General features: G+C 62.8%; 57 protein-coding genes, 1 tRNA gene and 8 pseudogenes (2 of these 66 running past the window's edge). 34 read left to right on the forward strand and 32 right to left on the reverse strand.

The features are described 5' to 3' along the window. Positions 1-168, forward strand: the 3' portion of a protein-coding gene (locus tag ACG873_RS20710; protein ID WP_394887212.1) for a 3-hydroxybutyryl-CoA dehydrogenase. Its footprint begins 714 nt before the window's first position; 168 of the gene's 882 nt are visible here — the last part of the coding sequence; the start codon falls outside the window, past its left edge; it ends in the stop codon at positions 166-168. 28 nt (positions 169-196) lie between these two features. On the opposite strand, the gene ACG873_RS20715 is transcribed toward ACG873_RS20710, so the two are convergent. The 5 genes from ACG873_RS20715 to ugpB form a co-directional block, all read right to left on the reverse strand. Next, complete coding sequence (locus tag ACG873_RS20715) at positions 197-982, reverse strand: GGDEF domain-containing protein (protein ID WP_394887214.1); 786 nt, start codon at positions 980-982, stop codon at positions 197-199. A gap of 124 nt (positions 983-1,106) precedes the next feature. Continuing rightward, on the reverse strand, positions 1,107-2,168 hold the full coding sequence (gene ugpC, locus ACG873_RS20720) for a sn-glycerol-3-phosphate ABC transporter ATP-binding protein UgpC (protein ID WP_394887216.1): 1,062 nt from the start codon (positions 2,166-2,168) through the stop codon (positions 1,107-1,109). A 4-nt stretch (positions 2,169-2,172) separates the two neighbouring features. Beyond that, positions 2,173-3,021, reverse strand: coding sequence for a sn-glycerol-3-phosphate ABC transporter permease UgpE (gene ugpE, locus ACG873_RS20725; RefSeq protein WP_394887218.1), 849 nt, complete (start codon positions 3,019-3,021; stop codon positions 2,173-2,175). A 10-nt stretch (positions 3,022-3,031) separates the two neighbouring features. Continuing rightward, positions 3,032-3,916, reverse strand: a complete 885-nt coding sequence (gene ugpA, locus ACG873_RS20730; RefSeq protein ID WP_394887220.1) for a sn-glycerol-3-phosphate ABC transporter permease UgpA — start codon at positions 3,914-3,916, stop codon at positions 3,032-3,034. Positions 3,917-3,993: 77 nt separating this feature from the next. Continuing rightward, on the reverse strand, positions 3,994-5,322 hold the full coding sequence (ugpB, locus tag ACG873_RS20735; RefSeq protein WP_394887221.1) for a sn-glycerol-3-phosphate ABC transporter substrate-binding protein UgpB: 1,329 nt from the start codon (positions 5,320-5,322) through the stop codon (positions 3,994-3,996). A 230-nt stretch (positions 5,323-5,552) separates the two neighbouring features. On the opposite strand from ugpB, the gene ACG873_RS20740 reads away from it, so the two are divergent. After that, positions 5,553-6,656: a flavodoxin family protein gene (locus tag ACG873_RS20740; RefSeq protein WP_394887223.1), complete on the forward strand. Its 1,104-nt coding sequence runs from the start codon at positions 5,553-5,555 to the stop codon at positions 6,654-6,656. A gap of 41 nt (positions 6,657-6,697) precedes the next feature. On the opposite strand, the gene tlpA is transcribed toward ACG873_RS20740, so the two are convergent. Then, positions 6,698-7,387 (reverse strand): thiol:disulfide interchange protein TlpA, encoded by a 690-nt coding sequence (tlpA, locus tag ACG873_RS20745; RefSeq protein ID WP_394887225.1) that lies wholly within the window; start codon positions 7,385-7,387, stop codon positions 6,698-6,700. Positions 7,388-7,420: 33 nt separating this feature from the next. On the opposite strand from tlpA, the pseudogene argH reads away from it, so the two are divergent. From argH to ACG873_RS20770, 5 genes and pseudogenes are all read left to right on the forward strand, one after another. Beyond that, a pseudogene (gene argH / locus ACG873_RS20750) lies at positions 7,421-8,822 on the forward strand (argininosuccinate lyase). 370 nt (positions 8,823-9,192) lie between these two features. Next, positions 9,193-9,399 carry an LPS translocon maturation chaperone LptM gene (lptM, locus tag ACG873_RS20755; RefSeq protein WP_394887227.1) on the forward strand — a complete coding sequence of 69 codons (207 nt, stop codon included), beginning with the start codon at positions 9,193-9,195 and terminating at the stop codon, positions 9,397-9,399. Positions 9,400-9,421: 22 nt separating this feature from the next. Further along, positions 9,422-10,686: pseudogene (gene lysA / locus ACG873_RS20760) on the forward strand (diaminopimelate decarboxylase). Positions 10,687-10,821: 135 nt separating this feature from the next. Continuing rightward, positions 10,822-13,407, forward strand: a complete 2,586-nt coding sequence (locus tag ACG873_RS20765) for a TIGR02302 family protein (RefSeq protein ID WP_394887228.1) — start codon at positions 10,822-10,824, stop codon at positions 13,405-13,407. 101 nt (positions 13,408-13,508) lie between these two features. Then, on the forward strand, positions 13,509-13,955 hold the full coding sequence (locus ACG873_RS20770; RefSeq protein ID WP_394887230.1) for a glyoxalase superfamily protein: 447 nt from the start codon (positions 13,509-13,511) through the stop codon (positions 13,953-13,955). A gap of 22 nt (positions 13,956-13,977) precedes the next feature. Here the strand turns inward: ACG873_RS20770 and ACG873_RS20775 are convergent, their stop codons facing one another. Further along, the gene (locus ACG873_RS20775; RefSeq protein WP_394887231.1) at positions 13,978-14,220 is read right to left on the reverse strand and encodes a hypothetical protein; all 243 of its coding nucleotides are present in this window, start codon (positions 14,218-14,220) and stop codon (positions 13,978-13,980) included. 248 nt (positions 14,221-14,468) lie between these two features. Between ACG873_RS20775 and ACG873_RS20780 the strand changes: the two genes are divergently transcribed. Then, positions 14,469-14,720: a hypothetical protein gene (locus ACG873_RS20780; protein WP_394887233.1), complete on the forward strand. Its 252-nt coding sequence runs from the start codon at positions 14,469-14,471 to the stop codon at positions 14,718-14,720. Between the two features lie 35 nt (positions 14,721-14,755). Here the strand turns inward: ACG873_RS20780 and ACG873_RS20785 are convergent, their stop codons facing one another. Beyond that, on the reverse strand, positions 14,756-15,256 hold the full coding sequence (locus ACG873_RS20785; protein WP_394887235.1) for a glutathione S-transferase family protein: 501 nt from the start codon (positions 15,254-15,256) through the stop codon (positions 14,756-14,758). Between the two features lie 177 nt (positions 15,257-15,433). After that, a pseudogene (locus tag ACG873_RS20790) lies at positions 15,434-16,304 on the reverse strand (LysR substrate-binding domain-containing protein). Positions 16,305-16,568: 264 nt separating this feature from the next. Between ACG873_RS20790 and ACG873_RS20795 the strand changes: the two are divergent. The 3 genes and pseudogenes from ACG873_RS20795 (at position 16,569) to ACG873_RS20805 (ending at position 19,053) form a co-directional block, all read left to right on the forward strand. Beyond that, complete coding sequence (locus ACG873_RS20795; protein ID WP_394887236.1) at positions 16,569-17,492, forward strand: DMT family transporter; 924 nt, start codon at positions 16,569-16,571, stop codon at positions 17,490-17,492. A 171-nt stretch (positions 17,493-17,663) separates the two neighbouring features. Continuing rightward, positions 17,664-18,570 (forward strand): annotated as a pseudogene (locus tag ACG873_RS20800) (lipid kinase). A gap of 216 nt (positions 18,571-18,786) precedes the next feature. Continuing rightward, positions 18,787-19,053, forward strand: a complete 267-nt coding sequence (locus ACG873_RS20805) for a DUF6894 family protein (protein ID WP_394893622.1) — start codon at positions 18,787-18,789, stop codon at positions 19,051-19,053. Positions 19,054-19,152: 99 nt separating this feature from the next. Here ACG873_RS20805 and ACG873_RS20810 read toward each other — a convergent pair whose 3' ends face one another. From ACG873_RS20810 to ACG873_RS20820, 3 genes are read right to left on the reverse strand one after another with little or no spacing between them, the layout of a single operon-like run. Then, positions 19,153-19,791, reverse strand: coding sequence for a glutathione S-transferase family protein (locus tag ACG873_RS20810; RefSeq protein ID WP_394887238.1), 639 nt, complete (start codon positions 19,789-19,791; stop codon positions 19,153-19,155). Positions 19,792-19,796: 5 nt separating this feature from the next. Continuing rightward, positions 19,797-20,339: a hypoxanthine phosphoribosyltransferase gene (hpt, locus tag ACG873_RS20815; protein ID WP_394887240.1), complete on the reverse strand. Its 543-nt coding sequence runs from the start codon at positions 20,337-20,339 to the stop codon at positions 19,797-19,799. Positions 20,340-20,350: 11 nt separating this feature from the next. Continuing rightward, on the reverse strand, positions 20,351-20,977 hold the full coding sequence (locus ACG873_RS20820) for a hypothetical protein (protein ID WP_394887241.1): 627 nt from the start codon (positions 20,975-20,977) through the stop codon (positions 20,351-20,353). A 181-nt stretch (positions 20,978-21,158) separates the two neighbouring features. Here ACG873_RS20820 and ftsE point away from each other — a divergent pair, with 181 nt between their 5' ends. The 4 genes from ftsE to ACG873_RS20840 all read left to right on the forward strand — a co-directional run bounded on the left by ftsE (position 21,159) and on the right by ACG873_RS20840 (position 24,485). After that, positions 21,159-21,818 carry a cell division ATP-binding protein FtsE gene (ftsE, locus tag ACG873_RS20825; RefSeq protein WP_394887243.1) on the forward strand — a complete coding sequence of 220 codons (660 nt, stop codon included), beginning with the start codon at positions 21,159-21,161 and terminating at the stop codon, positions 21,816-21,818. Next, the gene (locus ACG873_RS20830; RefSeq protein ID WP_394887244.1) at positions 21,811-22,800 is read left to right on the forward strand and encodes a cell division protein FtsX; all 990 of its coding nucleotides are present in this window, start codon (positions 21,811-21,813) and stop codon (positions 22,798-22,800) included. Before ftsE ends, ACG873_RS20830 begins: the two co-directional genes overlap by 8 nt. Before the next feature lie 66 nt (positions 22,801-22,866). Further along, entirely contained in the window at positions 22,867-23,601 is a 735-nt protein-coding gene (locus tag ACG873_RS20835) for a YdcF family protein (RefSeq protein ID WP_394887246.1), read from the forward strand. 74 nt (positions 23,602-23,675) lie between these two features. Then, positions 23,676-24,485, forward strand: coding sequence for a lysophospholipid acyltransferase family protein (locus ACG873_RS20840; RefSeq protein WP_394887248.1), 810 nt, complete (start codon positions 23,676-23,678; stop codon positions 24,483-24,485). A 1-nt stretch (position 24,486) separates the two neighbouring features. On the opposite strand, the gene ACG873_RS20845 is transcribed toward ACG873_RS20840, so the two are convergent. From ACG873_RS20845 to ACG873_RS20855, 3 genes and pseudogenes are all read right to left on the reverse strand, one after another. Then, the gene (locus ACG873_RS20845; protein ID WP_394887250.1) at positions 24,487-25,371 is read right to left on the reverse strand and encodes an endonuclease/exonuclease/phosphatase family protein; all 885 of its coding nucleotides are present in this window, start codon (positions 25,369-25,371) and stop codon (positions 24,487-24,489) included. 352 nt (positions 25,372-25,723) lie between these two features. Then, positions 25,724-26,453 (reverse strand): annotated as a pseudogene (locus tag ACG873_RS20850) (class I SAM-dependent methyltransferase). A 30-nt stretch (positions 26,454-26,483) separates the two neighbouring features. Next, positions 26,484-27,005 (reverse strand): gamma-glutamylcyclotransferase, encoded by a 522-nt coding sequence (locus tag ACG873_RS20855; protein ID WP_394887251.1) that lies wholly within the window; start codon positions 27,003-27,005, stop codon positions 26,484-26,486. Between the two features lie 113 nt (positions 27,006-27,118). Between ACG873_RS20855 and ACG873_RS20860 the strand changes: the two genes are divergently transcribed. Both ACG873_RS20860 and ACG873_RS20865 read left to right on the forward strand, forming a co-directional pair. Further along, positions 27,119-27,454: a DUF2125 domain-containing protein gene (locus tag ACG873_RS20860; RefSeq protein WP_394887253.1), complete on the forward strand. Its 336-nt coding sequence runs from the start codon at positions 27,119-27,121 to the stop codon at positions 27,452-27,454. Further along, a complete protein-coding gene (locus tag ACG873_RS20865; RefSeq protein WP_394893624.1) occupies positions 27,387-28,103 on the forward strand; it encodes a DUF2125 domain-containing protein in 717 nt (238 codons plus the stop codon). The genes ACG873_RS20860 and ACG873_RS20865 overlap by 68 nt, the downstream gene beginning before the upstream one ends. On the opposite strand, the gene ACG873_RS20870 is transcribed toward ACG873_RS20865, so the two are convergent. Together ACG873_RS20870 and hisC are read right to left on the reverse strand one after the other, a co-directional pair. After that, positions 28,098-29,051, reverse strand: a complete 954-nt coding sequence (locus ACG873_RS20870; RefSeq protein WP_394887255.1) for a prephenate/arogenate dehydrogenase family protein — start codon at positions 29,049-29,051, stop codon at positions 28,098-28,100. The genes ACG873_RS20865 and ACG873_RS20870 overlap by 6 nt on opposite strands. 6 nt (positions 29,052-29,057) lie before the next feature. Continuing rightward, positions 29,058-30,170 carry a histidinol-phosphate transaminase gene (hisC, locus tag ACG873_RS20875; protein ID WP_394887256.1) on the reverse strand — a complete coding sequence of 371 codons (1,113 nt, stop codon included), beginning with the start codon at positions 30,168-30,170 and terminating at the stop codon, positions 29,058-29,060. 167 nt (positions 30,171-30,337) lie between these two features. On the opposite strand from hisC, the gene metX reads away from it, so the two are divergent. From metX to ACG873_RS20890, 3 genes are all read left to right on the forward strand, one after another. Next, the gene (gene metX, locus ACG873_RS20880) at positions 30,338-31,528 is read left to right on the forward strand and encodes a homoserine O-acetyltransferase MetX (RefSeq protein ID WP_394887258.1); all 1,191 of its coding nucleotides are present in this window, start codon (positions 30,338-30,340) and stop codon (positions 31,526-31,528) included. Beyond that, on the forward strand, positions 31,525-32,139 hold the full coding sequence (gene metW / locus ACG873_RS20885; protein ID WP_394887260.1) for a methionine biosynthesis protein MetW: 615 nt from the start codon (positions 31,525-31,527) through the stop codon (positions 32,137-32,139). Before metX ends, metW begins: the two co-directional genes overlap by 4 nt. Before the next feature lie 179 nt (positions 32,140-32,318). Next, positions 32,319-32,612: a hypothetical protein gene (locus tag ACG873_RS20890; protein WP_394887262.1), complete on the forward strand. Its 294-nt coding sequence runs from the start codon at positions 32,319-32,321 to the stop codon at positions 32,610-32,612. A 43-nt stretch (positions 32,613-32,655) separates the two neighbouring features. Here the strand turns inward: ACG873_RS20890 and ACG873_RS20895 are convergent, their stop codons facing one another. Both ACG873_RS20895 and ACG873_RS20900 read right to left on the reverse strand, forming a co-directional pair. Beyond that, a complete protein-coding gene (locus ACG873_RS20895) occupies positions 32,656-33,453 on the reverse strand; it encodes a DUF1194 domain-containing protein (protein WP_394887264.1) in 798 nt (265 codons plus the stop codon). A 53-nt stretch (positions 33,454-33,506) separates the two neighbouring features. Further along, positions 33,507-34,256 carry a class I SAM-dependent methyltransferase gene (locus ACG873_RS20900; RefSeq protein ID WP_394887266.1) on the reverse strand — a complete coding sequence of 250 codons (750 nt, stop codon included), beginning with the start codon at positions 34,254-34,256 and terminating at the stop codon, positions 33,507-33,509. A gap of 101 nt (positions 34,257-34,357) precedes the next feature. On the opposite strand from ACG873_RS20900, the gene gloB reads away from it, so the two are divergent. Beyond that, positions 34,358-35,125: a hydroxyacylglutathione hydrolase gene (gene gloB / locus ACG873_RS20905; RefSeq protein ID WP_394887268.1), complete on the forward strand. Its 768-nt coding sequence runs from the start codon at positions 34,358-34,360 to the stop codon at positions 35,123-35,125. A 22-nt stretch (positions 35,126-35,147) separates the two neighbouring features. After that, positions 35,148-35,291, forward strand: a pseudogene (locus ACG873_RS20910) (cupin domain-containing protein); the annotation flags it as partial. On the opposite strand, the gene ACG873_RS20915 reads toward ACG873_RS20910, so the two are convergent. From ACG873_RS20915 to ACG873_RS20925, 3 genes are read right to left on the reverse strand one after another with little or no spacing between them, the layout of a single operon-like run. After that, the gene (locus ACG873_RS20915; RefSeq protein ID WP_394887270.1) at positions 35,269-35,934 is read right to left on the reverse strand and encodes a lysoplasmalogenase family protein; all 666 of its coding nucleotides are present in this window, start codon (positions 35,932-35,934) and stop codon (positions 35,269-35,271) included. The pseudogene ACG873_RS20910 and the gene ACG873_RS20915 sit on opposite strands and share 23 nt — an antisense overlap. Further along, positions 35,931-36,824 (reverse strand): DMT family transporter, encoded by an 894-nt coding sequence (locus ACG873_RS20920; RefSeq protein ID WP_394887272.1) that lies wholly within the window; start codon positions 36,822-36,824, stop codon positions 35,931-35,933. The genes ACG873_RS20915 and ACG873_RS20920 overlap by 4 nt, the downstream gene beginning before the upstream one ends. After that, a complete protein-coding gene (locus tag ACG873_RS20925) occupies positions 36,806-37,636 on the reverse strand; it encodes a DUF3108 domain-containing protein (protein WP_394887274.1) in 831 nt (276 codons plus the stop codon). Before ACG873_RS20925 ends, ACG873_RS20920 begins: the two co-directional genes overlap by 19 nt. 254 nt (positions 37,637-37,890) lie before the next feature. Between ACG873_RS20925 and rpmB the strand changes: the two are divergent. The 4 genes and pseudogenes from rpmB to ACG873_RS20945 all read left to right on the forward strand — a co-directional run bounded on the left by rpmB (position 37,891) and on the right by ACG873_RS20945 (position 39,894). Continuing rightward, positions 37,891-38,185 (forward strand): annotated as a pseudogene (gene rpmB / locus ACG873_RS20930) (50S ribosomal protein L28). Between the two features lie 133 nt (positions 38,186-38,318). Continuing rightward, positions 38,319-38,996, forward strand: a complete 678-nt coding sequence (locus ACG873_RS20935; protein ID WP_394887275.1) for a queuosine precursor transporter — start codon at positions 38,319-38,321, stop codon at positions 38,994-38,996. Positions 38,997-39,111: 115 nt separating this feature from the next. Continuing rightward, positions 39,112-39,188: transfer RNA gene (locus ACG873_RS20940), tRNA-Arg, on the forward strand. A gap of 268 nt (positions 39,189-39,456) precedes the next feature. Further along, the gene (locus tag ACG873_RS20945; protein ID WP_394887276.1) at positions 39,457-39,894 is read left to right on the forward strand and encodes a MucR family transcriptional regulator; all 438 of its coding nucleotides are present in this window, start codon (positions 39,457-39,459) and stop codon (positions 39,892-39,894) included. Between the two features lie 182 nt (positions 39,895-40,076). Here ACG873_RS20945 and ACG873_RS20950 read toward each other — a convergent pair whose 3' ends face one another. Further along, positions 40,077-40,262, reverse strand: a complete 186-nt coding sequence (locus ACG873_RS20950; RefSeq protein ID WP_394887278.1) for a hypothetical protein — start codon at positions 40,260-40,262, stop codon at positions 40,077-40,079. Positions 40,263-40,354: 92 nt separating this feature from the next. Here ACG873_RS20950 and ACG873_RS20955 point away from each other — a divergent pair, with 92 nt between their 5' ends. Together ACG873_RS20955 and ACG873_RS20960 are read left to right on the forward strand one after the other, a co-directional pair. After that, the gene (locus ACG873_RS20955) at positions 40,355-40,612 is read left to right on the forward strand and encodes a helix-turn-helix domain-containing protein (RefSeq protein ID WP_394887279.1); all 258 of its coding nucleotides are present in this window, start codon (positions 40,355-40,357) and stop codon (positions 40,610-40,612) included. 258 nt (positions 40,613-40,870) lie between these two features. Next, entirely contained in the window at positions 40,871-41,017 is a 147-nt protein-coding gene (locus ACG873_RS20960) for a hypothetical protein (protein WP_394887281.1), read from the forward strand. A 166-nt stretch (positions 41,018-41,183) separates the two neighbouring features. Here the strand turns inward: ACG873_RS20960 and ACG873_RS20965 are convergent, their stop codons facing one another. After that, the gene (locus tag ACG873_RS20965; RefSeq protein ID WP_394887283.1) at positions 41,184-41,489 is read right to left on the reverse strand and encodes an exopolysaccharide production repressor protein; all 306 of its coding nucleotides are present in this window, start codon (positions 41,487-41,489) and stop codon (positions 41,184-41,186) included. Between the two features lie 355 nt (positions 41,490-41,844). Between ACG873_RS20965 and ACG873_RS20970 the strand changes: the two genes are divergently transcribed. Next, on the forward strand, positions 41,845-42,036 hold the full coding sequence (locus tag ACG873_RS20970; RefSeq protein WP_394887284.1) for a hypothetical protein: 192 nt from the start codon (positions 41,845-41,847) through the stop codon (positions 42,034-42,036). A 234-nt stretch (positions 42,037-42,270) separates the two neighbouring features. On the opposite strand, the gene ACG873_RS20975 is transcribed toward ACG873_RS20970, so the two are convergent. The 5 genes and pseudogenes from ACG873_RS20975 to ACG873_RS20995 form a co-directional block, all read right to left on the reverse strand. Further along, a complete protein-coding gene (locus ACG873_RS20975) occupies positions 42,271-42,531 on the reverse strand; it encodes a DUF982 domain-containing protein (protein WP_394893626.1) in 261 nt (86 codons plus the stop codon). Between the two features lie 14 nt (positions 42,532-42,545). After that, complete coding sequence (locus ACG873_RS20980) at positions 42,546-42,800, reverse strand: hypothetical protein (protein ID WP_394887286.1); 255 nt, start codon at positions 42,798-42,800, stop codon at positions 42,546-42,548. Between the two features lie 9 nt (positions 42,801-42,809). Then, positions 42,810-43,112, reverse strand: coding sequence for a hypothetical protein (locus ACG873_RS20985; protein ID WP_394887288.1), 303 nt, complete (start codon positions 43,110-43,112; stop codon positions 42,810-42,812). A 321-nt stretch (positions 43,113-43,433) separates the two neighbouring features. After that, entirely contained in the window at positions 43,434-43,832 is a 399-nt protein-coding gene (locus ACG873_RS20990; RefSeq protein WP_394887290.1) for an HK97 family phage prohead protease, read from the reverse strand. Positions 43,833-43,842: 10 nt separating this feature from the next. After that, positions 43,843-44,586, reverse strand: a pseudogene (locus ACG873_RS20995) (MFS transporter); the annotation flags it as partial. Positions 44,587-45,728: 1,142 nt separating this feature from the next. Between ACG873_RS20995 and ACG873_RS21000 the strand changes: the two are divergent. The 4 genes from ACG873_RS21000 to ACG873_RS21015 all read left to right on the forward strand — a co-directional run bounded on the left by ACG873_RS21000 (position 45,729) and on the right by ACG873_RS21015 (position 51,107). Beyond that, on the forward strand, positions 45,729-45,854 hold the full coding sequence (locus ACG873_RS21000; protein ID WP_394887292.1) for a hypothetical protein: 126 nt from the start codon (positions 45,729-45,731) through the stop codon (positions 45,852-45,854). 18 nt (positions 45,855-45,872) lie between these two features. Further along, positions 45,873-47,462: a hypothetical protein gene (locus tag ACG873_RS21005; protein WP_394887294.1), complete on the forward strand. Its 1,590-nt coding sequence runs from the start codon at positions 45,873-45,875 to the stop codon at positions 47,460-47,462. A gap of 81 nt (positions 47,463-47,543) precedes the next feature. Further along, positions 47,544-49,625, forward strand: coding sequence for a transglycosylase SLT domain-containing protein (locus ACG873_RS21010; protein ID WP_394887296.1), 2,082 nt, complete (start codon positions 47,544-47,546; stop codon positions 49,623-49,625). A 51-nt stretch (positions 49,626-49,676) separates the two neighbouring features. Then, the gene (locus ACG873_RS21015) at positions 49,677-51,107 is read left to right on the forward strand and encodes a DUF2235 domain-containing protein (RefSeq protein WP_394887297.1); all 1,431 of its coding nucleotides are present in this window, start codon (positions 49,677-49,679) and stop codon (positions 51,105-51,107) included. 52 nt (positions 51,108-51,159) lie between these two features. On the opposite strand, the gene ACG873_RS21020 is transcribed toward ACG873_RS21015, so the two are convergent. The 3 genes from ACG873_RS21020 to ACG873_RS21030 all read right to left on the reverse strand — a co-directional run bounded on the left by ACG873_RS21020 (position 51,160) and on the right by ACG873_RS21030 (position 53,930). Beyond that, positions 51,160-51,948, reverse strand: a complete 789-nt coding sequence (locus ACG873_RS21020) for a DUF899 domain-containing protein (protein ID WP_394887299.1) — start codon at positions 51,946-51,948, stop codon at positions 51,160-51,162. 288 nt (positions 51,949-52,236) lie between these two features. Continuing rightward, positions 52,237-52,611, reverse strand: coding sequence for a hypothetical protein (locus tag ACG873_RS21025; RefSeq protein ID WP_394887300.1), 375 nt, complete (start codon positions 52,609-52,611; stop codon positions 52,237-52,239). A gap of 407 nt (positions 52,612-53,018) precedes the next feature. Further along, a complete protein-coding gene (locus tag ACG873_RS21030; RefSeq protein ID WP_394887302.1) occupies positions 53,019-53,930 on the reverse strand; it encodes a LysR family transcriptional regulator in 912 nt (303 codons plus the stop codon). Between the two features lie 94 nt (positions 53,931-54,024). Here ACG873_RS21030 and ACG873_RS21035 point away from each other — a divergent pair, with 94 nt between their 5' ends. Next, positions 54,025-54,476, forward strand: the 5' portion of a protein-coding gene (locus ACG873_RS21035) for an aldo/keto reductase family oxidoreductase (RefSeq protein WP_394887304.1). Its footprint extends 427 nt past the window's final position; the window shows 452 of its 879 coding nt (coding positions 1-452); its start codon is at positions 54,025-54,027; its stop codon lies off the right edge, out of view.

Here is a 54,476-nt window from a genome sequence, read left to right on the forward strand (position 1 = left end):
CTCGACACCTGCCTGTCTATCATGCAGGTGCTGCATGACGGATTGTCGGATTCCAAATACCGGCCCTGCCCGCTTTTGGTGAAATATGTCGAGGCCGGCTGGCTCGGACGCAAGACGGGCCGCGGCTTCTACGACTATCGCGGCGAGCATCCGGTTCCGACACGGTGAAATCCGCGACCCGAACGCCGGCTCGTGCTCAGTGGAGCACCTGCCGCCGCTCGGCCTCGGCGGTACCCGACAATTGCACGCGATTGCGTCCGGACTCTTTCGCCTCGTAGAGCCGCTGGTCGGCGACGCGGAAAAGATCGCTGAAATCGATCCGCGCCTCATAGACCGCGCCACCGACGCTGACTGACAGCGGGCAATTCGTTCCGTTGGGCAGGAACGCCGCCTCGGCGATGGCGCGTCGGATGCGCTCGGCCACATCGGCTGCGTTCGGCTCGGTTGCGCCCGGCAGGAACACGCCGAACTCCTCGCCGCCGAGCCTGCCGACGAGATCGCCGCTGCGCACCGAGGAGCGGATCGAGCGCGAGATGATGCGCAGCGCCTCGTCGCCCTGGCCGTGGCCGAACCGATCGTTGATCGACTTGAAATGGTCGGCGTCGATGACCAGAAGCGCGCCGGCGCCTTGGGGCTTCCGCCCGCCGGCTTGCAGCAGCCGCTCGTCGACCTGCGACGAGAACGCGCCGCGATTGAGGCATGACGTCAGGCTGTCGGTCGAGGCCAGAACGTTGAGCTTATAATTGACGATCTTCAGTTCGCGCAGCTTGAGCGTCAGGTAGAAGAACAGCGGTCCGGCGAGGATGACCGGGATGATCGCCGCGCTGATCAGTCCCTGGCGCATGGCGTCGGGCGCGAAGTTGCGGAATGCCACATAGTTGAAGGCCAGCGACACGGCCATGCAGCCGAGCGTGCCGAGCACTGTCCAGCGCGCAAGCTTGATCCAGCTGCGGACTGATATCTTCCTCAGATCGGTTGCCAATGGCGGGGGCTCCAGACTTCCGTGAGGGAAGCCTTACCAGCCCGCGGTGAACAGAGGGTTAGCGGGCTAACGAGTGACAGTGGAACACAGCTTCCGCCGTTGGCCGTGGGGGCGCTTGGCGCTCCTATGCCACCCTTTTCCTGCCATCATCGAACCAGTGCAGCTTCTCCGCCTTCGCCACCACGCGCAGCTGGTCGCCGGGCCTGGCGGTGGCGCGGCCGTGGACGCGCACGACGATGCGGGTTCCGGCGGCGGCGCAGTAGAGGAAGCTTTCGGCGCCGACGGGCTCGACGGCTTCGACAGATGCAGGGATGGCCAATGCACCCTGCGGAGCTTCCGCGCCATGGGTGACGTCGGCGTCCTCCGGGCGGAAACCGAGAATGGCCGCGGCTTGCGGGGCGAAGACGACGGGCGTGCCGTCGGCCAGCTTCGGCGTGTCGCCGCCACGTGTCAGGTCCAAAAGGTTCATCGGCGGCGCGCCGATGAAGCTCGCGACGAAGGTCGAGGCCGGCTTTTCATAGATGTCGAGCGGATCTCCGATCTGTTCGACGAGGCCGGCATTCATGACCACGAGCTGGTCGGCGAGCGTCATCGCCTCGAGTTGGTCGTGCGTGACATAGACGGATGTGACGCCGAGCGCGCGCTGGAGGTTCTTGATCTCGACCCGCATCTGACCGCGCAATTTGGCGTCGAGGTTGGAGAGCGGCTCGTCGAACAGGAAGACCTTCGGGTTGCGCACGATGGCGCGGCCCATGGCGACGCGCTGGCGCTGGCCGCCGGAAAGCTCGCGCGGGCGGCGGTCGAGCAGCGCGGAAAGCTCCAGCGTCTTTGCCGTCTCGCGCACGCGTTTGTCGATCTCGTCCTTGGGAGTGCCACGATTGCGCAGGCCGTAGGCCATGTTGTCGTAGACCTTCATGTGCGGGTAGAGCGCATAGTTCTGGAACACCATGGCGATGTCGCGCTCGGTCGGGCCGATGGCGTTGACCACCTTGCCGTCGATCGAGACCGTGCCGGCCGAGATCGATTCCAGCCCGGCGATCATGCGCAGAAGCGTGGACTTGCCGCAGCCGGACGGGCCGACCAGCACGCACAGCGCCTTGTCGGGAATGGTGATGGAAACGCCCTTCACCGCCTCTACGCCGCCGGCGTAGATCTTCTTCACGTCCTTCAGGTCGACTGTCGCCACGCTCTCACTTCTCCGTCTCGACAAGGCCCTTGATGAACAGGCGCTGCATAAAAATGATGACCGCGACAGGCGGCAGGGCCGCCAGCACCACGGTAGCCATGACGAGGTTCCATTTCGGGTCCGTGTCGGCCTCCACGGCCATGCGCTTTATGCCCATCACGATCGTATAGTAATCGGTGTCGGTCGTGATCAGCAGCGGCCACAGATACTGGTTCCAGCCATAGATGAAGAGGATGACGAACAGGGCCGCCATGTTGGTCCGGCTGAGCGGCAGCAGAATGTCGCGAAAGAATTTCAGCGGCCCTGCCCCGTCCACGCGCGCGGCCTCGACGAGTTCGTCGGGCACGGTCAGGAAGAACTGGCGGAACAGGAAGGTCGCAGTCGCCGACGCGATCAGCGGGATCGACAGGCCGGCATAGCTGTTCAGCATCCCCAGATTGGCCACGACCGCGAAGGTCGGCATGATGCGGACCTCGACCGGCAGCATCAGCGTCACGAAGATCGCCCAGAAGGCGAGCACGCGGAAGGGAAAGCGGAAATAGACGATGGCGTAGGCCGACAGGATGGAAATCGCGATCTTGCCGATGGCGATCGACAACGCCATGACCAGCGAATTGATCATCATCGGCCCGATCGGCGGCGCGCCAGAGGTCGACAGACCCGTCACTAGCATCGAGCTGTAGTTCTCCAGCGCGTGCGGGCCGGGGATCATCGGAAGGATGCCAGACAGGAAATCGTCCTCGGCGAGCGTCGAGGCGATCACCGCGACATAGACCGGAAAGGCAACGATCGCGACGCCGAGAATCAGCACCAGATGGGTCAGGAAGGTCAGCAGGGGCCTGTTTTCGATCATCGGTCGCTCCTCAATACTGGACGCGCCGCTCGATCCAGCGGAACTGGATCATGGTCAGGACGACGACGATGGTCATCAGAATGACCGATTGCGCCGCCGAGGAGCCGAGATTGAGGCCGAGCACGCCGTCGTCAAAAACCTTGTAGACCAGGATGTTGGTCGCTCCGGCCGGCCCGCCCTCCGTTGTGGCGTGGATGACGGCGAAGGTGTCGAACATCGCATAGACGACGTTGACGACCAGAAGGAAGAATGTGGTCGGCGAAAGGAGCGGGAAGACGATCGTCCAGAACCGCTTGAAAGGGCCGGCGCCGTCTATTGCGGCGGCCTCGATCAGGGAGCGCGGGATCGATTGCAATCCGGCGAGGAAGAACAGGAAATTGTAGGAGATCTGTTTCCAGCTTGCCGCGAGGATGACGAGGATCATCGCGTCGGTACCGGACACGCGGTGATTCCAGCTGATGCCGAAGTAGGAAAGCACGTAGGGCAGAATGCCGATCGAGGGGTTGAACATGAACCACCACAATATGCCGGCGACAGCCGGCGCAACCGCGTATGGCCAGACCAGCAGGGTTGTGTAGCCCTTACCCGACCAGATCAGGCGGTTGACGCAGACCGCGAGCAGCAGCGCCGTCGACATCGAAAGGAACGCGACCGACAGGGCGAAGACAAGCGTAACGGAGAACGAATTCAGGTAGGCGGGATCGGCGAACAGGCTCGTATAGTTGTCGAACCAGATGAACGTCGTTTTGAAGCCAAAGGCGTCCTCGCGCAGAAAAGACGTGTATACGGCCTGCGCCGCCGGCCACAGGAAGAAAACGCCGGTGATCGCAAGCTGCGGAAGAAGCAGCAGGTAGGGCAGGAACTTGTTCGGGAAGATCGTCCGCTTGGTCTGCATAGGCCCCCGGTCGGCGATTGCGCTCAGGCGATGCCGGACCCGCGCAAGAGCGCGGGCCCGGCAGCAACATCAAGGGCCTATTTGTTGGCCGCTTCGAACTCGCGGAGGATCTTGTTGCCGCCTTCGACGGTGGCATCAAGCGCTTCCTTTGCGGTTTTGGAGCCGGCGAGCAGCGCTTCGAACTCCTTGTCGAGCACGTCGCGGACCTGGGTCAGGTTGCCGAAGCGCAGCCCCTTGGAATTTTCCGTCGGGGTCGCGCGGGTCATCTGCTTCAGTGCAACATCGGAACCGGGGTTCTTTTCATAGTAGCCTTGGCTCTTCCCGAGTTCCTGCGCGGCGGGCGTAATGGGCAGATAGCCGCTGAACTGGTGCCAGTCAGCCTGGACTTCAGGCTTGGACAGGTAGCTGAAGAACTTGGCGGCGCCCGCATATTCCTCGTCCGGACGGCCGTTCAGCACCCACAGCGTGGCACCGCCGATGATCGAATTCTGCGGCTCCTTGATGACATCGTCGTAATAGGGAAGCGGCGCGAACCCAACCTCGAATTCCTTGGCATTGTTGATGACTGCAGCGCGTGCCGCTGACGAGTTCATGTAGACCGCGCATTCCTGGGTGTAGAACAGCGGCGGGGCGTCGTTGCCGCCTACGGGACCGCCATATTTGAAGAGGCCGGCATCGTGCCACTTCTTGAGGTTCTCCCAGTGACGGACCTGGACGTCGCCGTTGAAGGTGAACTCGGTGTCCAGCCCATCGAAGCCATTGGCCTTGGTGCCGTAGGGCTTGTCGTGGATGGCCGAAAGGTTCTCGAGCTGGATCCAGGAGATCCAGGCGCTGGTCATGCCACACTTCGCGGCGCCGGATTCCTTGATCTTGGTCATGGCCGCTTCGAGTTCGGGCCAGGTCTTGGGCGGCGCGTTGGGGTCGAGCCCGGCTTTCTCGAAGGCGTTTTTGTTGTAGTACATGATCGGCGTCGACGAGTTGAACGGCATCGACAGGATGTTGCCTTCGGAGTCGGAGTAGTAGCCGACGACCGGCGACAGATAGCTTGCTGGATCGAAGGGCTCGCCCTGATCAGCCATCAGCTTGTAAACGGGATAGACGGCGCCTTCGGCGGCCATCATCGTGCCGGTGCCGACCTCGAACACCTGGACGATCGCGGGCTGCTGCTTGGCGCGGAAAGCCGCGATCGCTGCGGTCAGGGTCTCCGGATAGGTGCCCTTGAAAACCGGTACAACCTTGTAATCACTCTGCGATTCATTGAACTTCGTAGCGATTTCCTCGAGCTTCGCGCCGAGTTCGCCGCCCATTGCATGCCACCAGGAGATTTCCGTGACGGCGAATGCGGACGATGTCGAAAGCAGGGTGACTGCGGCGGCAATACCGGCCGCAAAGCCTTGAAATTTCATGTTTCTCTCCCGTTTATGGTTGGCAAGATGGCTGGTCTTGCGGAGGGGAGTATCGGTCGATTGTGACAGTGGGACAATGGTTTTGTTGCCGCTTCGTGAATTCATGTGTATTTCGGATGGAGTTCGTTTCGACAACCAAGAACTTGGCCGCCTAACCGGCCATGGACGATCGCCCTGGGAACCTTTGGCCGGGTGCGCGGCTTAATCGGCGATAGCGGGAAGCGCTGCCGATGTTTGACTGGTTGAAGCGAGGCGAGCCGGCTCCGGAGCCGCGCAAAGGCATGCCGAGCCCGCGCCTTGACGAGGCGGAGTTCAAGCGGCGCTACCGGGAGCGATTCTACGATCCCGCCTTCGACAAGGTTGCCGCGGAGGTGGAGGCGGTCGCCGAGATCGCCTGGCAGGCCTATGCGCAATCCCGCAAGAGCCCGCGCACCCGCAAGGCGGGCGAGGGCTATGCCGACCCGGATTACGACCTGTCGGTCGAATGGATCGCCGCGAAGGAGGCGATCCATTCGGCCCAGCGCCGGCACGACGAGAATGGGGCGGCGCGCCGCATTCTGATCGTCAACGGCTCGTCACGCAGCGAGCACACCTGCCCCGGCGAAATGTCGAAGAGCTACCGCCTTGCCGTCATCGCGCGCGAAGTGTTCGAGACAACGCCCGACTTCGAGGTCGAGTTGCTGGATCTCGCCCGGCTGGCGTCGGAGTACGGCCGCGACATCCACCCCTGCAAGGCCTGCTTCTCGACCTCGGCCGCGCTGTGCCACTGGCCGTGCTCCTGCTACCCCAACCATTCGCTCGGCCAGGTGCAGGACTGGATGAACGACATCTATCCAATGTGGGTCGCCGCGCACGGCGTCATGATCGTCACGCCGGTGAACTGGTACCAGGTGTCCTCGCCGATGAAGCTGATGATGGACCGGCTGGTGTGCGCCGATGGCGGCAATCCCGACCCGACCGCCACCCATGGCAAGGACGCAAAAAAGGCGAAAGAACTGGAGCTGAAAGGCTGGCCCTATCCGCGGCACCTGGCCGGCCGGCTGTTTTCGGTGGTCGTGCACGGCGACGTGGAGGGCGCCGAAAACACCCGGCGTGCCGTATCCGACTGGCTGAAATTCATGCACCTCATACCCGCCGGCCCGAAGGCCGAGCTCGACCGCTATATCGGCTACTGGAAACCCTACGCGACCAGCCACGACGAGCTCGACCAGGACGAAGCCGTACAGGAAGAGGTCAGGAACGCCGCGCGCACGCTATTGACCGCGGTGCTGGCCCAGCGCGACGGCAAGCTGGCCGCCGCCGGGCAGATGCTTTCAGAGCCGAGGCAGAAGTAGCTGCCGACTGGCTCGTGCGGCTGCGCCGTATAAATCGTGCGTCAACCGCCGAGCGCCACGCCGATCAGCTTCTTGGCATCGTTGCTCGACCATTCGGCCGGGCCGTTCATGTGGGCGAGCAGGCAGCCTTCGCCGTCGACGAGCAGCGTGACAGGCAGGCCGAGCGCCAGGCCGCGCGTCTTGAGTTCCTCGAACGCCGCCATCGTATTGTCGCGGTAATAGCCGAGCGCCTCGACGCCGGTATCGGCCAGGAATTTCTTCGGCTTGGCGTCGTCGCCGGTGTCGACATTGACTGCCACCACCTCGAATTTTTCGCTGCCTAGTTCTTTCTGCAAGGCGTCGAGCGCCGGCATTTCGGCGCGGCATGGCGCGCACCAGGTCGCCCACAGATTGACCAGCAGGGTTTTGCCGGCGCGGTCGGCGAGCGTCATGGGCTTGCCGTCCGGCGCGTTGAAGGCGAGCGTCTTAAGGGATTGCGGCGGGTCGGCAGGCCGCATAGCTGCGACTTCGCCGGTGGCCGCGGCCGCCACGGTCCTGGCGCGTTCGGCCTTTGCCCCGCAGAGCTTGGCGTTGGCATCGGCATTGACCACGTCGCCCGCCGCGGATGGCGGGGCGTTGTTGCCAGACAGGGTGACGCTGACATATACCGCCACGGCGCCTGCCAACGCCCCCGCAAGCGCGGCCACGGCCAGCAGCCGCGGGACAGGTATCAGTTTCTTTCGATCTGCCATTTTCAGTTCAATCTCCGGAGCCCGGTTAGCACGATGAGCGACAAGAAGGCCAGCAACGCCATGTGGGGCGGACGTTTTGCCTCGGGCCCGGCCGCTATCATGGAGGCGATAAACGCCTCGATCGGCTTCGACAAAAAGCTCTACGCGCAGGACATTCGCGGCTCGATCGCGCATTCCGAGATGCTGTCCGAGACGGGCATTATCGAGCGCCAGGATCAAGAGAAAATCGCTCACGGCTTGAACACGATTTTGGCAGAGATCGAGGCCGGCGATTTCGAGTTCTCGACGAAGCTGGAAGACATCCACATGAATATCGAGGCGCGGCTGGCCGAGCTGATCGGACCGGCGGCGGGGCGCCTGCACACGGCGCGCTCGCGCAACGACCAGGTGGCGCTGGATTTCCGGCTCTGGGTCAAGGATGAACTGTTTCGCGTCGCCGAGGCGCTGAAGGGGTTGATCGCCGCGTTCCTGACGCGCGCCGAGCACCATGCCGCGACCGTGATGCCGGGCTTCACCCACATGCAGACGGCGCAGCCTGTGACCTTCGGCCATCACTGCATGGCCTATGTCGAGATGTTTTCGCGCGACCTTTCGCGCGTTCGCGACGCGATCGAGCGCATGGATGAGAGCCCGCTGGGTGCTGCCGCCCTTGCCGGCACCGGCTTCCCGATCGACAGGCAGATGACCGCCAGGGCGCTCGGCTTTCGCGAACCGACCCGCAATTCACTGGACAGCGTTTCCGACCGCGATTTCGCGCTGGAGTTCCTGTCGGTCGCTGCGATCTGCGCCACCCATCTGTCGCGGCTGGCGGAGGAGATCGTCATCTGGTCGACGCCGCAATTCGGCTTCGTGAGGCTTTCGGATTCCTTCTCAACGGGGTCGTCGATTATGCCCCAAAAGAAAAACCCGGACGCGGCCGAACTGGTGCGCGCCAAGACCGGCCGGGTCAACGGCCATCTGATTGGGTTGCTGACAGTCATGAAGGGCCTGCCGCTGACCTATTCCAAGGACATGCAGGAAGACAAGGAAGCTGTGTTCGACGCCGCCGAGACGCTGGACCTGATGCTGGCCGCGATGACCGGCATGGTCGGCGACATGGAGATCAACGAGGCGGCGATGAAGAAGGCCGCCGGCTCCGGCTATTCGACCGCGACCGACCTCGCCGACTGGCTGGTGCGCACGCTCGGCTTGCCTTTCCGCGAGGCGCATCACGTGACCGGCGCTATCGTGGCGCTTGCGGAAGCCAGGAAGCTCGGGCTGGAGAAGCTCAGCCTCGGGGATCTGCAGTCGGTCCACCCGGGCATAACCGACGACGTGTTCTCGGTGCTTTCGGTGCAGAATTCGGTGAAGAGCCGCACCTCCTTCGGCGGCACCGCGCCCGCCGAGGTGAGGAAGCAGATCTCGATATTGGAAGAAGCGGCTGGGCAAGGCTTAAGGGCTGGATGGAAACGGACGATATCTTTGAACGATACGCTGACGGCGGCAGGGCCAACCTAAGCTTGAGTCTTATCCCCGACGAGGCCGGAGAAGAAGGCTCGGTCCCGCTAGTGCTTATACAGGCCCCAGCGAATGGGCTGCGGCTGCTAGGCGAACTTCTTATCGCGATCGCGGATAGCGACAACGAACGGCATAGGCAGGCGAGCCCGCAGGGCTCCGGAGATTTTCACTTCGACCCGTCATCGGAGTTCGGTTTCTACATCAATCGATTGGACGAGTAGTTGACGCGTACAGCGATTTGCCGGGGTGCAATGGCTGAAAAACTTCGCTAAAAGCGGCAGGCTGATTTTCTCGGGACGGATGGCGCGATGACCGGAAGCAGGATTTTGACGAGCTTGGTGCTTCTGGCGGCACTCGGCGCGGTTTCGGCCTGCGGCCGCAAGGCGCCGCTCGACACGCCCTATCAAGCCGCAATCGATGCGCGAAAGGAAGCGGAGAAGGCAAAGCAGCCGCTGCCGCCGAAGCCCGCGAAACCGGTCGAGGACAGGCCGTTCATTCTCGACAAGCTGCTATAGCCATTTTCCGGACGTACACCTCGTGAACCATTTCGATTACCGCGACGGCGTGCTGCACGCCGAAGATGTCGCCCTGCCCGAGATCGCGCGGGCGGTGGGAACGCCGTTCTACTGCTATTCGACGGCGACGCTGACGCGGCATTTCAACGTGTTCCGCAAGGCTTTCGAGGGACTGGATCTGCTGGTCTGCTACGCCCTGAAGGCCAATTCCAACCAAGCGGTGCTGACGACGCTGGCAAAGCTCGGCGCCGGCGCCGACGTGGTTTCGGAGGGCGAGTTGCGGCGCGCCCTGGCGGCCGGAATTCCGCCGGAAAAGATCTTTTCTCGGGCGTCGGCAAGACTGCCCGCGAGATGGATTTCGCGCTCGCCGCCGGCATTCTCTGCTTCAACGTCGAGTCCGAACCCGAACTGGAACTGCTTTCGGCGCGCGCGGTTGCCGCCGGAAAGATCGCGCCGGTCTCGCTGCGCATCAATCCGGATGTCGACGCCAAGACCCACAGGAAGATTTCGACCGGCAAGGCCGAAAACAAGTTCGGCATCCCCTGGCAGCGCGCCCGGCAGGTCTATGCGCGCGCCGCCGGACTGCCGGGCATAAAGGTCACCGGCATCGATACTCACATCGGCAGTCAGATCACGGATTTGCAACCTTTCGACGATGCTTTTGCGCTGCTGGTGGAACTGGTTGGCACGCTGAAGGCGGACGGCCACACCATCGAGCACATCGACCTCGGCGGCGGTCTGGGCATCCCCTACCGCACCGACAATTCGCCGCCGCCGCTGCCCGACGCCTATTCGGCGATCGTGAAGAAGCATGTCGGGAAGCTCGGGCTGAAGGTGATGTTCGAGCCGGGCCGGCTGATCGTCGGCAACGCCGGCATACTGGTTTCGGAAGTGATCTTCGTGAAGGAGGGCGACGCGAAGAACTTCCTGATCGTCGATGCCGCCATGAACGACCTGATCCGCCCGACGCTCTACGACGCGTTCCACGACATCAGGCCGGTTGTGCAGCAGCCGGCCGACGCGCCGCGCATGATCGCCGACATTGTCGGGCCTGTCTGCGAAACCGGCGACTATATCGGCCACGACCGCGACCTGCCGCGGCTGAAGGCGGGCGACCTGATTGCGGTCATGACGGCGGGCGCCTACGGCGCGGTCCAGGCAGGCACCTACAATACGCGGCTTCTGGTGCCGGAAGTGCTGGTCAAGGGCGACGCGTTTCATGTCGTGCGGCCGCGGCCGAGCTACGACGAACTGATCGGGCTGGACAGCGTTCCGGATTGGTTTTGAGGTGAACTCCCCTCGAGGGCACGGATACCACCCCCGATCACGTTTTCGCCAGCCGCCTCGCCTTTGCCGTGTTTGCTGCTATCTTTTCGAGTCGTAGGCCGCGCCATCCCGCGCGGCCCATGCTGGAAAGGGCCGATGGTCGAGACGCCCGAAAACAGGAAAGACAACAGTTTTGCCGGACGGCTGGCCCGCACCAGGGTGGCGGTCTGGACCGCGATGGTGGTGGAGCGCGGCTGGCCTCTGGTCCTGCCGCTGGTCGTCGTCGCCAGCCTGTTCGTCAGCCTTTCCTGGCTCGGCGCATTCCGCATCATGCCCGACATGGCCCGTTTCGCAACCATGGCGCTGCTGGCGCTCGCGGCGGTGGCCGCGCTCTATCCGCTGCGCTTCTTCAGGAAGCCGACGACGGCCGAGATCGACCGCCGCATCGAAGCCGCCAACGAATTGCTCCACACGCCGGTGCTGGCGCAGACGGACCGGCTAAGCGGCAAGGAAACAAATTTCTCGCAGGCGCTGTGGCGCGAGCACCAGAAGCGCATGGCCGAAAGGCTGGGCAGGGTCGGCGGCGATCTGCCCAGAACCCGCGTGCCGGAGCGCGACCCGTGGGGCATCCGCGCCGCGGCCGCCCTCCTGCTTTTCGTCGCCTTCGCTTTTTCCTACGGGCCGTTCGGCGGCAGCCTCGGCGACGGTTTCCGGGCGCATGCCGCGCGCGAGACCATCCCGCCGCGCATAGATGCCTGGGTGACGCCGCCGCCCTATACCGGCAAGGCGCCGATCTTCCTGACTGCCGACGCCGACCGCGCTGAGGGCGCGGTGACCGTGCCCGAGGGCAGCAACGTGACGTTGCGGGTGACCGGCGGCCCCGGCGACGAGGCATTGGTTTTCACCGACGGCAGGGGCAACGAACACGAAATCTCGCCTGCGGGCGGCGCGCCGGCCGCGGATGCGCCGAAGCCGGCCGCCGACAACGTCAATACTGGCGCGAAGCAGTTTGCAGCGAAGCTGTCGGGCGACGGCGTGCTGGCGTTGCGGTCGGGCGAAGAGGAACTCGAAAGCTGGGCCTTCGCAGTTACGCCCGACAAGGCGCCGGTGATCCGCTTCGCGGGCGAACCGAAGCGGGCGGTGAACGGCGCGTTCGAGCTCACCTACGAGATCGAGGACGACTATGGTGCTGCGTCCGCCAAGGCCGAATTCGCGCTGACCGACAAGCCCGCCGAAGGCGCGCGGCCGCTCTACAAGGCGCCGGAAATGCCGCTGGCCATCCCCCGCCGCGGCAGCGTCGCCGGCAAGGCGAACCGGGATCTCACCGAGCATGTGTGGGCCGGCTCCGGCGTCGAGCTGACGCTGAAGGCGGTCGACGATGCCGGCCAGGAGGCGAGGAGCGAGACCAAGTCGATCACTCTGCCGGAGCGGCCCTTTTCCAATCCGCTCGCCAGAGCGGTCGTTGAATTGCGCAAGATCTTGTCGCTGGACGCCAACCGCAAGCCTTATGTGATCGAACTGATCGACGCGATAACGCTGCGGCCGGAAGACACGTTTGAAAACCTGTCGCACTATCTCGGCATCATGACCGGCCGCACCAGGCTCGAAATGGCCGAGAGCGACGACCAGTTGCGCGACGTGGCGGACTATCTGTGGCAGATGGCGCTGCAGATCGAGGACGGCGACCTCACGGAGGCCGAGAAGCGCCTGCGCCAGGCGCAGGAAGCCTTGAAGCAGGCGCTGGAGGACGGCGCCAGCGACGAGGAAATCGACAAATTGATGAAGGAACTGCGCGAGGCGATGAACGAATTCCTGCGCGAATTCGCCGAGCGCGCCGCGCGCGACCCGAACCTGGCGATGCCCGAGATGCAGCCCGGACAGGAGCTGCGCCAGAGCGATCTCGAGCGGATGATGGACCAGATCGAGAACCTGGCCAAATCGGGCAATCGCGATCAGGCGAAGGATCTCCTGGCGCAGTTGCAGGACATGATGAACAACCTGCAGGCCGGGCGCCAGCAACAGCAGGGCCAGAACGGCCAGCAAAGCGAGATGCGCCAGCAGATGGACAAGCTCGGCGAGATCATGCGCCGCCAGCAGGAGATGATGAACGAGACTTTCCGCATGGACCAGATGCAGCGCGGCCAGCAGCAGCAGGGCCAGCAGGGCGAAGGTCAACAGGGCCAGCAGGGTCAGCAGGGCGAACAGGGTCAGCAGCCCGGCGGCCAGCAGCCGGGCATGACGCCCGAGGAATTCGCCGAGGCGCTGAAACAGCTCCAGGAAGGCCAGGGCCAGTTGCAGGGCGATCTTGAGGGCCTGATGAAGGGCCTCGAAGGTATGGGCATCCAGCCCGGCGAAGGTTTTGGCGAAGCCGGCGAAGCGATGGGCGAGGCCGAAGGCGCGCTCGGCGAAGGCGAAGGCGAACGCGCCGTCGGCGAGCAGGGCCGCGCACTGGAAGCGCTGCGCCGCGGCGCCCAGGACATGATGCAGCAGATGCAGCAGGCCATGCAGGGCGACCAGGGCGAGGGCCAGGAAGGCGGACGCCAGCAGAACGCCGACCGCGACCCGCTCGGCCGGCCGCGCGCCACCACCGGTCCGGATTTCGGCAGGTCGGTCGAGGTGCCCGACGAGATCGACGTGCAGCGCGCCCGCCAAATCCTCGACGCCATCCGCAAGCGGCTCGGCAACGCGCTGTCGCCGGCGCTTGAGAAGGATTATCTCGAACGGCTGCTCGAGCTGAATTAGCGATTCAGGTGGTGCCGGCCTTGGCTGCAAAGGCGACTTCTGCGCTAGCGGCGTCTGTCAGGCCGGCCTAAACTGAGCGTCAAATCCAGGGATCATCGCCCATGCCCACCCTCGGCGCGGTCATACCCATCCTGCGCATCTTCGATATCGACAAGGCGCGAGAATTCTATGTCGGCTTCCTCAGCTTCGAGGTGCAGTGGGAGCACCGTTTCGACGAGAACTCGCCGCTCTATATGGAAGTGGTGCGCGACGGCTGCGCGCTGCATCTGAGCGAGCATTATGGCGACGCCTCGCCGGGTTCGGCCGTCCGCATCCGCGTCGAGGACATCACCGGCCTGCATCGCGAGCTGCGGGCCAGGGACTATCGCTTCGCCAAGCCAGGCCTTGAAGAGATGCCGTGGAAGACGCGCGAAGTGTCGATCACCGATCTGTTCGGCAACCGACTGCATTTCTTCGAGGAAATGGCGGATTACCGGCGTCGGCCGAAGCCGGTGGAGGACTCAACGGTCAGAGCCTTCCATACTCGTGCCGCCGCTTGTACAGTCTGAACTCACTGCCTCGACCCCCCGGCTACGTGGATTCCATGCCGCCGGTCGGGCCATTGCCTGCGCTGGGCACCACCCCGAAATCCTGAGATTTAATACCACTTTCCGCGGTGATGAAGCCATCGGCAGTGAGACCGCGGCGCAGCAACTCACGTACCGCCGCCGCCCTGCTCGGCATACGTTTCTCAAACCGCCAGTTTTCAAGCGCCTCGAGTTCCTCGGCATTCAACATGATCTGCAAGCGTTCGGCCCGCTCAAGCTGTGACATGTCTCATCCTCAAACAAAGACAAAGCCGTAGAGTTAGTAACTTAGGTATCTGCTGCTTTTTGGCAATAGGCTACTTACCTGGCAAAAACACGAAATGCGTATCAAGCGGCAATAGCGGGTATGGTGCTTATGCCGCCAATACATTAAGCTGCTAACTATCTGTTTTCATTAAATAATTTTCGGATTTTCTCTTGATTTGATGGAAGCATGGGCGCATGCTTTGGAGAGAAGTTGTGATTGGTGAAGCCATGAAGACAACATTTTCCAACCGGCTGAGCGAGGACATCATCCGCACTCTGGAGTTTGCGATCCGCGACTTCGGGACGGCCAACGTTTCCGTTCTGGCCGAGCAAATCCGGAAACGGAACGAGGCGGAAAACGTCGCCCTGGAGGACATTGTCGAGAATCTGACCGAGCGGGCGATACTGAGGGGTGCCGCTATCGAATTAGACAGCGCGAGTTTGGAACACTACGAGGACAATCCGCGCGCGCCGTCGTAGGCATGGTCGGCAAAATCCGCGGTAGCGCATGCCTGTCATGCGCTACCGCCCATCGCAGCCGCATCCTTCGCCATGAAGCGCTGGAACGCAGGACGGGTAGTGAGTCGGCCAAGATAGTCCTCGAATATCTGCTTCTTCGGCAGCACGCCCAGGATGTTGATGGCGAAGTGGATGCCGCTGCCGAGTTGGGTGTCGGCGGCGGTGAATTTGTCGCCGGCGATATAGGGCCGCGCGGAAAGCGTCTTTTCCAGATGGCGGACCATGTCGTCGAAGGCGCCGAACGAGAAATCGTTGCTGACATATTCCCAGCCTTGCGCCCGCGCGGCCACGCACGGGTCGAACACGGAATCGCAGTAGACCAGCCAGCTCAGAAAGGCCGCGCGATTGCTGTCGCCGACCGCCGGCGCCAGCCCGGCCTCGGGGAATTTCTCGGTGAGATAGAGGCAGATCGCGGCGCGCTCGGTGACGACGGTGCCGTCATCGACAATGGCTGGCACCTTCTTGTTGGGCTGGATGTCGCGGTAGCTCTCCGGCACGCCGCCCGGCGCGCGTATGTCGACCGGCTCGATCGAAAGGCTGGCCGAGCTCCTCCAGAAACCAGTGGACGCTGGACGAACGGGACCAGGGCGCGTGATGGAATTTGATCATCGTCGTCTCCCTGCAAGCGGCTTCGAAGGCTTGAAGATAGCAGACGCCTCCTGACCGACCAGAGCTTAACCGGCGGCGATCGGGCGCGAGGAAAACGCCTCGCGGATAGCCTCGGCCATGCCGTCGATGGCCTCGCTGCGCACTGGCGGCGCGGTGGAGCACGACGTTGGAGGCATCGATATCGCCAAAACCTTCCGCCGCGGTCAGTTCCCGGCAGTCGGCAGGAATATTGCTGCGCGAGATCGGAGCGACGGCAAGGCCCGACGCGACGGCAAGCTTCAGTCCGCCGGTCGTGTCGCTGGTGTAGGCGATGCGGTAGGCCAGGCCGCGCTGCTCCAGCGACTTGATGGCGAAATCCTTGCACCAGCCGGCCCGGCTGTAGAGCGCGACCGGCAACGGCGTCTCTTCATGCGCGGAATGCAGCGTCGAGGTTACCCATACGGTCGGGTCGCGCATCAGGACCTCGCCCTCCGAATAGTCCTGCCATTCGAAGACCACCGCGAGGTCGAGTTCGCCATTGGCGAGCGCCGCCACCTGGCTGGCCGAATGCGCGTATTTGACGGTGATCTCGACCCTGGGATGCCGCCTTGAAAACGCCCCGAGCGCCCGGGCGAGGATCGAATAGCTGTACTCCTCCGGAATGCCGATCCGCACCGGCCCGTCGAGCGGCTCGGCGTGGAGCGACGCCGCCGTCTCGTCGAGAAGCGTCACGATGCGGCGCGCGTTGGCGATCAACTCCCTGCCCTTGCGCGTGAGAAGCACGCCGCGCGGACCGCGCTCGAAAAGTGCGGCCCCGATCGTCTCCTCCAGCCGCTTGATCTGCATCGAGACCGCCGACTGCGTACGCCTGACCTGGTCGCCGGCGCGGGTGAAATTGCCGGTTTCGGCGACGGCCACGAATGTCCGCAAAAGATCGCTGTCGAGATGAATGCCCATGCCGCACATCATAAGAAATGCTGATGGCTGGCATCATTCCTATTCGTTGGAAACATGTCAATCAGTGAGCGATAGTTCCCCCGCGAGATCGGCTGCAACGTGGACGTCAAGGTCCGTATTTGCGCCCACGGTCCTCACTCAAACCCGCTGCCGAACCGGCCGCGGGTTCTTTTTGGTCGGTCGCAGCCGGGAGGCGCCGCAAAGGCGCTTCCGGCTCGGCAGGCTAGCGATATGTCGTCAAACAGGGCTCGCCGGCAGGAATCCATGCAGAACCGCACCACCCTCGGCATCGTCAGCCTCTGCTTCGGGGTTCTGGTGTTCTCGCTGCAGGATCCGCTGATCAAAGCGGTATCCAGCGGATATCCGGTAACCGAGGTGATGGCGATCCGGTCGATCGTCGCGCTGCCGATCCTGCTTGTGGTCGTGCACATGGATGTCGGCCTCGGCGCGCTGCTTTCCAGGCGCTTCGGCCTGTTGACCCTCCGGGCGACGATCCTGTTTTCGTCTTACACCGTCTATTATCTGGCCATAGCCGCCCTGCCGCTGGCCGACGCGATCGCGCTGTATTTCATGGCCCCGCTGTTCATCATGGCGCTGGCCGGTCCGTATCTCGGCGAGCGCGTCGCGTGGCAGACGCTGGCCACCGTGCTGGTCGGCCTGGCCGGGGTGCTGGTGATGTTCAGGCCCGGCGCGGGCCTGTTCGACTGGGCGGCGCTGCTTTCGCTTGCATCAGCGGCTCTCTACGCCCTTTCGCAACTGATGGCGCGAAAGCTCGGCGACACGGAATCCTCGACGATCATGGCGTTCTACCAGAACGCCGTCTATCTGGTCGGCGCTGCGCTCGCGGCGGGCCTGTTCGCCGCCGCCGGGATCGAGAACGCCGCGCACCCGAGCCTGCAGTTCCTTGTGCGGCCTTGGGTTTGGCCGGCGACAAACGACTTCCTGATCATGGGTGCGTGCGGTCTCGTCGCTTCTGCCGGCATGATCCTGCTCAGCCAGGCCTACCGGCTCGCGCCGGCCAACAGCGTCGCTACGTTCGAATATACCGGCATATTGTGGACGCCGCTCTGGGGCTTCCTGTTCTTCGCCGAAATGCCGCGGGAAACGACCGTCGTCGGCGCGGCGCTGATTGTCGGCGCGGGTCTGTTCGCGCTGAACGCTCGGCCAGCTTCCCGGGTCGCGGCGTAGCTTGGAGCGCCGCGCGCCCTTTCGGACGCGCAAACGACGCTAAAACTCTGAATACGGCGCATGATTCGGTCCGAAAACACGATTCCGGTTTACGGGCTCATGCGCGCACACTTTTTTTCGCCGCATCGCGGCCCTATCTACCGGGACCAGACACAGCTCCGGCGACATCCCTTGAAAAAACCGAAACCTGCAAAGCGTGCCCTTCTCATCGTCAACCCGCGCGCCCGGCGCGGCACCGGCTCGGTCGCCGCAGCGGTCAAGGTGCTCGAAGGCCGCGGCATCGCCGTAGCCGAGGTTAAGGCAGGCGAAGACGAAACGATGTCCGACCTGATCATGGCGCATCGTACAGAATGCGACCTCGTCGTCGTGGGCGGCGGCGACGGCACGCTGAACGCGGCCGCGCCGGCGCTGGTCGAGACGGGGCTGCCGCTCGGCGTGCTGCCGCTCGGCACCGCCAATGATTTCGCGCGCACGGTCGGCATCCCGGAGGATCCGGTAAAGGCCGCGGAGCTGATCGCCGGCGGCAAGCCCCGCCCCATCGACCTCGGCGAAGTCAACGGGCATTTCTTCTTCAACGTCGCCAGCATCGGCTTCAGCGCCGAACTGGCGAGCGACCTGACCGAGCACGCGAAGAAGCGCTGGGGCAAGCTCGGCTACGCAATTGTGGCAGCCCGCATCCTCGCGCGGTCGAGGCTGTTCACCGCCCATCTCGACCATGACGGCACCACCGAGCGGATCCGCACGATGCAGATCTCGGTCGGCAACGGCCGGCACTATGGCGGCGGCATGACCGTCGAGGAAACCGCCACCGCCGACGATGGCAAGCTCGACTTCTACAGCCTGGAGGTCGACCACTGGTGGAGGCTCCTGGCGCTGCTGCCGAGCCTGGAGAAAGGGAACACACGGGCGCTGGGACGACGTGCGCGCCTTCCAGACTACGGAAGTGACGATCCGCACCAGCCGCCGCCGGGCCGTCAATACCGACGGCGAACTCAGCACCTTCACGCCGGCGCATTTCCGCATCCGGCCAAAGGCGATCTCGGTGTTCGCGCCGCCCAAGGGAGAGGTTGCGAAGTGAGCCTCTCGGGAATTATCGGAACCAGGATTCATCCCGCTCGTTTTATTGATCACCCGTTTTCCACAGGGCGGGTGAGGTCGAGCCCGGAGGCGTCCCTTGCCGCTGCGCCGGGCTCGATTTTGTTTGACTGGCGTCGGTCCGAAACTGGACACGGAACAGTTTGATTCCGTGGCTGTTTTGCCGTCATGGCAAGATACTTCTTCGACTTGCGCGACAATGACCGGCTACTCCCTGATACTGAGGGAACGGCTGGACAGCCTTGATGCTGCCCGTCAATGGGCCGTATCCGCTTTATCCGAATACATCAAGGACACCGTCCCGAACGAAAGCCACCGCTCAATCGCTGTAGAAGTCCGCGACAAAGACAGCCGGCCGCTGATGAAAGCCGTCATGGTTTCGAGATCGAGATTTCGAACCGGTAGGTTCCTAGACCGAAGGCGAACTTGTAAACGCCTAGCCATCACAGCACGAATAGCACCTTGACCACGCCGACAAGGGAAGTTCGCGAAAGGCGTGGGCGACGTCCATGCGGTAGCCGACGAAGAAATAATCCGGGCAACCAGACGAATACCCGTGCGGCCTTCAATCGCCCGGCAGTCCCGGGTCGGTTTCGGCCAGCGATTTCCTGTTTTTGAAGGCTCTCCACCAGGCGCTGAGCTTCGGGTAGCCGCCGAGTGTTGTAGCTCCCTCAGTCGAAGCGGTGAAATAAGCGACCATCGCGCCGAAATGGAGATCGGCCAGCGTCAGCCTGTCGCCGGCCAGGAAGTCGCCGCCCTCGGCGATGGATTCCAGCGCGGCCAGCACCCTGTGGGAGCGGGCCAGACCTTCGGCGATCACCGCCTCGTCGGGCGTCCTGTGCCGGGCGTTGAAGACGCGCTGCGAAAACACCTGCCGCACCATCGGCCAGTAGCCGTAGGAATCGGCTATGGCGATGATCTGGTTCATCCGCGCCCTTTCGCGCGGCTCTTCGGGCTGAAGGCTCGGCCCGGGAAACGCCTCGTCGATGTAGCGGCTGATCGCCGTGGTCTCGTAGAGCACGAAGCCGTCATGATCGAGTGTCGGGACGCGCCCGAACGGGTTGAGGGCGAGGTAATCCGGCGGGATCTCGTCGGCGAAGGGATCGATCTCGATGTGGCTCCAGGCGACGCCCTTTTCCAGCATCGTCATGCGCACGATGCGCAGATAGACGCTGTAGCTGTAGCCGTGGAGCGTGACCGCCATGCCGCTCAGGCGTCGCCCTTGACCACGCCGACGAAGGGAAGTTCGCGAAAGGCGTGGGCGACGTCCATGCCATAGCCGACGACGAAATAGTCGGGGCAGTCGAAGCCGACATAATCCGCGTTGAGCGTGGTCTGGCGGCGCATGCGCTTGTCGAGCAGCACGGCGATTGCGCAGCTCTTGGCACCGCGCGACAGCATCAGGTCTCGCGTGAAGGACAACGTCTTGCCGGATTCGAGGATGTCGTCGATCAGCAGCACGTCGCGGCCCTTGACCTCATTGTCGATGTCGCGGAGCACCCGGACCTCGCCACTGGTCGTGCCCGCCCCGTAGCTGGAGATGAAGATGAACTCGACCTCCGGCGACAGGCCGACATCGTGCATGGCGCGGATCAGGTCGGCGGCGAAGATGAACGAGCCCTTCAGCACCGAGATGACCAGAAGGTCGGTATAGTCATGCGCGGCGATTTCCTTGGCGAGCTCGAGATTGCGCCTGGCGATGGTCGAGGCGGAGAACAGCACCTCGATTTGCTTGCCGCGAACGATTGGCATTTGCTCAGTTCCTACTCGCCGAATGTGACCGAGACGGTCTTCACCCCGCTTTTAGGCACGTCGAGCCTGCTCGAAAAGGCAAATTTATCGCCGGGCTTCATCGCGCGGCCTGATGTCCCCAGATTGTAGCGCGTCACGCGGCCGTCATTGGAGGCGACCCTGATCTCCAGCGGAGGCAGATCGGCCGCCGCTGTTCCATCATTGGCCGCATGGCCGTCGATATAGAGAAAGCTATTGCGCCCGGCCGTCTCGATGCGCGATGAAACGCCCGAGATGGTCAGCGCCGCGGCGGGTTGCGGCGCGGCAGGGCGGACCAGGGCGTGCCCGCCCGAAATCCAGAAGGCGGCGACGACGGCGGCCATGCCGAAAATCCAGAATATCGGCCCGCCGCGCACCGGACCCCTGGCAGCGAGTTCGCCGCCGGCGCGGCGCAACATCGCCATGCCGCCGGCGGTCGGTACAGCAGCGGCACGAAATGTGGAGCGATCGGGGTCGCTGTCGGGCGGCGAGACGATCTCGTAGTCGGCGTCGACGATATCGTCGAACGCCGCAGGCGCGGGCCGCGCGGCAGGGGCCGAGGCGGCGGCCATGATTTCGCCGGAAAACGGGCGTGCGGTGCTTTGGTCTGCGATGGACAAGGGCCAGCCTTCGATCTTCCCTGCCGCCGGAGGTAAACGGAATTGGTTAACGCTTCGCTGCCGCCGGGCGGATAAGGCCGCGACCTGCCGGAAAATTAACCTCCGGTTAACCATGCGGACCCATGGTCGAACGAAACAGGCTGCCCGCGTTCGGCGCCCCAACACCCAAGGTTTTTCAGAGTTGATTCGCTTCGAGAATGTCGGCCTGCGCTACGGAATGGGTCCGGAGATTCTCCGCGACATTTCATTTCATATCCCGCAGCGCTCTTTCCAGTTTCTGAGCGGACCTTCCGGCGCCGGCAAGACCACGCTTCTCAGGCTGCTGTTCCTGTCGCTGAAACCCACGCGCGGCCTGATCAACGTCTTCGGCAAGGACCGCTCGCGCATCACCAGGCATGAATTGCCGATGATGCGCCGGCGCATCGGCGTCGTGTTCCAGGATTTCCGCCTGCTCGACCACATGACCACCTACGAGAATGTCGCGCTGCCGCTTCGCGTGCGCGGGCGCGAGGAGGCGAGCTACCGAACCGACGTCATCGAGCTGCTGAAATGGGTAGGCCTCGGCGAGCGCATGCATGTGCTGCCGCCGGTGCTTTCGGGCGGCGAGAAGCAGCGCGCCGCGATCGCCCGGGCGCTGATCGAGCAGCCGGAAATCCTGCTTGCCGACGAGCCGACCGGCAACGTCGATCCGCCGCTGGCGCGCCGGCTGCTCCGGCTGTTCATCGAGCTCAATCGGCTCGGCACCGCCGTCGTCATCGCCACGCACGATCTCGGCCTGATGGAACAGGTCGACGCGCGCCGCATGATACTGTCCGGCGGGAGGCTCGACATCTATGACTGAACTTGCCGAGCAGCATGGCGCGCAAGGCGCGGACGAGGCCAAGCCGGCCAGCGAGCGGGCGCAGCGCAAGATGGCACCGATCGTGCCGTCGCAGAACATCGCCGGACGCGCGCTGATCTCCGTCATCGCCATCATGACCTTCTTGTCCTGCCTGACGCTCGGCGCGGTCACGCTGGTGCGCGACACTGCGTCGGTCTGGGAAAACCAGATCGCGCGCGAGGCGACGATCCAGATCAAGCCCTCGGAAGGGCTCGACATGGAGGCAGCACTCGCCGCCGCCCAGCGCATCGCAAGCGAATTCGCAGGCGTCCGCGACGCCAGGATCGTCGACCGCGAGGCGACGGCGCGGCTTCTTGAACCCTGGCTCGGCGCCGGGCTCAACATCGACGAACTGCCGGTGCCGCGGCTGGTGATCGTGACCATAGACGAGGACAGCCCGCCGGATTTCGCGGCGATGAGGGTGGCGCTCGCGGCCGAAGTCCCGAGCGCCATGCTCGACGACCACCGCACCTGGGTCGACCGGCTTGTCGCGATGGCGCGGACCACGGTGACGCTCGGCATCGCGGTTCTGGTGCTGATGCTGTCGGCGACCGTGCTCTCGGTGGTGTTTGCGACGCGCGGCGCAATGGCCGGCAACGGCCACATCATCGAGGTGCTGCATTTCGTCGGCGCCGAGGCGCGCTTCATCGCCAGCGAATTCCGGCGGCATTTCCTGCTTACCGGCATGAAGGGGGCGGCTGCCGGCGGCGCGGCAGCGGTTATCGTCTTCATCGCCTTTTCCTGGTGGTCGTCGCTGAACCTCGCAACCCCCGAGGCCGACCAGGCGACCGCGCTGTTCGGCAATTTCGCGATCGGGGCGACCGGTTATGCCGGCGTGGCGCTGGTGGTGCTGGTCGTCGGCGCGCTGACGGCCGCGACTTCGCATTTCACGGTCGTGACCTATTTAAGCGATATAGACGTCGGCCGGCCGGATGGAGGCTGACGTGCGGAAACGGTGCACGAAGCGCGATGGCGCTGGTCAAGACGGCGATTCGGGGTTAACCATTCCATGGTGAACGGGCCGAACTCGACCGATGCGATTGCCGCCGCCGGAAACGGCGGCACAGTGCCGGGCGGCCACAAGTCGCCGCGCCGGCTGGTCCCTTTGCTTCGCACCGTAACGTTTTCCCTTGCCGGAGCTGCTTTGCTGTTTGCCGGAGGCTTTGGCCTGTTCGTCAGCCACATTGGCGGCATGGAAACGCCCGCGGATCTGCCCAGCGCCGACGCCATAATCGTGCTAACCGGAGGCCAAGCGCGGCTCGACGCCGGCATCGAACTCCTGAAATCGGGCAAGGGCGAGCGGCTCCTGATCAGCGGCGTCCATCCGGCCGCCGACCGCGACGACCTCCGCGCCGCGACCGGCGGCGACAGGAACCTGTTTTCCTGCTGCGTCGACATCGACCATGCCGCCCTCGACACGATCGGCAATGCCGCAGAAAGCGCAAAATGGGTGCGCAGCCACCATTACGGCAGCGTCATACTGGTCACCAACAACTACCACATGCCGCGCAGCCTTCTCGAAATGGGGCGATACATCGGCGACGCCGAGCTCCAACCCTATCCGGTCGTGAATACCAGGCTCGACAATGGCGGCTGGGCGACCAACCCGGACGCGCTCAGGGTGCTGTTCACCGAATACAACAAATACCTGGTAGCGCTGGCGCGCGGCGTCGTGCCGGTGCGCGCAAGCAGCGAAGACATCGCCACCGCGAACGCTTCTTCGGCGGGCTACCCTCCCCACTAAGGAAGTGGCCCCTATTTTCCTTTTCCCGGCACTTGGTGTAACCAGCGGACGCGTCCCTCGGTCAGGCCTCCTTCATGCTTCAAATCCGCTCGCTGGCTTTCAACATCGCCTTCTACGTCAGCCTGATCCTCCAGATGATCTTCTGGACGCCCTATTACTTCCTCGCGCCGCGCCACCGAGCCTGGTACGTGCCGAAATTCTGGGCGAAGTCGAGCCTCTGGCTGCAGGAAAAGATCGCCGGAACGAAGAGCGAGATCACAGGCCTCGAGAACCTGCCGTCAGGCTCCTACATACTGGCCCCAAAGCACCAGTCGTTCTGGGACACGATCGCCTTCCTGCCGCACATCCCCGACGCGCTCTACATCCTGAAGCGGGAACTGACCTGGATCCCCTTCTTCGGCTGGTACATCATGAAGATGCGGATGATCCCGGTCGACCGGGGCAGCCGCTCGAAAGCGCTGAAGGCGGTGATCGCCGCGACTAGGGCGGAGCTTGCACGCAACAGCCGCCAGCTCATCATCTATCCGGAAGGCACCCGCCGCGCGCCGGGCGACGAGCCGGCCTACAAATGGGGCATCGTCGAACTCTACGCTCAGCTCGACGTTCCGGTGGTGCCGGTGGCGCATGTCGCCGGCCTCTACTGGCCGCGGCGCAAATTCCTGCGCTATCCCGGCACTATCAGGGCGCGGTTCTTGCCGCCGATCCCGCCCGGTCTCGAAAAAGATGAATTCATGCGGCGGCTGGTTTCGGAGACCGAAGCCGCCTGCGACCAGTTCCTGATCGAGGCCGCCCGTTCGGAGAACCCGCCGCCCATGCCGCCGACGGCGGTGAAAAAGCTGCGGGAATTGGGGGTGGAAGTCAACGAGCGGTCAACCGCAACCTGACTTATGTGTCCTCTTCGACGATCGCTCTCGCCTCTGCCTTGATCGGCTTGTACTTGAACGTGGCGCAGATGATCCCGTGGTCGTTGGTGCCGGTTTCCTTGTGGTTGTCGAAATTCAGATGATCGTTGTTGACTGTCATCCCATCGAACATCCAGACGCGTTTCCTGCTGTTGTCGTAAAATTCCTCGCTGACCAGGATGTGGTCGAGCGACTCCATGATGTCCTGGTGGATGTGCGTGTAATACACGTCGCGGGTGTTGCGGTACTCCTGCAGGGTCTGGGCGGTGTAGAGGCTGGTGTCGCCGCCGCCCACCGAATCGCCGACGAGGTACTTCGGCTGCTCCGTCAGTATGTTGGCCGTGTTGCTGTGTTGGCCGTCATTGATGTCCCCGAGTACGATCACCGGTGTACCCGTGCCTTTCATTTGTTCGGAAAGCATGAAGCGCAGCGCCGCCGCTTCCGCTGTTCTTCGAATGGTCGAGATCGCCGACCCCAGGCCAGTCGCGTGCTTCTTGTAGGTGGTTTCGTCGGCCCTGAACCAACTCTCGCGGAATACTTTCGTCGGCGCCTTCGACTTGAAATGACAGACATAGACATGCACGGGATCGAGCGCTTCACGCGGCTTGATCGTAAAATGGAGCACGGGCCGCGAAAAGCTGTCGATATCGACGCGGATATCAGGGTCTGCGGATCGTCTCCCGAGCTTTGCAGCACGAACTTGTCCGGGAAATTGACGATCCAGTCGGGTTCGCTGCTCATCAGTCCCTTGCGCACGATTGCGGCGCAGACGATGCGCTCCCCGATCGCATCCGGCGGCGCAACCACGTCGTATTCGCCGGCCAGGCCCGATGCCTCCACCGCCCTGTTGATCGAAGCCGCGTGCCACAATTCCTGAAACCCGAATATGTCGGGCTGAAGCATGCGAATTACGCGCATGGTCCAATCGATCTTCAGGTCGTATTCGACCTGCGACCAGCCATTCCTGTCCGTATAGACGGGCATGCTCGGTTCGTTAAGGTTGAATAGATTGAAAGTTCCTACCGTCAGCCGCCTCAGGTTCATGTTCTTCCCCACTTCAACTTGGCAGCTATATGCGAAGTTTGTGACAGGCGTGTATAGTAACACCGGAAACCAGATTTAACAACGCAGCTCCAGGGTTCACCGATTCAGGCGGATATTCTTCTGAATCCTTATAGCGAGATCAGGTTCTGCCAAGATAGATCTCTAACCCCCGCCTCCTACCGCCGCGCGGCAACGAGCAGCATCATAGGCCGCTCCCGCTCTTCGGCCAGTTCCGGCTTCGCCTCTATCTGCTCATCCGTCGGCCCCCCATTCCTCGACATGGGAGATGGTGAATCCAGTTCGGATCAGCAGATTGAGAAGCGTTCCGATGGTGCGGTGTTGCTTGATGACGCCCTTGGCGAGCCAATCCGTAGTGCGAGGGCCTTCGGACTGGTAGCCGTTGACAGGCCACGTCTTGCGGCCTTCGGCGTCGGTCAGCCAGTGCGGATGCGCGGGCGCCATGTAGATCGGATGCTCTATCGAGAACACCAGGGAGGCGCCGGGTACAAGGGCGCGATGCACCGTCACGAGCAGCCCGGCCAGGTTCTCGATATAGTGCAGCGTGAGCGAACTGTAGGCCAAGTCGAACGAAGCCTCGGAAAGCTCGAGCCTTTCCAGATCCATTCGCGCGTAAGCAATCTTCGGATCGGACGTCATGGATCGCGCCTGCTCCAGCATTTTTTCCGAGACATCGAGCCCGAGCACCTGCGCCGCCCCGTGCTCGCTCGCCCAGCGGCAGAACCAGCCATAACCGCAGCCGAGGTCCGCGACCCTCAGGCCACGCAAATCCGGGAGCATGGCCTTCAGCGACGGCCATTCGGCCGCTCCCGCCAGACCTTCGACCGAGCGGCCCAGCCGGCTGTAGCCTTCGAAGAATTCCGGATTGTCGTAGATGTTCTGCGTCATTCCAAATGCTCCTCTATTGTCTGGCAGCGCTCAATTGCCCGCCAGCCGCCTCCCCACCGCCTCGAGCCAATGATCCCTGATACCCAGCGCTTCGAGGTGCCGGAGCGTGTTCAGCACATAGTCCTCGTTCTGTCCGGACTTGCCCACCGAACCCGACACGATCGACGCCGCGTCGGCTTCGTCGAGATTACCGGCGTATTGGGCGTGGCCGCGGTCGACGACATAGGTGACCGCCGGGACGGTCTCGCCGCCCGCGAGCAGCACGGGAAGCGTACGTTCGAGATAGACGCTTGTAACCAGCTCGCGCTCGCGCAGATAGGCAAGCACCTCGCCGCGCAATTCGCCGGGCACCCGGAACGCCAGCCCGACGCAGGAGCCGCCGCGGTCCAACCCCAGCACCAGGCCCGGGCGCTCGGGCGTGCCGCGATGCACGAATGAGCGCACGCAGAGCGAACGGCGGTAGCCGAATAGCCTGGCGCGCTGCGTCTCAATATGAGCGAAACCGGGACGCCAGATCAGCGAGCCATAGCCAAAAACCCAAAAATCGCCCATATCGCCAAGCCAACTCCGACCGCACCACGGTTCGGGCCGCACGGTAGAGCATGACCGCGACGGGCGGGAGCGGGATTTCCGGCACAGGCCGAGACAAAGGATAGAGCCACAGCATGGCGACAACCGACACGACCAAACCCAATTACAGCCGCCGTTTCTTCTGGCTCGGCATTGCTGTCGTCGTGCTCTTCGGCGGCTACAGCCTCGGCTGGTTCTGGCTGGCCGGCAGGCTGGAGGCGGAAGCGAAAACCGCGATCGCCGGCCTCAGCCGCGAAGGCGTGGAGGCCGATTGCGCCAATCCGACCGCGCGCGGCTATCCTTTCCGAGATCGGCCTCTACTGCGACAGCGTCAGCTTCTCGGACGCGGCGCAGGGCGTCAGCCTGTCGGCAGGAAACTTCCGTTCGGCAGGCCAGATCTACGACCCTATGCGGCTCGTCGCCGAACTTGACGGTCCGGCGCGCATCGACAGCGCACAGGCTGGCGCATTCGCGCTCGACTGGGACAATCTGCGGGCCAGCGCCCGGCTTTCCTCGCCCCTGCCGCAGCGAATTTCGCTGGAAGGCGCCGGGCTTCGGGCCGAGACCGGCGACGGCGGCCCGTTGCTTGCGGCGGAAAGATTCGAGGCGCATCTGCGGCCGAATGAGCAGAACCTCGACGTGGCGGGAAGCTTCGGCGGACTGGCGCTCGACGCGAGCCTGCTCGACGGCCGCAAGGTGCCGCCGCTATCGGGCCAGTCCGATATCACCATCAACGACGGCGTCCGGCTGATCGGCGAGAAGGTTAAGAGCCTGCGCGGACAGTCCGGCACGATCCGCGAACTGGCGCTGTCTACCGGCGAAGCGACAGGCGTCACGCTGAGCGGGCCGTTCTCGGTAGACGAGGCCGGCCTGATCGACGCCAATTTGAACGTCACCATCCGCGACCCGAGGGGCCTGTCGGCTGTTCTCGCCGATGCGATCCCCGAAAAACGCGATCAGATCGAGCAGGCCTTTTCCGGCCTTGCGATGCTCGGCAACGCACCGTCGCTGCCGCTCAGGATCGCCAAAGGCAGGGCTTCGCTCGGCTTCATCCCGCTCGGCGACATCCCGCCGCTATGACTTTTTCAGCTCGGCGACGGCGTCGGGATGCTCGATCGCCTGGCGGCCGAAATCGGGAACATCGATGTCCTGGCCGGCCTCGATGATCGAACGGCGCACGGCGCGGGTGCGGGTGAACATGTCAAACAATTTGTCGCCGTCGCCCCAGCGTATGGCGCGCTGCAGCGAGGCGAGATCCTCCGAAAACCGCGCCAGCATTTCGAGGATCGCGTCCTTGTTGTGCAGGCAGACGTCGCGCCACATGGTGGGGTCGGAGGCGGCAAGGCGCGTGAAATCGCGAAAACCCGAGGCCGAATATTTGATCACCTCGGTCTTGGTGACCGCCTCGAGATCGTCGGCGGTGCCGACGATATTGTAGGCGATGATGTGCGGCAGGTGCGAGACGATGGCCAGCACCATATCGTGGTGCTCTGGGTCCATCGTGTCGATGTTGGAGCCGCAGCGCCTCCAGAATTCGGACAGTTTTTCGAGCGCCGCGGCATCGGTGCCGGGTAGCGGTGTGAAGATGCACCAGCGGTTCTCGAACAGGTCGGCGAAGCCGGCGTCAGGCCCGGATTTTTCCGTGCCGGCCAGGGGATGGCCGGGAATGAAATGAACATCGGCCGGCATATGCGGCTCGATCTGCGCTATCACCGAACGCTTGGTCGAGCCGACATCCGTGACGATGGCGCCGGGCTTCAGCGCCGGCGCGATCTGCGCCGCGACCTCGCCGGATGAGCCGACCGGCACGGAGATGATGACGAGGTCCGCATCCTTCACCGCTTCCGCGGCGTCGGTCGAATAGGAGTGGCCGAGGCCGAGTTCCTGAGCCAGCGCCAGCGTTTCGGCGCTGCGCGTCGAGATTGCGATTTGGCTTGCCAGCCCCTCGCGGCGGATCACACGCGCCAGCGACGAGCCGATCAGGCCGATGCCCACCAGGGCGATCTTTTCAAACATGGATTCGGACATCTTCGGTCAGCTTTTCAGGAATTCTGTGAGGGCGGCGACTACGCCGCGATTGGCCTCTTCGGTGCCGACGGTCATGCGCAGCGCATTGGGGAACCCGTAGGCGGCCACCCTGCGCAAGATATAGCCGCGCGCCGACAGATATTCGTCGGCGGCCGCCGCCGAATATTTTTCATCATCGGGGAAGTGGATGAGGATAAAATTGCCGACGCTGGGGGTGACGCGCAGGCCGAGCTTCGGCAGTTCTTCGCTGAGCCAGCCCAGCCATCTTTCGTTGTGCGCGACGGTGCGCTCGACATGGGCGCGGTCGCGCATCGCGGCGGCGCCGGCCTCGATCGCCACCGCATTGACGTTGAACGGCCCGCGCATGCGGTTCAGCGCATCGACGACGTGGGCCGGCGCATAGGCCCAGCCGACGCGCACGCCGCCGAGCCCGTGGATCTTCGAGAAGGTGCGGGTCATCACCACATTCTGCGACGACGAGACCAGCTCGATGCCGGATTCATAGTCGTTGCGCCGGACATATTCGGCGTAGGCCGCATCGAGCACCAGAAGCACATGCTTCGGCAGGCCGGCATGCAGCCTGCGCACCTCCTCGAACGGGATGTAGGTGCCGGTCGGATTGTTAGGGTTGGCCAGGAAGACGACCTTCGTCTTCGGCGTCACGGCCGCGAGGATCGCGTCGACATCGGCGGTCTCGTTCGTCTCCTTCGCCACCACCGGCACGCCACCGGCAGCCTGTATGTAGATACGGTAGACGAGGAAGCCGTGCTCGGTGAATACGCCCTCGTCGCCCGGCTGGAGATAACTCTGGGCCAGCAGGCCGATGATCTCGTCCGACCCGTTGGAGCAGACGATGTTTGCCGGGTTGAGCCCATGCGCCTCGGCGATCGTCTCGCGCAGCTTGGTGGCGGAGCCGTCCGGATAGAATTCGAGCCGGCCGGCGGCCTCGCGCGCCGCTTCGATTGCGGCCGGCGAAGCGCCGAGCGGATTTTCGTTCGATGACAGCTTGTGCACCTTGGCGACGCCGGCGGGCGCGGCGCTCTTGCCCGGCACATAAGCTGCTATATCCATGACGCCTGGTTTGGGCTGCGGGCGGCTTTGGTCGATCGGCTGCGTCATGATTAAAGTCCGGGTTTATGGCGGCCGGCATGGCCGGGACGGGAAATACAGGCCGGACGCGGCGTTGTCGAGGCTGTGTCCGGAAGCCGGAACCAAGAAAGCATTGACAGCCCCGCCCCTCACTCCCTAGCTACGGCTCCTTTTGAAGCAGTGGAACTACGCCTCGTATGGCGACGACAACAACAGCGGCAAAAACGGCCAAAGCGGCGTGGGCAAACGAGGCCAACGCTCCGTCGAGCCCTGTCGTGCGCTTCGGCCAGGACAAGCCGTTGCGGCTCGATGCCGGCACTGTGCTGTCGCCATTCCAGATCGCCTATCAGACCTATGGCGAACTCAACGAAGCGCGGTCCAACGCGGTCCTTATCTGCCACGCGCTGACCGGCGACCAGCACGTCGCCAACAGCAATCCGGTGACCGGCAAGCCCGGCTGGTGGGATGTGCTGATCGGGCCGGGCAAGATCATCGACACCGACCGCTTTTTCGTCATCTGCTCCAACGTCATCGGCGGCTGCCTCGGCTCGACCGGGCCGGCCTCGATAAATCCGACGACGGGGAAACCCTACGGCCTCGACCTGCCCGTCATCACAATCCGCGACATGGTGCGGGCGCAGGTGATGCTGATCGACCATTTCGGCATCGACCGACTGTTTTCCGTCGTCGGTGGCTCGATGGGCGGCATGCAGGTTCTGGAGTGGGCGGCGAGCTACCCCGAGCGCGTGTTCTCGGCGCTGCCGATCGCCACCGGCGCGCGCCACTCCTCGCAGAACATCGCCTTCCACGAGGTCGGCAGACAGGCGGTAATGGCCGATCCGGAATGGCAGGGCGGCAAATATTTCGAGACCGGCAGGCGGCCCGAAAAGGGCCTCGCCGTGGCGCGCATGGCGGCCCACATCACCTACCTTTCGGAAACCGCGCTGCACCGGAAATTCGGCCGCAACCTGCAGGACCGCGAGGCGCTGACCTTCGGCTTCGACGCCGATTTCCAGATCGAGAGTTATCTGCGCCACCAGGGCATGAGCTTCGTCGACCGCTTCGACGCCAACTCCTATCTCTACATGACGCGGGCGATGGACTATTTCGACCTCGCCGCCGACCATGGCGGGCGGCTGGCCGATGCCTTCGCCGGCACCAAGACCCGTTTCTGTCTCGTTTCCTTCACAAGCGATTGGCTGTTTCCGACCGAGGAAAGCCGGGCGATCGTGCATGCCCTGAATGCCGCCGGCGCGTCGGTGTCCTTCGTGGAGATCGAGACCGACCGCGGCCACGACGCGTTCCTGCTCGATGAACCGGAGCTTTTCGCGGCGATCCGGGGCTTTCTCCAGTCGGCCGCCCGCGCGCGGGGGCTGGATACGCCGTGAGCGTCAATGTCGCCCACCGCGTCGACCTTCAGGTCGTCGCCGATTTCATCGCGCCGCGCGCCAAGGTGCTCGATGTCGGCAGCGGCGACGGGTTGCTGCTCGAACTCCTGCAGAACGACAAGCAGGTCGACGGGCGCGGCGTGGAACTGTCGCAGCGCGGCGTCAACGAATGCGTATCGCGCGGCCTGTCGGTGATCCAGGGCGACGCCGACCGCGATCTCGTCTTCTACCCGGACAAGGGCTTTGATTTTGTCATCCTGTCGCAGACGCTCCAGGCGACTCGCAACCCGAAACTGGTGCTCGACGAACTGCTGAGGATCGGCGAGCGCGCGATCGTGTCGTTCCCCAATTTCGGCCACTGGCGCGTGCGCTTTTCGCTGTTCTTCTTCGGCCGCATGCCGGTGACCAAGGACCTGCCCTACTCCTGGTACGACACGCCGAACATCCATTTCTGCACCATTCGCGACTTCGTCGCGCTATGCGACGAAGTCGGCGCCAAGGTGGAGAAGGCGACGGCGCTCGACGCCAACGGCCAGAAGATTGGCTTCAATATGCCGTGGTGGTTCTGGAACTTCTTCGGCCAGCAGGCGGTCTTTTTGTTGCGGCGGTAAGGCACTCACATTGCTGCCGACCACAACGTCAATTTTTCCTTGCATATCTCGAAAACCTTGCAATCGAACGCTTTCACAAGCGTTGATTGCACGCGTAAGAGTTGTTTTCCAATAATACCAACAAGCATGGGGAACTTATGAGAAACGGGGCTTGGGCAATTCTTGTCGCAACGATTGTAATGACCGGCTGTGCAACAGCCGAGCAACAGGATGCAAATGCCCAAAAACTACTGAAGGATCCGGCCACACGCCAGCAGCGGTTGGACAAGTGCATATCGACCGTGAAGTGGTGGGATCCGCAAGTTAAGCACGAGGCTGCCGGGCTCATGCGGATTTCAACCGACAAGGTGCCGTCTGTTTTCTGTGAGCGCATGGTGGCTGGCGTGATGACCGGCCGCATCACCAGCAAGGATATGGTAGCGTTGCGCACAGGCAGCGCGACGAACATCTTCAAGATCATCAAGGGAGGCTGACCGTGCGCTGCCGACCTGTTCCTGGAGCCGGCGACGGCGAGAGCTACCTGTCCAGTTCCGGATAAAACCGGTCAGAAAGCCGTCGTCTCGCACCCTCGCCGACGAGGCAGTCGACCGGCGTGCCGGCCTGCGCCGGAACGATCTCAGGATCGGGCGCAACTCCGCTTACTTCCAGGATGAGCTTTCGCCGGATGGCCGTCGCGAATTCCGATGCCGAGCGGATCGACAGCACGAAGGAGCCTGGACCACCTGTAACGCATTCGGCGTAATAGCGGTCGATCGCCGGAAAAATCGGCGACGGCCGGATTAGGATCGGGAGGCCGTTCACGACGATGCCGCTGCTGATCGCGGCATCGCGGGCCTGAACTACCGGGCCGCCGAAATTGTTGGGGCCGTCGCCCGAAATGTCTATGACCCGGCGCGCGCCATCGAAGCCGTTCGTCTCGATCGACGATGCGCCGAAATCCAGGGCCGCCGAGATCGAGGTGCTCCGGAACACGCCCGTCGGCAGGGCTTCGAGCATCTCGGCGAAGGCGCGTGCGCTGGCGTCGTCGTCTATGACCTGCCAAGGCACGACAGCTTGCCGGCGGACGGTCCCTGCCCATTCGAAATAGCTGAGCGCGATGCGGCCGTTTGGCCCGGAAAGCGCTGCCCGCGCGAAATCGGGATGGCGGAGCGCTGCGACATAGCCAGCGCGCTGGATCGCGAACTCTTCGGGATCCATCGATTCGGACGCGTCGACGGCCAGCACCAGTTCCACGTCTACCGCAATGGCGTCGGCGCGGACCGGCATCGGCCACTGGCAAGCGAGCCAGAGAAGCAGTGTCAGGGCCGCTTTCATGGCCGGAGACGATAGATCGTGGCGGCCATCATGCACAGGGCCCGCCGCGGCCATCAGAGCGCAGGAGGCATCCTGGCGGTCTGTGCTCCCTGCGGCGACATCACCGGCACGAAGACACGGCGCGATGCCCGCTTGGCCACCGGCAAACCCTGATAGAGCCGCTTCTGCGCCTCGACAACGATGACGCCGGAAAACATCGGCCAGCAGCGACGGCCGGTGCGTTCCAGCAGGTTGTGGAACCGCAGCATCCAGCGCCGCTTCGACGGCGGGAAGAACAGCGCGTCCGACCAGGCCGACGGGGTGAAGTTCGCCTCGCGCAGCAGCGAATTGAGCTGGGCGCGCGAGAACGGGCGGCCGGTGCCGAAAGGCGTGTGCTCGAAACGCGCCCAGACACCGCGCCGGTTCGGCGTCACGACGACGACGCGGCCCGCCGGCGCCAGCACGCGCCAGATCTCCTTCAGTGTCTCGCGCGGGTTTTCGGCATGTTCGAGCGAGTGGACGAGCAGCACGCGATCGACGGACGAATCGGCCAGCGGCAATTCCTCGTCGAAAACCAGCGCCGTCGCCGACGGCCCGCCCACAGGCCAGACGACGGCGCCCTGCGTGGCCGGCATAAAGGCGAAAACCCGCTCGGCATCGACGCCGAAGCGATCGAGCCAGGGCAGCGTATAGCCGAGCCCCACCAGCCGCTCATCGGGCAGGCTGGCCCAGATCGACGACAACGCCATGGCGATCGACCGCTCGGCGATGCGGCCAAGCGTCGTGGCATAGAACGAGCGGAGATCGACGATGTCCGAATTCATGGCGCGACGGTATCCGCGATGCGGGGCAAGTTCAACAAAGGCCGCGACAGGGGTGACACCGGCCGGCGAGCGCCCTATCGTTCGCGAAAACGGAGGCGGCGATGCCCTTGCTGATCGAACAATTCATGTGCCGTAGCGACAATTTCTGCGTGCTGGCGCACGATGAGGCGAGCGGGCTGACCGCGCTGATCGACGCGCCGGAGGAGCACCCGATCCTGGCGGCGATCGAGCGTACTGGCTGGACGCCGGCGATGATCCTGACGACGCACCACCATGGCGACCATGTCGAAGCCAATCTGGCGCTCAAGCAGCGGTTCGGCCTGCGCATCGTCGGGCCGGAAGCGGAGGCCGCCAAGATTCCTGGCATCGACGAGACCGTCGAGGATGGTTCGGTCATCCCGTTCGGTGGCGAGGAAATCCGCGTCATCGCCACGCCTGGCCATACGGCCGGCCATGTCTCCTACTATTTCCCCAAATCGAAAGTGGCGTTCACCGCCGACACGCTGTTTGCGCTCGGCTGCGGCCGGCTGTTCGAGGCGAAGGCGCCGGTGATGCTTCAATCGCTGAAGAAACTAGCCGCGCTGCCGCCCGAAACGACAGTCTATTGCGGCCACGAGTACACGCAGGCCAATGCCCGCTTCGCGCTGTCGGTCGATCCGACCAATTCGGCGCTGAGGGAACGCGCCGCAAAAATCGACCGGCTGCGCTTCGAAAGCAAGCCGACGCTGCCGACCACGATCGGCGAGGAACTCGCGACCAACCCCTTCCTGCGCTGGCACGACCCGGCGATCCGCCGCAACCTCGGCATGGAAACGGCATCCGACGAGGAGGTCTTCGCAGAAATCCGCAAGCGCAAAGATATTTTCTGACGGCCTCTGCCTGTCGGCGGCTGTCGTGCCTGCGGGATGGTGGCAGACGGCAAAAGGCCTCGGCGAGTGGACGCTGGTCGGCTGCACCGTCGCCCCCGGCTTTGACCTCGCGCAATTCGAACTGGCAGCGCAGGGCTGGGAGCCTAAAGCAGAAAACCGAGCGTGATCATGAGCTGCGCGGCGTAATATAGCGCCCAGACGGCATAGCGCATCCACTCGCGGTGCAGGGAGATGGCGGCGACGAGAAACTTTTCGGCCGCGAGCAGCCCGTCGGAGGCCATGAACAGCACCGCACCCATGATGAGCCAGACATTGTCCAGCGTCAGCGCCGAAACGCCCATGCCTAGGATCGCAGCGGCATAGGCGGCGACCGGCACGCGTAAATCCGGCCCGACACGCCGCCACAGCATGAAGAGCATTGTTGCCGCGAAAGCGGCCATGACGACCGCGAGAGCCGCGCGCCAGGGCTGCGAAAGCGGTTCAAGCCCCGCGCCCGCCAGCCAAAACAGTGCGATATAGGCGAGATGCGCTGCGAGAAAGCTGGCAAGGCCGCCGAGAAAAGCCTTGTCTCCGTCGCGCGACAGGAACGCGTCGCCGAGGGCGCTGAGCGCCAGGGCAGCTACCAGCAGGAGCGGCCCGCCCTGAATGGCGGCAAGCGCCGCCAGCAGCGCCACCGCCAGCGTCTTGACGACCGAGCGCAGCAAGGTCTCGCGCGTGTTCAGGATCAGCCCGTAAACGACGGCAGCGGCGAGCGAGAAGAGCAGCGTGGCGTTGGCAGTCGCCTCTGTGCCGCCGGCAAACGGCATCATGCCTCTGCCCGATGTCCCGCCGCCGCACCCTTGCCGAACAGCAGCGACTTCGCCGCAAGCACCGCACCCGATGTGATCAGCACGCAGGCGGCGATGATGTTGAGCGTCGGCTCGGCGAAGCCGGCCACTATGAGCACCAGCGTCGAGAGCAGCGGGGCCGCGTAGCTTGCTGCGCCCAGGACCTGGATATTGCCGCGCTTGACACCATAATCCCAGGCATAGAAGGCAGCCCCAACCGGCATTAGGCCGAGGCCGAGCACTGCCAGCCACTGGGAAGCGCCCGACGGCAGCACGGTTTGTTCGAGCGCCACATGGCAGACCAGCGACAGCGCCGACGTCGCGGCGCAGAACCATGTGACGATGCTTGTCGGAACGGTGGCGAAGCGCCGCGACAGGAGCGAATAGCCGGACCACAGGAAGGCGCAGGCTCCCGCCATGGCATAGCCGAACAGATAGCGGCTTTCGAAGGCCAGCCCGCCGCCCTTGGTGACGATCAGGAACGTGCCGGCAAGGCCGAGCATCGCGCCGGCTATGTGGTTCCAGCGCAGCCGCTCGCCTGGCATCAGCGCCGAGCCGAGCACGATCAGCAGCGGCCACAGATAGGCGATCAGGCTGGCCTCCACCGCAGGCGCATTGCGGAGCGCGGTGAAGTAGAAGAAGTGGTAGCCGAACAGGCCGCCAATGCCGATGATCCAGACCTGCGGCGGGATTTTTTCACGTCGCGCCGGAGCTGGCATGAACTGGCGCGCGACGAGCCCGACCAGCGTGCCGATCGCGAAGGTGATGGCCGAGAGCAGAAACGGCGGCACCGCGCCGGAGGCGTCGGTGAGCAGCGCCAGCGACGCCCACATGGCGACTGCCGAAAAGCCGATCAGCGTGGCGCGCCCCATGTCAGATCCCCGGAGCGCGGTTGCGGTCGCGCTATTTGGTGGCTTCGAACCTCTGCGCCTGGACGGTGATCGTGCCGATCTGGGTGCCGACCGTGGCGCGGACGGGGCCATATACCCCGGTCGTGCCGAGTGGCGCAAACGTGATCGTCATGCGGCTGCGGTTTTTCAGATAGTCCAGCGCCTTGCGGCCCTTGCGGTAGCCGGCGACCGGCTCGAAGCGGACGCCACAGGTGACCGTCCCCTTCCCAGCCATCGATCGCCATTGTGCCGGTCGATTCATGGGTGAGCGTCAGGTCGAAGCGCAACTCGCCGTCATAGATCTTGATTGTCCGCCCGCAGACTTCCGAGAGGTTGTCGGCGCGCACCAGGGTCGCCGAGAGCGGATCAGTGACCGCCTGCAAGTGTGCGTCCTTCAGCGGAACCCAGCTCTTGCCGCGCTTTTTCAGCGGCGGCACGTTTTCGGTCCTGGCGACCGCGCCGCCCTTGAAGCGGATCGAGGTCATCTTGGATTTCTTGCCCTCGGTATAGTCGACACGGAACGCGGTCGGCTGCGTCCTGTTCCCGGCGAAGCGCCCGGCCGCCGACACCGAGCCCTGCGTATCGTCGAAAATCTGCGCCAGCCCTGCGGCCGAAAGCACGCCTTTCACCGAGAAGGAATTGCCTTCGAAGGTGCTGTTGAAGGTCGAACGCGCGACGGGAATGCCGAGGAAAGTCACGGAGTAGTCGCCGGTGAAGGACTGCAGCCCTCCCTTCCGCGGAGCGGGCACCGTCACCACCAGCGCAATCAGAAATGCCTGGAAAAGTCCCGCCATGTCGCGGCGTCCTCGTTCGGGCGGGCAGGATCAGCCGCCCGCGAAGTCCCTGTCTTGCCGTTCTAGCAGAAAATCAGGCGAATCTGTGGATCGCCGCCCGGGCGACCGGACGCCTTCGCCGGGGTTGACGCTTCCCGAAAATGACACTATGGAACGCCAACTCTTCCATGCGGCCGCTTGACGAGACTGCGCGCCACCCTTTTTGGTGCGCCACGTTCATTTGGCCCGTTCGAGATTTGAAGGTAGCTTGAAAAATGTCCCGCGCTTGTGAACTGACCGGCAAGGCCGTTATGTCCGGCAACAATGTGAGCCACGCCAACAACAAGACGCGTCGCCGCTTCCTGCCGAACCTCCTCAATGTGACGCTGATCTCCGAGGCGTTGAACCAGAATGTGCGCCTGCGCATTTCGGCCAACGCGCTGCGCACCGTCGAGCATCGCGGCGGCCTCGATGCCTTCCTGGCCAAGGCCGATATCGCCGAGCTTTCGCAGCGCGCGCCTTTTGAAGAAGCAGATCGCCAAGAAGTCCGCCGAGAAGGCTGCCGCCTGATTTAGCTTTATCGGGCGGGGGACAACCGCCCGGAGCTTGATCCGTTCCGAGTGCATCGAAACAGATCGGGCTTCGTTTCACGGAGCGCAGTCTTTCAAGGCCGCTCCCTGGTTCCATCACCCAGGTTAAAAAAATGAAATTCTCTTCCGCATATTTGCCCTTCGTGGCCGCCATGGCGCTTGTCGTCGTAGCGTCGAACATCCTGGTCCAGTTCCCTGTCGCGGGGCAGATCGGCGCATTCTCGCTCGCCGACCTGCTGACCTGGGGCGCCTTCACCTACCCGTTCGCCTTCCTGGTCACCGACCTTGCCAACCGCCGCTACGGCCCCGAAATGGCGCGCCGCGTGGTGTTCGCCGGGTTCATGCTGGCGGTCGTCTGCTCGGTTCTCGTCCCGCCGCTGATGTTCCGCTACGGATTGATCGGCTTCGACACCGCGGCCGACCGGCTGGCGCGCATCGCGATCGCATCGGGCTCGGCGTTCCTGCTGGCCCAGTTGCTCGACATCACCGTCTTCAACCGGCTGCGCCGGCAAAGCTGGTGGCGCGCGCCGGTGATCGGCTCGCTCGCCGGATCGGTGCTCGACACCGCGATGTTCTTCATCGTCGCGTTCTCGGCGGCCTTCGCCTTTGTCGGCCCAGACGACGCATTTGCCCTGGAAGCCGCGCCGCTGCTCGGCGTGCTGCCGGTCGAGGCGGCGCGCTGGATGTCCTGGGCGCTGGGCGACCTGGCGGTGAAGCTCCTGATCGCCATCTTCGCGCTGATCCCCTACCGTCTGATCGCAGCGCGCTGGAGCCAGCCGGCGCTGGCATAGCGACAAAGCTCCATCTCCCCCTTTTCGCCCCTTTGCGGAGAGATACTCAGAGCCGTCATGGTGGAGCGAGAAGGCTTGGCGAAAGCGCGCGAAGCGATTATGTGTCGTCTCGGTCGGTCCCGTAGCTCAGTAGGATAGAGCGACAGATTCCTAATCTGTAGGCCACTGGTTCGAATCCAGTCGGGATCACCAATAATATCAAATACTTAGTAGATGCTCGCCGTCGATCATCATGCGCCGCTTGTTTACCAGAATTACCGCGCATTCCCGCGCTTTTCCAAGGATTGGCCGGGATTCGCTGGCGCATGAATGGCGCATAAAATCCGCGGCAAGCCGGACACTGTACACTGTGGGTGAGACTTGTCTGAACACCACTGGTTGCCGACTCGGCATGCGGCAATTGCCTCCCCTCGCATTCGCGGCTAAACAACTCCGCGCGGGCGGCTGAGGAGAAATTGAATTGACCGAGAAAAGCGAATTGCAGATCGAACTCACGGCCGACGTTGTGGCCGCTTATGTGAGCAACAACCCCGTCCCGGCCAGCGAACTGCCAAAGCTAATTGCTGACGTCTACACAGCGCTTGGCCAGGTCAACGGCGCCGCCGTAGTCCCTGCGGAGGTCGAACCGCAAACGCCGGCCGTTCAGATCAAGAAATCGGTGACGCCGGACTACATAATCTCGCTTGAAAATGGCAAACGGTTCAAGTCGCTGAAACGCCATCTTATGACCACCTACGGCATGACGCCGGACGAATACCGGGCCAAGTGGAACCTGCCGAGCAACTATCCGATGGTCGCGCCAAATTATGCTACTGCGCGCTCGCAACTGGCCAAGAAGATGGGGTTGGGACGTAAGCCAGGCCAAAAACCTAAAGGCCGTGGTCGGAAGGCTGCGTAGAAGCGGCGCGCCTCAACTCCGCCCCCTTTCGCTTCCAGTATAGTTCATCGGCGACTGCAATCCGCCGAACAGCCCGGCCGGCGCCATATTGTCCCCCCGCACCCCTACCGGCCGGGCATTTTTCTCCGACGAGAAAAAAGTCCGCCGAAGCGGGCTTCCGGAGGGTCTGGGCTGAGGGGGTGTCAATCTTCGTCCAGATCGTCGCCGTGAAACCATTCCTGCACGGCTTCACCCTTTCGGTCGAACTCAACCAAGTAGGTCGGTCCCTTGCCAGGAAATTCCGATCTGCCCACGATTATGCCGGGAATCAAAACGCATGCCCCAAGGGGCAGGTCCGTTGTGTCATCTCTTGATGCATGCACGTTCATTTGGCCACCCCGTTAAGGTTAAAACTTGATCGGTATCGATCAACTGCTAACGTGCCTTGACATTCGACGGGGGTCAAGCGATATCTATCACCATGAACGAAATTAATCATCTTACAGGCAGGCAAATCGCTGCCGCCAGAGCACTGCTCGGCATCGGGCAGTCCGATCTCGCGGCACGCGCAAGCATCTCCGCACCAACCCTTCGCCGAATGGAAGCAGCAGCCGATCGTGTATCCGGCTATGTGAATAACGTGCTCGCCGTCAAACAGGCGCTCGAATCGGCAGGCGTGGTGTTCCTTGACGATGACCAATGCGTAGCAGGCGGGCCGGGAGTGCGGCTGCGAACGTAAAAGGCGCGCCTCTATTGCTAAGTTAGAGCGCGCCTTGATTGCCGAGGCGTCGACAATCGGTTCGTCGAAACCAGCGCTCCCGATCCGAAGCGCCGAGCACAAGCTAAAACATTCACACGACAGAAGCAACAGGCACGCTATCTAGGCGATTTAGCATATTCCATAAGTCTAATAGGCGAAAACGCCTAGTTCCCAAAAAGTTATCTAACTCGCATTTTGAGACTTTACTTAAAACGCGACCCGATCAATGATTTGTGTATGGAAAAGACATTTGACGAACTCGCCGACTTGCTTCAGCGCCAGCCATTCGACTGGCGCGCCGCGGCCGTGACCGTTGCCGCCAACGTCCTGACCGGCCTCGCCATCGGACTCGGAATCGCCGTTGGGTTGGCGCTGGCTGGGTAAGTCGACGGGCCAGCCAATGTCAGTGCGGCCGCAGATCGTCCCGTTCGGAGAGAATGCCGCAATTCCCGCGCCCGCCTGGACGAAATCGGATCTGGCTTGCTCGGCTCGCCGCCGCCGCGGCAGGCCGCGAGCGTCTGAGCGCGCGCTCGCTATGCGGCTTGGAAACCTAACGTCTCCGTGGATGGTGCGAGCGCGGGACGCCAGGCAACCGGCCGACCTTGCCTGCCGGCTGGCGATTGGTCGGCGAGCCTTGCGCGGCTTCATTCTTTGCTGTGCTGTCGTCAACCTTCCGCGTGCCGGCCGACCGCCATACAAGGAACAGGACCGCGGCAAAATAGCCGATCTGTGCCAGAACCGCGCAAATCACGGTTTGGATGAACGTCGTCCAGAGCGATTGCGTAACCACATAAGTGGTGACCGCAAACACCAAAAGCACGACGATAAGGCCGCGGAGGAACAGCAGAAAGGACATCTCTATCCCGCCGTGCCGCTCACCCGCGTTCGAGCGTCCAAAGTCATGCGCAAATTCCTCTAGGCGAAGCATCGCCCGCACAGCGTGCCTGAGGGGAGCCGCACGCGGATAACAGAGATCACCACGTCATGGGCTATGGATAAACTAAGCTTTTCGGCGGACCCTTAAAACGCGCATGGCTTGCTACAATTCGTGTGCACGGTCGTTCCCCCGGAGCGGCCGGGTGGGCTGGACTGCCTAACGGGCTCCCATAAGGTCCCGGCGGCTGACGCTACCCATTTTGTCCCCAAGAGCGCCAGCCCCGCACGGTCTTTCCCCGGGAGTAATTCAAGGGACCATGCAAGCGGATGGTATCATGGACACTGGCTACCAAAACACGATCTCAGGGTTGCTTCGCAAGCGCGGTGAAATGCTCGCTAACCTTGCTCCCCGCATTAAGTGGCGCGCGACCGGTGCCCGAGTGTTGCTGTTCCAGCTTCTCGGCAACCTCCTGACCGGCCTGGCTATCGGCCTTGGCATAGCCGTTGGGTTGGCGTTGGCGGGGTAGTTGCTTTGCGACGCTTGCGCGTTGGACGCGCTTGAGTGATGCTTCGCTCTTGGGGGGAGAGATGGGCCAGGCTGTTCTCGTGATAGGTGTCGTGCTCGCATGTCTCAGCGGCATCGGAATGCTTCTAAGCTTGACCAATGACGAACTACACTGACGGATCGGTGGTGGCTGAAACGATGACCGGCCCTATGAGCTTTGCGTCGATCGAGGAATTTGACGCATATATAACCTAGGCTATCGCTTGCGCTTCGCGAGCCGTGTCGGCGGCCGATTGTCGTCGCCGATCAATATGCCCGCCTCCTCGGCGGCCTTACGAAACGCCTTGCGAGCTGCCGCTGCCTCGCGCTGACCCTCAAACGCCTCCAGGCAGGCCTTCCGCGCAGCGCGTTGCTTGGCGGTGTCAATCTCGGTAGGCCATTCGTTGAGCAGCCATTCGGCTGCCTTGCGGGCGCTGCCTATGTGCTGAACCTGGCCCGCGCGCTTTATGTTCTGGATTTAGGTCTCTCGGATCATTTCCGCAGTAGTATAGCGGCCCAGCCAAACGCCCGCCGGCTGGTTAGCCAGCGCGCGTTCTTTACAGAATACCCCTTGGCCATTCGGTCGATGTGGTCCCTCAGGCTAAGCGTGCCAACGAACTTTTTGGCGACCCGCTCGCTTAGCCCAGTTAGAACAAGGCCGTCCAGTTCGGCGGGCCATCCGGTGAACTTATCGTACACCGTCCACAGCTCGTCGGGATCCTTTTGAGTATCGTAGCGTCGGGGCATTTGCACATCTCACTGCGGACTTCTTGATCCCGATCCTAAAAGCCCCAGAATCAGCGCGCACTCGTGGGCACGATACTTCCCAGCGATCATCAGTTGATAGTAATCATCCCGCTTGTGTTCCGGGACATGAAATCCACGCCGAAATGCCGCCGCCTCTTTCGGGGTCCGGGTGCAGCCGAGGTTACTGGCGCTGGCTTTCAAACTCGCCAGTGAGCAGCCAATCTTGGCCGCAATATCTTTCAATGGTTCGTTGTTAACGTACCCCTCCACAATCATCTGGCGCCGAGCTTCGCCTTTGATCTTTGCGATCATTTCGTGAACTCCCGTACGTATCTACCTCGCACAATGCGCAATTCTATTACGCGCCACGCAGAAGAGTGTCGTTAGCTTCGCGTCCAGCAACTTATCCGGAAATACATATCAATCATCGGTGCAGCGTTCCCGACCGGTCGCTGGGTTGAGTGCTGCGCGTGCCATTCGAATGGGCTCGCTCATTCGAATGGCTAAGCATAAATCAGGGTTGCACTGACGTATAATCAACCCTGCCCATATCCCATATGGCGGAAGGCCGGCGTGCGTCCCCACCCCACTCCGCGGTGCGCCGGCCTTTTTTCGTGCCTCGCCCTCGCCGCTTCAGGCAAAACACTGAATCAACGCCCCCGGACACCCCGGAATGGTGACGAGCGACAACTCTGTGAGGTCGAGCACCACTGGGATGTAGGAAACGCCGGGCGCAATCGGCTTTTGAACGGCCCGTTTCGGGCCGAGCGATAGAGCGCCCACATCGCCATCCGCTACCATCCGAACGGCCAGGCGGCCGCGTTCGGTCGTCTCATCGATGTCTCCGACTACGAACAATCCGTGGTCGTCCTCCTCGATCTTGATCCACTTGCCGCATTCCTCGCCCTCGTGGCCAAGTAGCATTTGAGGGTGCCAGCCGTCTCGGATCAGGTTGGAAAAGGCGCCAGCCCCGATGATGTGTGTTTGGTTGGTGCAAACGCCGAAAAGCGTTCCATATCCGGAGATCCTCATCTCTCGAAAAAATGCCGACTCCAGTGACGCTCTCAAGGAACGGGCGCAGATAGGTGAACAGCGCAAACTGACCCATGAAGAGGAACAGGATGGAAGCCATGCCGAACGCGACAGGGCGGCGGCCAAGCAGCGCCAGCACGTTGCCGGATGCCCTCCTGCCGCGCGGAGGCAGCGGCGGCAGGCTGATCCATTGCCAGACCAGGGCAAGCGGGCCGAGCGGGACTACAAGGAAGAAGGCGCCGCGCCAGCCGACATAGGCCCCGAGAAAGCTTCCCAGCGGAGCGGCGATCGTAGCCGCGATGGCGTTCCCCGCGTTCAGCATGGCGAGACCCTTCGGGACGCGGTCTTCCGATACGAGGCGCATGACGATCGAGGTCGACATCGACCAGAAGCCACCGATCGCCACACCAAGGAGCGCACGACCGACCATCAGGAACGCGAAGTTCGGCGCGAAGGTCGTCGCGAGACCGGAAACGATCAGGAGCACCGTGAGGCCAGTCACGACAAGCTTGCGGTCGATCCGGCGCGTAAGGCCGGCGACCAGCAGGCTGGTAACCACGGCAAAGGCGCCAGAGATCGAGATGGCCTGGCCAGTCCGGCCCTCTGTGATGCTGAGGTCCACCGCGATCGGAGAGAGCAGACTGACCGGCATGAACTCCGATGCAATCAGCACGGCGACGCACAGCGCCATCGACAGCACCGCCCCCCACGCCGTGCGGTCATCTAAAATCCGGGTGTCGTAGGTGGTTTCCATGACGGGCGTCCTGACAAGCGGCAGGCGGCTCGTTCACGCCGCCAGTTCACCGCTCGCCCAGGAAAATAGCGTCCCTATCTCGATCACATTAGACAGATCAATCCACTTGGACTTATCGATCCGGACCATGAATGGCGACTGGAAACCGTCCCCCTCTTCTGTACAGGGTCAGGAACGGTCATGGGCGTCTGACGGTGGCCTGAAAGGTCAGATGGTCGCGCGGCTCGTTCCAGTTTCTTTCTTGCCCTTCAAGCCGCGAAGTCGCAGCGGACGAAGTCGGTAGTTCCTCGGCGCTGTCATCCCCGGGCAAGGCGAACGTAGGCCGTCTCTGGGTCTGAATTGCTGACGAAGGTCTGCTTTCCGGTGGGTAATTGAGTTCACGAAGGGTAACAAAGATCATCATTTCCAATTGCCCGAAAGGTTCCGCTTTCGAGGTTCGATTTCGCCTCATGAACGGCAGCTACTGGTTGCGCTTAACGTCCGGTTCCGGGAAGGAAAATCGGCCTCGGAAGGTCTCGAAAGGGTCAAGAGCGTGAGTCTAGGCGGGGCCAAGCGAACTTCCGCAATGGGACGTGAGCCGAATTTCAGCCGCCAAGGGAATGAAAGATCGTCTGCACGCAAGCTTGCGGGTTGCCGGCAATGTGCATGCCGCTTTCGGCGGAAAGCTGGGCGAGCGTTGCATCTGAGCCGTCCGTCAGGCGGCGCAGCAGAAGATGAGCCCGGCGGATCAGGTCGACGAGAACACGGTCGGCAGGTTTACTCTTTGGTCCGGCGCCTGCGATGGACGATGCGTGTTTCGACCTCGCGCCGACGAATACTCATAGACACGTCTATTTCCAGTTGGACGGACTTTAAGTCAGCAGCAGCCTAAGTGGCTGTCCGCTCAGATCTTGTACACTCGCTCATCCCAATCGAACTATAACTACACCGCATGCCGCCGGTAATAATGAGCTATCTTGTAGGCAGCTTATGTTGCCTAATAGATAAAATATGTGTGGCAAATCCCACAGACCACCGGAGACTTGGGTCGTATAGTTCGACATGCGCCGAGCTCGGGCATAGTAATTTTTCAGCTCCCCCGAACCCTCGCATGCTCGTTACTTCAAGTAGCGAGGCCATGTGCACCCTCAAGGGAGGCCAGCATGAAATCGTTCAAAGCTTTTCTGGTTTTCGGATTCCTGTCCGCGCTGATCGGCTCGGCGGCCCTTCTCGAGGCAACGCCCGAAGCCCATGCGCAGCAGTGTCCGAACGGCGTTTGTCCTCAGTGAGCGAGGGAGGACAATGCCATGTCGGACTTGCTCCTCTCGACCGAGTTCTGGTTCGGCGCCGCCGTGCTCGGCGCATACCAGTTCGCGAAGTTCAGCGAACTCAGTTCGCCGGACCCGGATTTCGCGGCGCGCTCCGCGCTGATTCCAAATCTGCGCGCCATCGACTTCGCCGGACGGCAGACCTATCTGGCTACGCTCGCGGCCTTCCTGGCCGCGACATTCGTCATCTATTTCATTCTGTGCAAAATATCTCCCACCATCCTGCTCGGTTGGGCTCAGGTATCCGGTGCGTCGCCGAGCGAGGACCTTGAGACGTTCGTCGGTTCCGTCAACTATCCTCTCTACATCGCGGCAGCATACATCGGCTTTACTCAGCCGGGCATTCCTTTGCTTTCCAATATCGGGAACGTGCAGCGGAACCTGTTCCATGCCTGGATGGGAGTCCCCAGCCGGGTCATGAGCGCATCGAGCTTCTTCGCCAACCAGATATTCACGCGGAGCCAGGATACGAAGCAGTTGGCCAGGGAGCTTCAGGTGTTGATCGGCGACGCCTGGGTGGAACGCATAGATGCTTACGCCGACTCGGAGTTCTACCGGGCTCACCTCGCTCGATTGAAGCTCGACGATGAAGCCGAGCTTCAGAAGGGAACGCGGCGGGAGCTGAAAATCCTCACGCGACAGCTCGTCGACGTGGCTTCGCTCGCGACCGTGCGGGAGAGCGGCGTAGCGTCCCTGGCCCGGTTGGCCGGCGACCTTCGCGTTTCCATGATTCCGAATCCCGGCTGGCCGAAGGCCTTTCTAGCGGGCGGCACTCTGTTCTTTGTCGGGATGACATTCTTGTGGAACCTTATTCCGGTATTTGACGGTCCGGCGGCCCGGTTCCTGAGCGCTGGAGCCAAGCACGATTTCTGGCCGAACAATCTTTCGTTCTCCGGTCAGTACCTCATATCGCAGGCTGGACCGATCTTTCTGGCCACCGGCTTTGCTTTGGCGGCGTGGGTGAGCGCCTTTGGCCGGGCACAGACGGCTACTGTGGACAAACCTCAGCCAATTGCCGGAATAGCTGCCCATTTCAGCCGCTACGCTGGCCTTTTTGCCTTCACGGTCATGGCCATAGTCCTCTTCGACATCTTCCAGGCATTCTTTGACTTCGGGGCATACAACAAAGGGAAGGCGAGTGGCTTCGTAGGCTTCATTCAGCTCAATCTGCCCTTCTACCTGCTTCACTCGTTTATATCCCTCTTCGTTTGCTTCGTGCTGCTGCGTTATATGGACGAGCGCACGCAGGGGAGGTGGAGGACTGCATCCACGATCTCGCTCCTGGTGGCGGGGGTGGCGTTGGCTGCGCTTTTCTACGCAGCGGCGCAGGTGCAGCACAATTTCAAAGTGCCATTTGGTCCCAATGGCGCGGACTTGGCCGTCCTGATGGTCGTCATCAACGTATCGGCGGCATTCATGGCATTCGCATGCGCTGCTCTGTGCAAACGTCAGGCAGAAACATCGCCGACGGTCCGCAGCGGGCAGGATCTGTCTCGAAGCCCGGTGATGGAGTTCGCGGGAGTCCATGTGGATCCTCCACTGGCTCCGGCTGTCCCGCCAGGCGAGTAGGCCGAACGCACACCAAGAGTTTTCGGGGGTATGGCTCTGGCCAGGACCTCAGTGATCGCGACCAATTCTGGAGGATGAGCTATGAGCCCTCTTATCGCAGTTGCTGCAACTCTGTTTCCCGAAATAATAAAGGCGATCGCAGGTGATCGCGCCGGGACGGTAGCAGATCGCGTCACCAGGGCGGTGACCGAGTCTGTCAAGACCAAGGATCCCGTCCAGGCACAACAGCAGTTGACCCAGAATCCGCAGGTTGCGGAGGGCCTGCGCGAGAAACTGGCGCAGATCGCTCTCGATGAGACCAAAGTTCGGCTCGACGATGAGCAGCGCCAGCGCGAAGCCGCGCTCGCGGATCTAAAGATTCGCGCCGAGTTTGAGAGTCAAAGGCGTCAAACGGAGCTCGACAGCCGTCGGGTCGACCGGGAGGACCGCAGCGGAGCGAGAATCCTGCAAAGAGACCTGAGCTCTGCGCAATCGCCTGTGGCGTGGGTTGCCCCAACCCTTTCCATGATAGTGACAGTCGGCTTCTTTGTAGTACTGGGTTTATTTATCTTCAACAAAAACAGTCTTGAATTGACTTCGCTGCCTGTTGTTCCTGCTGGTATGGGGCTTGCAAATTTAACCGACGTTCAATTTTCAACGATTGCTCCGGTACGCAGTGATTTTGTTCTTCAGATAATAAATATCTGTGTCGGCACGCTGACGGCGGCGTTTGCTACGGTAATGAGCTTCTGGCTCGGCTCCTCCCAGAGTTCTCGTTCCAAGGATGAACTCGTCGCCCAAATTCAGACCAGACAATCCGCTCAGGCCTCGGAAGTTCTCGACAGGGCGACGGACGTTGTCGTTCGGGGCAGCGTTGAACGACCGACCCCGAAGCAGGAGGCTCCAGACGAACAGCGCGACAGCGAACCCACCGGCGATCCCGCCAAGCCGGCCCCTTCCGGCCTGCTGGACGAACTTCTCCCGGGTCTGGTCAAGCCTCATCGCCATTTCCCTGACAGCGTCAGCTGGGCGCTTTCATTAAGGGGCATCTCGATCGAGGAAGCCCCCGCGCAGGGAACGCCAGGGAAGCCTACGACCGTCCGGACCATCTGGCAGCGTTATGGGGCGCTTTGCGCCGCGGCTGCAAAGCAGTACGGCGTACCCGTCGAATTGATCGTCGCAACAATCGCGACCGAGAGTTCCGGCGACCCGAATGCACGGCGGCCGGAACCGCGGATAAATGACGAGAGCGTCGGCTTGATGCAGACACTCGTAGCAACAGCCCGCAACGCGACCGGTCGAAAGAATTTGCGCAGCGACGACTTGTTCGACCCCCGGACCTCCATCGAAGCAGGGACAGCCTACATCGCCCAGCAGAGAAGCTCGACATGGTTCGATCCTCCTCTGGTTGCAGCCGCCTACAACGCCGGATCGCTGCGTCGCGACGAGGCAGACGCCAACCGCTGGAAGCTGGTCTGCCATCCTCGCGGGACCGGCAAGCACATAGACAAGTTCGTGGCCTGGTTCTCGGATTGCATGATTGTGGCGACGGAAGATGGTTGGGCGGCCGACCCGGCCGTGCCCAGTTTTGCGTCTGCCATGGGTGGCCAGAGCTCCGATATGGAACTGGCCGACTCCGCACCGCGCTCTGACCTTTCCCCGCTGGTCGACACCGCGGAACGTCAAAGGCTTTTTGGCGCCTTCACGTTTGTTGCCGATCCGAAACCCGGAAACAAGGAGAACATTCGGATCACAAACGACTGGCCGGAGAAGAACATCATCAAGGTCAGCATCCCGGTTAAATCCGTCCTTGGGCGGAACGGTCCGCTTGAGTTCGAATTCCACAGACTGGCTGCCGATCAACTGATCGCAATGTGGCTTCAGTGGGAGAAAGAAGGGCTTCTGGACCGCATCCTGACCTTTGATGGCTCGTTTGTGCCGCGCTTTATCCGCGGGAGCACACGTACCCTCAGCAATCATGCATTCGGAACGGCATTCGACATCAACGCTCAATTCAATCCGCTGGGCCAGGAGCCAGCGGAGATGGGAGCGAAAGGCTGCGTGCGAGAATTGGTTCCGATCGCCAATCGGTTCGGATTCGCCTGGGGCGGCCATTTCAACAAGCGGCCGGACGGGATGCACTTCGAAGTGGCCAGGATCATCCGGCCCAGCGAAATGGTATAGTCAATCGCGCTGGATTCGGGAGGCTGGCGTTCCAGTCTGAGGATATCGAGGATGGGAACGCCAGCCGAAGGGCTGCTCGGCGAGGAAGCGATGCCAAGAAACATTGTTGTTTTCGCGGATGGAACGGGACAGCGCGGCGGAATCTTTTTCGACGAAAACCGGAGCAACATCTACAAGCTCTTCCGGGCGACCCGATGTGGGCCTGAGTATTCGGTCAATCCCGCCGCACAGCTGGCCTTCTACGACCCCGGCGTCGGCACCGAACCAATCGAAGGCAATGTATTCCTCAGGCTGTTCCGCCGGCTCCACAACCTCATCAGCCAGGCAACCGGGCTGGGTCTGACCTTGAACATGATCCAGTGCTACGCAGCCATCATAAGGATGTGGAGGCCGGGAGACAGGATCTTTCTGTTCGGGTTCAGCCGTGGGGCATATACGGTCAGGGCGCTGGGCGGGGTGCTCACCTATTGCGGGGTGCCGACCCGAATGCCGGACGGCACGCCGCTCCTGCGCGATGAGACCTCGACCATCCGTATCGCAAGGGAGGCGGTAAAGGATGTCTACCAGTTCACAAGTTCAAGATACCGGGACAAAGCCACTCCCGAGCAGCTGATGCGCCTGGAACAGCGCGACCTGCTGGCCGCGCAATTCAGGGAGAAATACGGATCGGGCGACGGCGGCATGTCGAACACCGTTCCGTATTTCATCGGGGTATTCGATACGGTTGCTTCGCTGGCCAATCCGCAGGCGCTCGGCATGCTCGTAGCCTTGTCGGCCGCCATCCTCATGGCCGCTTCCTGGATACTGTCGTTCCTTGCCTTCTCCTTTCTTTGGTGGGCAGGAGTTCTGGGCGGCCTTGCCATTGTCCTCGCAGCGATTTGGTACACAGGCGAACACCTGAAGGCTCCCGGCCCCCTGCCGGGCTACAGGGCCCGGCAGACCAGGCACTGGACCGAATTCCGCATGCGGTTCCACGATTTCAAGCTGTCGTCGCGAGTCCCCTATGCCCGGCACGCGATCTCGATCGACGAGAACCGTGCCGAATTCAACCCGGTTCGGTGGATAGGCGACCAGGGAGTCGATGAAAACGGCGTCAGGAGATTTGGGCAGGTCTGGTTCGCCGGGAACCATTCCGATGTCGGGGGCAGCTATCCGGAAAACGATTCACGCCTTTCGGACACGGCGCTCAAATGGATGCTGGACGCCGCGACGGCCGTCGGACTGGTCCATGATCAAGCCTGGTTGAGCCTCTTCCCCGATGCAGCCGGCCCGCAGCATGACGAGAAAAGGAACGGTGTCCACAGGCACACCAAAACTCTGGTCCGCAAGGTCCGTCCCGATGCCGAGCTGCACCAATCCGTTATCGACCGCTTCGAGTTGCCCGAGGTGCTACAGTACAACACGCTGAAGCCTTATCGGCCCGAAGCGTTGAGGGACCATCAGCTGGTGAAGCGTCATTACAAAGCTTCCGGCGCCTCATGAACCCCTCAGACCAGCCGCCGCCGCCCATCGGACCCACCGGAACAGGCCTGGCTCATGGCTTCTTGCCCGCGTCCTGGTTCCGGAACGCCGCCTCGCCGACGTTGACGCTCTCGACCCACTTCTTGTCGGGCGCGGCGTTCGCGTCGTAGCTGTCGTGCCAGTTCCACCACTTGTAGGTCGGTGTCTGAGGATAGCCCTCCGGCGAATCCTCCCAGACCTCCTGCCGGCCAAGCGGCGTGATGTCGAGGTAGTTCCAGGTAATCCCCATCTGCTCGTCGCCGCGGTTGTTGATGAAGTAGGTGCGGAACACGCGGTCGCCGTCGCGGTAGAACACGTTGTGGCCGTGCCACTCGTCCACGCCGAAGTCTTTGTCGAAGTCATCCGTGATGGTGAACCACGGCATCTCCCAGCCCATCCGCGCCTTCAGCCGCGCGATGTCCGCCTGAGGCGCTCGGCTGACGAAGACAAGCGTGGTGTCACGAGCGTTCAAGTGGGCGAGGTGGGCGACATGGTCGGCTATCATTGAGCAGCCCCGGCAGGCGTGGTCGGGCCAGCCGAACACTCCCGGCTCGTAGAAGGCGCGGTAGATGATCAGCTGATGGCGTCCGTCGAACAGGTCGAGCAGGCTCTTTTTGCCCTCAGGTCCCTCGAACTCATACTCCTTCTCCACGGCCATCCATGGCATCCGCCGACGCTCGGCGGCCAACGCGTCGCGTGCGCGCGTCTGGGCCTTTTCCTTCACGAGCAGCTTCTCGCGGGCCGCCTCCCATTCCTGCGGCGACACCACCGGCGGTTTGTGCATGGCAGCCTGTCCGCCTTTTCTCTCGGCTGATGTAGTCATGGCTTTGAAACTCCTGATCCGGGCGAATTCCCGCGCCTCGTGGCTGAAGCGCGATTCCATTCGCTGCTCTCGTTGCTGGTCGTGAGATAGTGTGGCAGCGGAAATCGAACAGTGGGAGTAACAAGTGTGGCGGCATTCCGATGGAGTCGCTGATTACAGCCGCGGCGCGTGCGCTCGCAGCGGGTGATCCCCCGGCGTCTTGAACCGCGTGGCGTTTCGCGACAATGCTCCAGCGTTGGTCGTCATAGAGGATTCGCCCCCGTGCGCGGGAGCCACAGCATGTTGCGTTTACCTCTCCTCTACGGCGGGATGCGGCGTGCGGGCATAGGTTACGCATTCGTCGACGACAGTCGTGCAGAGCGCATTGCGGCCCCGTGGCAGATCATTGTCGCCGGCATAGGCGATATCGACGACCCGGCCGTTGGCAAAACGCACTTGGGCGTTGCAATAGCCGCCGGGAGCCACGTTCACCGAACCGCCGAGCCCCGGAAAGGCGCCCACGCCGACGGTGGGCAGGGCAACGCTCAAGCCGCCGCGATTGATCGCGCGTTCATAAGTCCAGATCTGGCCGGACTCGATGTCGACCGTACGCGATGGGAAGCCGGCACACATTCGTATGTCGACCTCGCTGAGGCCGAGCAATGCCGTGCGCGCAACGGCCACGGTTGCAGCCTCCTTGTCGGCACACGAAGACAGTGCGGCAACGCCGGTGAAGAGGGCCAACAGGGCGGAAGTTCGAACATGGCAAAAGATCATCCTGTACGCCCCGGCCTTTTTGCTGGTTTTCACTTGATCCGATCCGCGGAAGCGAACCGCCGGTGGGCGAGGCCGAACCGGCAACTCAGAATAGAGAGGTGGCGTGAGGGCGCGCAGTTTCAACCCGGCCGGCGACCTTAATCGTCTCCTGCGGTGGGAAATGCCGAGCCGGATGGCGGTCTTGCCTGATGTGGGTTGCGCTGCTTCTCATCGTCCTGCCGGCGTCGTCTCCCGGGTGCCGGACCCAAGAACGAGCGGGTAAAGGCGCATCGCATAATGCCAGGTCGCAAGGCTCGTGCGGGTGACGGCAAACGTCAAGACTGATCGGCCGACGCCTTGATGAAATCGATAAATGCACGCAGCGGCGCCGGCACGAGACGCCGTCCGGGATAGTAGAGGAACGGCCCCGAGAAGTCCTGCCACCAGGGTTCCAGGACGGGTTCCAGGGCGCCGCTGTCAATATGCGGACGCAGCCAGTCCTCAAACAGCTTCACGATGCCAACGCCGGCGATCGCTGCATCGACGGCGAGATCGGCTGCTCCGCCAAGCCCTACGATCAGCGGCCCCGTTGGATCGACCCGCACCACCTCGCCGTCGCGCTCGAACTCCCATGGCGTCGTCAGAGCACCGCTGGGAAAGCGGCCGAGCAAGCAGGCATGGCCGAGCAGATCGCGAGGGTGTTCGGGCCGGCCGCGACGATCGAGGTAAGCCGCGGATGCGGCGGTGGCGAAGCGCTGGACGCGCGGCCCGATCGGCACCGCGATCATGTCCTGTTCCAGCCGCTCCTCGTAACGGATGCCGGCGTCGCATCCGGCCGCCAGCACGTCGACGAAACTCTCCTCGGCGAGCACCTCCAGCCGGATGCCGGGATAGGCGGCGAGGAACGGCGGAACGATGCCGGGCAGCACTAGCCGCGCCGCGCTGACCGAGACGTTCAGGCGCAACGAGCCTGCCGGCCGATCGCGAAAGCCATTCACCACGTCGAGTGCCGACTCCACCTCGGTCAACGCCGGGCCAAGCCGCTCCAGCAGGCCATGACCGGCTTCCGTCAGGACGACGCTGCGTGTCGTCCGGTTGAGCAGCCTGAGGCCGAGCTGCGCCTCAAGGCGACGAACCGCCTCGCTCAAGCCTGACGCGCTGGCTCCACTCTGGCGTGCGCCGTCGCGGAAGCCCTTGGCGCGCGCCACCGCCACGAAAGCGTTCAGGTCACCCAGATCGACATTCATTGTTCGTCACTTCGCACAGCCTGTGCCGATTGTAGCTAGTTATCGTGCGCCCGAGCAACGCCTATCTGCGCCTTGTCTGACAAGGGAAAAGATCATGACCAGCATCGACCAATCCGAAACCTTCGCCCTCGGCGATCTCCAGGTAAAACGGCTCGGCTACGGCGCCATGCAGCTCGCAGGACCTGGCGTATTCGGTCCGCCTAAGGATCGCGACGCGGCATTGGCCGTGTTGCGTGAGGCAGTCGCAAAAGGGGTGAACCATATCGACACCAGCGACTTCTACGGCCCGCACGTAACTAACCGGCTGATCCGCGAGGCGCTCGCGCCCTATCCCGACGATCTCGTCATCGTCACCAAGATCGGCGGGCGGCGCGGCGCGGACGGATCGTGGCTCCCGGCCTTCTCGCCCGAAGAACTGAACCAGGCGGTGCACGACAATCTGCGCAATCTCAGCCTCGACGTGCTGGACGTGGTCAATCTTCGCCTCATGTTCGACCCCTACGTCCCCGCCGAAGGGTCGATCGAGGCGCTGCTCACGCCTCTGGC

The sequence above is a fragment of the Allomesorhizobium aridi genome, assembly GCF_043769475.1.
Lineage (GTDB): Bacteria > Pseudomonadota > Alphaproteobacteria > Rhizobiales > Rhizobiaceae > Allomesorhizobium.

Excerpts from the sequence above, each read along its gene's own strand:
- ACG873_RS20985 (WP_394887288.1), bottom strand. The coding sequence starts at position 43,112 with ATGATCGCAAAGATCAAAGGCGAAGCTCGGCGCCAGATGATTGTGGAG.
- hisC (WP_394887256.1), bottom strand. The coding sequence starts at position 30,170 with ATGACGCAGCCGATCGACCAAAGCCGCCCGCAGCCCAAACCAGGCGTC.
- tlpA (WP_394887225.1), bottom strand. The coding sequence starts at position 7,387 with ATGGCAGATCGAAAGAAACTGATACCTGTCCCGCGGCTGCTGGCCGTG.
- ACG873_RS20775 (WP_394887231.1), bottom strand. The coding sequence starts at position 14,220 with ATGTCACAGCTTGAGCGGGCCGAACGCTTGCAGATCATGTTGAATGCC.
- gloB (WP_394887268.1), top strand. The coding sequence starts at position 34,358 with ATGCCCTTGCTGATCGAACAATTCATGTGCCGTAGCGACAATTTCTGC.
- ACG873_RS20740 (WP_394887223.1), top strand. The coding sequence starts at position 5,553 with ATGTTTGACTGGTTGAAGCGAGGCGAGCCGGCTCCGGAGCCGCGCAAA.
- ACG873_RS20990 (WP_394887290.1), bottom strand. The coding sequence starts at position 43,832 with ATGAGGATCTCCGGATATGGAACGCTTTTCGGCGTTTGCACCAACCAA.
- ACG873_RS20830 (WP_394887244.1), top strand. The coding sequence starts at position 21,811 with ATGACTGAACTTGCCGAGCAGCATGGCGCGCAAGGCGCGGACGAGGCC.
- ACG873_RS20780 (WP_394887233.1), top strand. The coding sequence starts at position 14,469 with ATGAAGACAACATTTTCCAACCGGCTGAGCGAGGACATCATCCGCACT.
- ACG873_RS20870 (WP_394887255.1), bottom strand. The coding sequence starts at position 29,051 with ATGTCCGAATCCATGTTTGAAAAGATCGCCCTGGTGGGCATCGGCCTG.
- ACG873_RS20960 (WP_394887281.1), top strand. The coding sequence starts at position 40,871 with ATGGAAAAGACATTTGACGAACTCGCCGACTTGCTTCAGCGCCAGCCA.
- ACG873_RS20915 (WP_394887270.1), bottom strand. The coding sequence starts at position 35,934 with ATGATGCCGTTTGCCGGCGGCACAGAGGCGACTGCCAACGCCACGCTG.
- metX (WP_394887258.1), top strand. The coding sequence starts at position 30,338 with ATGGCGACGACAACAACAGCGGCAAAAACGGCCAAAGCGGCGTGGGCA.
- ACG873_RS21020 (WP_394887299.1), bottom strand. The coding sequence starts at position 51,948 with ATGACTACATCAGCCGAGAGAAAAGGCGGACAGGCTGCCATGCACAAA.
- lptM (WP_394887227.1), top strand. The coding sequence starts at position 9,193 with ATGACCGGAAGCAGGATTTTGACGAGCTTGGTGCTTCTGGCGGCACTC.
- ACG873_RS21010 (WP_394887296.1), top strand. The coding sequence starts at position 47,544 with ATGAGCCCTCTTATCGCAGTTGCTGCAACTCTGTTTCCCGAAATAATA.
- ACG873_RS20810 (WP_394887238.1), bottom strand. The coding sequence starts at position 19,791 with ATGGCGGTCACGCTCCACGGCTACAGCTACAGCGTCTATCTGCGCATC.
- ACG873_RS20765 (WP_394887228.1), top strand. The coding sequence starts at position 10,822 with ATGGTCGAGACGCCCGAAAACAGGAAAGACAACAGTTTTGCCGGACGG.
- ACG873_RS20980 (WP_394887286.1), bottom strand. The coding sequence starts at position 42,800 with ATGCCCCGACGCTACGATACTCAAAAGGATCCCGACGAGCTGTGGACG.
- ACG873_RS21005 (WP_394887294.1), top strand. The coding sequence starts at position 45,873 with ATGTCGGACTTGCTCCTCTCGACCGAGTTCTGGTTCGGCGCCGCCGTG.
- ACG873_RS20860 (WP_394887253.1), top strand. The coding sequence starts at position 27,119 with ATGGCGACAACCGACACGACCAAACCCAATTACAGCCGCCGTTTCTTC.
- ACG873_RS20835 (WP_394887246.1), top strand. The coding sequence starts at position 22,867 with ATGGTGAACGGGCCGAACTCGACCGATGCGATTGCCGCCGCCGGAAAC.
- ACG873_RS20935 (WP_394887275.1), top strand. The coding sequence starts at position 38,319 with ATGAAATTCTCTTCCGCATATTTGCCCTTCGTGGCCGCCATGGCGCTT.
- ACG873_RS21015 (WP_394887297.1), top strand. The coding sequence starts at position 49,677 with ATGGGAACGCCAGCCGAAGGGCTGCTCGGCGAGGAAGCGATGCCAAGA.
- ACG873_RS20890 (WP_394887262.1), top strand. The coding sequence starts at position 32,319 with ATGACCGGCTGTGCAACAGCCGAGCAACAGGATGCAAATGCCCAAAAA.
- ACG873_RS20795 (WP_394887236.1), top strand. The coding sequence starts at position 16,569 with ATGCAGAACCGCACCACCCTCGGCATCGTCAGCCTCTGCTTCGGGGTT.
- ACG873_RS20900 (WP_394887266.1), bottom strand. The coding sequence starts at position 34,256 with ATGAATTCGGACATCGTCGATCTCCGCTCGTTCTATGCCACGACGCTT.
- ACG873_RS20770 (WP_394887230.1), top strand. The coding sequence starts at position 13,509 with ATGCCCACCCTCGGCGCGGTCATACCCATCCTGCGCATCTTCGATATC.
- ACG873_RS21030 (WP_394887302.1), bottom strand. The coding sequence starts at position 53,930 with ATGAATGTCGATCTGGGTGACCTGAACGCTTTCGTGGCGGTGGCGCGC.
- ugpB (WP_394887221.1), bottom strand. The coding sequence starts at position 5,322 with ATGAAATTTCAAGGCTTTGCGGCCGGTATTGCCGCCGCAGTCACCCTG.
- ACG873_RS20920 (WP_394887272.1), bottom strand. The coding sequence starts at position 36,824 with ATGGGGCGCGCCACGCTGATCGGCTTTTCGGCAGTCGCCATGTGGGCG.
- ACG873_RS20950 (WP_394887278.1), bottom strand. The coding sequence starts at position 40,262 with ATGAACGTGCATGCATCAAGAGATGACACAACGGACCTGCCCCTTGGG.
- ACG873_RS20955 (WP_394887279.1), top strand. The coding sequence starts at position 40,355 with ATGAACGAAATTAATCATCTTACAGGCAGGCAAATCGCTGCCGCCAGA.
- ACG873_RS20965 (WP_394887283.1), bottom strand. The coding sequence starts at position 41,489 with ATGTCCTTTCTGCTGTTCCTCCGCGGCCTTATCGTCGTGCTTTTGGTG.
- ACG873_RS20855 (WP_394887251.1), bottom strand. The coding sequence starts at position 27,005 with ATGGGCGATTTTTGGGTTTTTGGCTATGGCTCGCTGATCTGGCGTCCC.
- ACG873_RS21000 (WP_394887292.1), top strand. The coding sequence starts at position 45,729 with ATGAAATCGTTCAAAGCTTTTCTGGTTTTCGGATTCCTGTCCGCGCTG.
- ugpE (WP_394887218.1), bottom strand. The coding sequence starts at position 3,021 with ATGATCGAAAACAGGCCCCTGCTGACCTTCCTGACCCATCTGGTGCTG.
- ugpA (WP_394887220.1), bottom strand. The coding sequence starts at position 3,916 with ATGCAGACCAAGCGGACGATCTTCCCGAACAAGTTCCTGCCCTACCTG.
- ACG873_RS20840 (WP_394887248.1), top strand. The coding sequence starts at position 23,676 with ATGCTTCAAATCCGCTCGCTGGCTTTCAACATCGCCTTCTACGTCAGC.
- ACG873_RS20805 (WP_394893622.1), top strand. The coding sequence starts at position 18,787 with ATGACCGGCTACTCCCTGATACTGAGGGAACGGCTGGACAGCCTTGAT.
- ACG873_RS20970 (WP_394887284.1), top strand. The coding sequence starts at position 41,845 with ATGGACACTGGCTACCAAAACACGATCTCAGGGTTGCTTCGCAAGCGC.
- hpt (WP_394887240.1), bottom strand. The coding sequence starts at position 20,339 with ATGCCAATCGTTCGCGGCAAGCAAATCGAGGTGCTGTTCTCCGCCTCG.
- ACG873_RS20895 (WP_394887264.1), bottom strand. The coding sequence starts at position 33,453 with ATGAAAGCGGCCCTGACACTGCTTCTCTGGCTCGCTTGCCAGTGGCCG.
- ACG873_RS20925 (WP_394887274.1), bottom strand. The coding sequence starts at position 37,636 with ATGGCGGGACTTTTCCAGGCATTTCTGATTGCGCTGGTGGTGACGGTG.